This is a genomic window from Corynebacterium sp. HMSC064E08 (genome assembly GCF_001811805.1).
Classification (GTDB): Bacteria; Actinomycetota; Actinomycetes; order Mycobacteriales; family Mycobacteriaceae; genus Corynebacterium; species Corynebacterium jeikeium_D.
Genome location: NZ_KV806703.1, coordinates 1 through 57671, shown reverse-complemented (window position 1 = coordinate 57671; position 57671 = coordinate 1). Strand labels below are relative to the sequence as shown.

General features: G+C 59.8%; 51 protein-coding genes and 1 pseudogene. 25 read left to right on the top strand and 27 right to left on the bottom strand.

The features are described from left to right. Window positions 1–235: 235 nt before the first annotated feature. Window positions 236–1861 (bottom strand): chaperonin GroEL, encoded by a 1626-nt coding sequence (gene groL / locus HMPREF2820_RS09900; protein WP_070603908.1) that lies wholly within the window; start codon window positions 1859–1861, stop codon window positions 236–238. A gap of 333 nt (window positions 1862–2194) precedes the next feature. Between groL and HMPREF2820_RS09895 the strand changes: the two genes are divergently transcribed. Further along, complete coding sequence (locus tag HMPREF2820_RS09895) at window positions 2195–3580, top strand: dipeptidase (RefSeq protein WP_070603906.1); 1386 nt, start codon at window positions 2195–2197, stop codon at window positions 3578–3580. Window positions 3581–3819: 239 nt separating this feature from the next. Continuing rightward, the gene (locus tag HMPREF2820_RS09890; RefSeq protein WP_048731724.1) at window positions 3820–4374 is read left to right on the top strand and encodes a 2-isopropylmalate synthase; all 555 of its coding nucleotides are present in this window, start codon (window positions 3820–3822) and stop codon (window positions 4372–4374) included. A 151-nt stretch (window positions 4375–4525) separates the two neighbouring features. Here the strand turns inward: HMPREF2820_RS09890 and HMPREF2820_RS09885 are convergent, their stop codons facing one another. The 3 genes from HMPREF2820_RS09885 to HMPREF2820_RS09875 all read right to left on the bottom strand — a co-directional run bounded on the left by HMPREF2820_RS09885 (window position 4526) and on the right by HMPREF2820_RS09875 (window position 8603). After that, window positions 4526–5737 carry an IS110 family RNA-guided transposase gene (locus HMPREF2820_RS09885; RefSeq protein WP_011273191.1) on the bottom strand — a complete coding sequence of 404 codons (1212 nt, stop codon included), beginning with the start codon at window positions 5735–5737 and terminating at the stop codon, window positions 4526–4528. Between the two features lie 293 nt (window positions 5738–6030). Further along, a complete protein-coding gene (locus HMPREF2820_RS09880; protein WP_222865187.1) occupies window positions 6031–7797 on the bottom strand; it encodes a metal ABC transporter solute-binding protein, Zn/Mn family in 1767 nt (588 codons plus the stop codon). After that, window positions 7794–8603, bottom strand: coding sequence for a metal ABC transporter ATP-binding protein (locus tag HMPREF2820_RS09875; protein WP_035006260.1), 810 nt, complete (start codon window positions 8601–8603; stop codon window positions 7794–7796). The genes HMPREF2820_RS09880 and HMPREF2820_RS09875 overlap by 4 nt, the downstream gene beginning before the upstream one ends. Window positions 8604–8874: 271 nt before the next feature. Between HMPREF2820_RS09875 and HMPREF2820_RS09870 the strand changes: the two genes are divergently transcribed. From HMPREF2820_RS09870 to HMPREF2820_RS09845, 6 genes are read left to right on the top strand one after another with little or no spacing between them, the layout of a single operon-like run. Further along, window positions 8875–11997: a Na+/H+ antiporter subunit A gene (locus tag HMPREF2820_RS09870; RefSeq protein WP_070603904.1), complete on the top strand. Its 3123-nt coding sequence runs from the start codon at window positions 8875–8877 to the stop codon at window positions 11995–11997. Continuing rightward, window positions 11994–12509 (top strand): Na(+)/H(+) antiporter subunit C, encoded by a 516-nt coding sequence (locus tag HMPREF2820_RS09865; RefSeq protein WP_016421505.1) that lies wholly within the window; start codon window positions 11994–11996, stop codon window positions 12507–12509. The genes HMPREF2820_RS09870 and HMPREF2820_RS09865 overlap by 4 nt, the downstream gene beginning before the upstream one ends. Next, entirely contained in the window at window positions 12499–14205 is a 1707-nt protein-coding gene (locus HMPREF2820_RS09860; RefSeq protein WP_070603902.1) for a Na+/H+ antiporter subunit D, read from the top strand. The genes HMPREF2820_RS09865 and HMPREF2820_RS09860 overlap by 11 nt, the downstream gene beginning before the upstream one ends. Further along, window positions 14202–14819 carry a Na+/H+ antiporter subunit E gene (locus HMPREF2820_RS09855; protein ID WP_070603901.1) on the top strand — a complete coding sequence of 206 codons (618 nt, stop codon included), beginning with the start codon at window positions 14202–14204 and terminating at the stop codon, window positions 14817–14819. Before HMPREF2820_RS09860 ends, HMPREF2820_RS09855 begins: the two co-directional genes overlap by 4 nt. Then, window positions 14816–15226, top strand: coding sequence for a monovalent cation/H+ antiporter complex subunit F (locus tag HMPREF2820_RS09850; RefSeq protein ID WP_049189490.1), 411 nt, complete (start codon window positions 14816–14818; stop codon window positions 15224–15226). Before HMPREF2820_RS09855 ends, HMPREF2820_RS09850 begins: the two co-directional genes overlap by 4 nt. Beyond that, window positions 15223–15573, top strand: a complete 351-nt coding sequence (locus HMPREF2820_RS09845; RefSeq protein ID WP_016421509.1) for a monovalent cation/H(+) antiporter subunit G — start codon at window positions 15223–15225, stop codon at window positions 15571–15573. Before HMPREF2820_RS09850 ends, HMPREF2820_RS09845 begins: the two co-directional genes overlap by 4 nt. Window positions 15574–15695: 122 nt before the next feature. Here the strand turns inward: HMPREF2820_RS09845 and HMPREF2820_RS09840 are convergent, their stop codons facing one another. The 4 genes from HMPREF2820_RS09840 to HMPREF2820_RS09825 form a co-directional block, all read right to left on the bottom strand. Beyond that, window positions 15696–16919 carry a glutamate--cysteine ligase gene (locus HMPREF2820_RS09840; RefSeq protein ID WP_049189489.1) on the bottom strand — a complete coding sequence of 408 codons (1224 nt, stop codon included), beginning with the start codon at window positions 16917–16919 and terminating at the stop codon, window positions 15696–15698. A gap of 17 nt (window positions 16920–16936) precedes the next feature. Continuing rightward, window positions 16937–17494 (bottom strand): hypothetical protein, encoded by a 558-nt coding sequence (locus HMPREF2820_RS09835; protein ID WP_070603899.1) that lies wholly within the window; start codon window positions 17492–17494, stop codon window positions 16937–16939. Between the two features lie 221 nt (window positions 17495–17715). Beyond that, window positions 17716–18642, bottom strand: a complete 927-nt coding sequence (locus tag HMPREF2820_RS09830) for a LytR C-terminal domain-containing protein (protein WP_246822266.1) — start codon at window positions 18640–18642, stop codon at window positions 17716–17718. A gap of 42 nt (window positions 18643–18684) precedes the next feature. Next, window positions 18685–19032: a DUF3263 domain-containing protein gene (locus HMPREF2820_RS09825; protein ID WP_224783754.1), complete on the bottom strand. Its 348-nt coding sequence runs from the start codon at window positions 19030–19032 to the stop codon at window positions 18685–18687. A 195-nt stretch (window positions 19033–19227) separates the two neighbouring features. Between HMPREF2820_RS09825 and HMPREF2820_RS09820 the strand changes: the two genes are divergently transcribed. Then, entirely contained in the window at window positions 19228–19809 is a 582-nt protein-coding gene (locus HMPREF2820_RS09820) for a peptide deformylase (RefSeq protein WP_070429378.1), read from the top strand. Window positions 19810–19812: 3 nt separating this feature from the next. Beyond that, window positions 19813–20931: an N-acetylglutamate synthase, CG3035 family gene (locus HMPREF2820_RS09815; RefSeq protein ID WP_016421515.1), complete on the top strand. Its 1119-nt coding sequence runs from the start codon at window positions 19813–19815 to the stop codon at window positions 20929–20931. Between the two features lie 47 nt (window positions 20932–20978). On the opposite strand, the gene HMPREF2820_RS09810 is transcribed toward HMPREF2820_RS09815, so the two are convergent. After that, window positions 20979–21806 (bottom strand): RDD family protein, encoded by an 828-nt coding sequence (locus HMPREF2820_RS09810; RefSeq protein ID WP_246822265.1) that lies wholly within the window; start codon window positions 21804–21806, stop codon window positions 20979–20981. A 134-nt stretch (window positions 21807–21940) separates the two neighbouring features. On the opposite strand from HMPREF2820_RS09810, the gene HMPREF2820_RS09805 reads away from it, so the two are divergent. From HMPREF2820_RS09805 to HMPREF2820_RS09795, 3 genes are all read left to right on the top strand, one after another. Then, complete coding sequence (locus HMPREF2820_RS09805) at window positions 21941–22738, top strand: exodeoxyribonuclease III (protein WP_070603895.1); 798 nt, start codon at window positions 21941–21943, stop codon at window positions 22736–22738. Window positions 22739–22981: 243 nt separating this feature from the next. After that, on the top strand, window positions 22982–23545 hold the full coding sequence (locus HMPREF2820_RS09800; protein ID WP_016421518.1) for a MarR family winged helix-turn-helix transcriptional regulator: 564 nt from the start codon (window positions 22982–22984) through the stop codon (window positions 23543–23545). A 42-nt stretch (window positions 23546–23587) separates the two neighbouring features. Next, window positions 23588–23905, top strand: coding sequence for a hypothetical protein (locus HMPREF2820_RS09795; RefSeq protein WP_180950649.1), 318 nt, complete (start codon window positions 23588–23590; stop codon window positions 23903–23905). A gap of 115 nt (window positions 23906–24020) precedes the next feature. Here the strand turns inward: HMPREF2820_RS09795 and HMPREF2820_RS09790 are convergent, their stop codons facing one another. Next, a complete protein-coding gene (locus tag HMPREF2820_RS09790) occupies window positions 24021–24524 on the bottom strand; it encodes an NUDIX domain-containing protein (protein ID WP_070595447.1) in 504 nt (167 codons plus the stop codon). 135 nt (window positions 24525–24659) lie between these two features. On the opposite strand from HMPREF2820_RS09790, the gene HMPREF2820_RS09785 reads away from it, so the two are divergent. The 4 genes from HMPREF2820_RS09785 to HMPREF2820_RS09770 all read left to right on the top strand — a co-directional run bounded on the left by HMPREF2820_RS09785 (window position 24660) and on the right by HMPREF2820_RS09770 (window position 30788). Beyond that, complete coding sequence (locus tag HMPREF2820_RS09785; RefSeq protein ID WP_070603892.1) at window positions 24660–26276, top strand: hypothetical protein; 1617 nt, start codon at window positions 24660–24662, stop codon at window positions 26274–26276. Beyond that, entirely contained in the window at window positions 26273–27352 is a 1080-nt protein-coding gene (locus HMPREF2820_RS09780; RefSeq protein WP_070603890.1) for a glutamate ABC transporter substrate-binding protein, read from the top strand. Before HMPREF2820_RS09785 ends, HMPREF2820_RS09780 begins: the two co-directional genes overlap by 4 nt. Next, window positions 27349–29823 carry a serine/threonine protein kinase gene (locus tag HMPREF2820_RS09775; RefSeq protein ID WP_070603888.1) on the top strand — a complete coding sequence of 825 codons (2475 nt, stop codon included), beginning with the start codon at window positions 27349–27351 and terminating at the stop codon, window positions 29821–29823. Before HMPREF2820_RS09780 ends, HMPREF2820_RS09775 begins: the two co-directional genes overlap by 4 nt. 113 nt (window positions 29824–29936) lie before the next feature. Next, window positions 29937–30788, top strand: coding sequence for a L,D-transpeptidase (locus HMPREF2820_RS09770; RefSeq protein WP_070603886.1), 852 nt, complete (start codon window positions 29937–29939; stop codon window positions 30786–30788). Window positions 30789–31031: 243 nt separating this feature from the next. On the opposite strand, the gene HMPREF2820_RS09765 is transcribed toward HMPREF2820_RS09770, so the two are convergent. Further along, window positions 31032–32228: an acetate kinase gene (locus HMPREF2820_RS09765; RefSeq protein ID WP_070603884.1), complete on the bottom strand. Its 1197-nt coding sequence runs from the start codon at window positions 32226–32228 to the stop codon at window positions 31032–31034. 5 nt (window positions 32229–32233) lie between these two features. After that, window positions 32234–33559: a phosphate acetyltransferase gene (gene pta / locus HMPREF2820_RS09760; RefSeq protein WP_246822271.1), complete on the bottom strand. Its 1326-nt coding sequence runs from the start codon at window positions 33557–33559 to the stop codon at window positions 32234–32236. Window positions 33560–34301: 742 nt separating this feature from the next. On the opposite strand from pta, the gene HMPREF2820_RS09755 reads away from it, so the two are divergent. After that, window positions 34302–35690 carry an FAD-dependent oxidoreductase gene (locus HMPREF2820_RS09755; RefSeq protein ID WP_070603880.1) on the top strand — a complete coding sequence of 463 codons (1389 nt, stop codon included), beginning with the start codon at window positions 34302–34304 and terminating at the stop codon, window positions 35688–35690. Window positions 35691–35723: 33 nt separating this feature from the next. Here the strand turns inward: HMPREF2820_RS09755 and HMPREF2820_RS09750 are convergent, their stop codons facing one another. From HMPREF2820_RS09750 to HMPREF2820_RS09725, 6 genes are all read right to left on the bottom strand, one after another. Continuing rightward, window positions 35724–36494, bottom strand: coding sequence for a sirohydrochlorin chelatase (locus HMPREF2820_RS09750; RefSeq protein ID WP_070603878.1), 771 nt, complete (start codon window positions 36492–36494; stop codon window positions 35724–35726). Between the two features lie 55 nt (window positions 36495–36549). Beyond that, window positions 36550–37851, bottom strand: a complete 1302-nt coding sequence (locus tag HMPREF2820_RS09745; protein ID WP_070603876.1) for a sulfate adenylyltransferase subunit 1 — start codon at window positions 37849–37851, stop codon at window positions 36550–36552. Then, the gene (gene cysD / locus HMPREF2820_RS09740) at window positions 37851–38777 is read right to left on the bottom strand and encodes a sulfate adenylyltransferase subunit CysD (protein ID WP_070429385.1); all 927 of its coding nucleotides are present in this window, start codon (window positions 38775–38777) and stop codon (window positions 37851–37853) included. The genes HMPREF2820_RS09745 and cysD overlap by 1 nt, the downstream gene beginning before the upstream one ends. Before the next feature lie 117 nt (window positions 38778–38894). Next, the gene (locus tag HMPREF2820_RS09735) at window positions 38895–39659 is read right to left on the bottom strand and encodes a phosphoadenylyl-sulfate reductase (RefSeq protein WP_070603874.1); all 765 of its coding nucleotides are present in this window, start codon (window positions 39657–39659) and stop codon (window positions 38895–38897) included. 250 nt (window positions 39660–39909) lie between these two features. Continuing rightward, a complete protein-coding gene (locus HMPREF2820_RS09730; protein WP_070603872.1) occupies window positions 39910–41616 on the bottom strand; it encodes a nitrite/sulfite reductase in 1707 nt (568 codons plus the stop codon). A gap of 143 nt (window positions 41617–41759) precedes the next feature. Continuing rightward, entirely contained in the window at window positions 41760–42785 is a 1026-nt protein-coding gene (locus HMPREF2820_RS09725) for a sulfite exporter TauE/SafE family protein (protein ID WP_070566333.1), read from the bottom strand. Between the two features lie 253 nt (window positions 42786–43038). Between HMPREF2820_RS09725 and HMPREF2820_RS09720 the strand changes: the two genes are divergently transcribed. Both HMPREF2820_RS09720 and HMPREF2820_RS09715 read left to right on the top strand, forming a co-directional pair. Continuing rightward, a complete protein-coding gene (locus tag HMPREF2820_RS09720) occupies window positions 43039–44544 on the top strand; it encodes an FAD-dependent oxidoreductase (RefSeq protein ID WP_070603870.1) in 1506 nt (501 codons plus the stop codon). 64 nt (window positions 44545–44608) lie between these two features. Further along, a complete protein-coding gene (locus tag HMPREF2820_RS09715) occupies window positions 44609–45112 on the top strand; it encodes a phosphoribosyltransferase (protein WP_048734520.1) in 504 nt (167 codons plus the stop codon). Window positions 45113–45205: 93 nt separating this feature from the next. On the opposite strand, the gene purT is transcribed toward HMPREF2820_RS09715, so the two are convergent. From purT to HMPREF2820_RS09685, 6 genes are all read right to left on the bottom strand, one after another. Continuing rightward, window positions 45206–46426: a formate-dependent phosphoribosylglycinamide formyltransferase gene (gene purT, locus HMPREF2820_RS09710; protein ID WP_048734516.1), complete on the bottom strand. Its 1221-nt coding sequence runs from the start codon at window positions 46424–46426 to the stop codon at window positions 45206–45208. A 117-nt stretch (window positions 46427–46543) separates the two neighbouring features. Continuing rightward, complete coding sequence (locus tag HMPREF2820_RS09705; RefSeq protein ID WP_070603867.1) at window positions 46544–47575, bottom strand: nucleoside hydrolase; 1032 nt, start codon at window positions 47573–47575, stop codon at window positions 46544–46546. Window positions 47576–47671: 96 nt separating this feature from the next. Next, window positions 47672–48928 (bottom strand): glycerophosphodiester phosphodiesterase, encoded by a 1257-nt coding sequence (locus HMPREF2820_RS09700; RefSeq protein ID WP_048734510.1) that lies wholly within the window; start codon window positions 48926–48928, stop codon window positions 47672–47674. Window positions 48929–49120: 192 nt separating this feature from the next. Continuing rightward, window positions 49121–49759: an LppP/LprE family lipoprotein gene (locus tag HMPREF2820_RS09695; protein WP_048734507.1), complete on the bottom strand. Its 639-nt coding sequence runs from the start codon at window positions 49757–49759 to the stop codon at window positions 49121–49123. 162 nt (window positions 49760–49921) lie between these two features. Next, entirely contained in the window at window positions 49922–50512 is a 591-nt protein-coding gene (locus HMPREF2820_RS09690; RefSeq protein ID WP_048734599.1) for an LppP/LprE family lipoprotein, read from the bottom strand. Window positions 50513–50768: 256 nt separating this feature from the next. Then, window positions 50769–52058: an adenylosuccinate synthase gene (locus HMPREF2820_RS09685; protein WP_016421542.1), complete on the bottom strand. Its 1290-nt coding sequence runs from the start codon at window positions 52056–52058 to the stop codon at window positions 50769–50771. A 51-nt stretch (window positions 52059–52109) separates the two neighbouring features. On the opposite strand from HMPREF2820_RS09685, the gene HMPREF2820_RS09680 reads away from it, so the two are divergent. The 5 genes and pseudogenes from HMPREF2820_RS09680 to HMPREF2820_RS10760 all read left to right on the top strand — a co-directional run. Further along, the gene (locus HMPREF2820_RS09680) at window positions 52110–53054 is read left to right on the top strand and encodes a hypothetical protein (RefSeq protein WP_246822264.1); all 945 of its coding nucleotides are present in this window, start codon (window positions 52110–52112) and stop codon (window positions 53052–53054) included. A 133-nt stretch (window positions 53055–53187) separates the two neighbouring features. Further along, a complete protein-coding gene (locus tag HMPREF2820_RS09675; protein WP_070601033.1) occupies window positions 53188–53880 on the top strand; it encodes a DUF1707 SHOCT-like domain-containing protein in 693 nt (230 codons plus the stop codon). A gap of 276 nt (window positions 53881–54156) precedes the next feature. Next, on the top strand, window positions 54157–54210 hold the full coding sequence (locus tag HMPREF2820_RS11145) for a chloramphenicol resistance leader peptide (protein ID WP_011113070.1): 54 nt from the start codon (window positions 54157–54159) through the stop codon (window positions 54208–54210). 21 nt (window positions 54211–54231) lie between these two features. Next, a complete protein-coding gene (gene cmx / locus HMPREF2820_RS09670) occupies window positions 54232–55407 on the top strand; it encodes a chloramphenicol efflux MFS transporter Cmx (protein WP_005297378.1) in 1176 nt (391 codons plus the stop codon). After that, window positions 55407–55505, top strand: a pseudogene (locus HMPREF2820_RS10760) (IS481 family transposase); the annotation flags it as partial. The gene cmx and the pseudogene HMPREF2820_RS10760, both read left to right, overlap by 1 nt. Before the next feature lie 105 nt (window positions 55506–55610). Here the strand turns inward: HMPREF2820_RS10760 and HMPREF2820_RS09665 are convergent. The 3 genes from HMPREF2820_RS09665 to HMPREF2820_RS09655 form a co-directional block, all read right to left on the bottom strand. After that, window positions 55611–56447, bottom strand: a complete 837-nt coding sequence (locus tag HMPREF2820_RS09665; protein WP_070603865.1) for an APH(6)-I family aminoglycoside O-phosphotransferase — start codon at window positions 56445–56447, stop codon at window positions 55611–55613. Then, entirely contained in the window at window positions 56447–57250 is an 804-nt protein-coding gene (gene aph(3'')-Ib / locus HMPREF2820_RS09660) for an aminoglycoside O-phosphotransferase APH(3'')-Ib (protein ID WP_001082319.1), read from the bottom strand. Before aph(3'')-Ib ends, HMPREF2820_RS09665 begins: the two co-directional genes overlap by 1 nt. A 65-nt stretch (window positions 57251–57315) precedes the next feature. After that, a partial coding sequence (locus HMPREF2820_RS09655) for a recombinase family protein (RefSeq protein ID WP_141752001.1) occupies window positions 57316–57671 on the bottom strand: 356 nt, incomplete at its 5' end.

Here is a 57671-nt window from a genome sequence, read left to right as displayed (position 1 = left end):
GACACCTAAAGATCTCACCTGTACTGAGGCAGCAGGATTAATAACAGACAGTCCTCGGCATTGCGTACATGGGTACAGATCATCGGTTATTTTTCACTACCAAGCGCTGAGGCATCTGATGCGACGAGGGTGGGTTCGGGGACTTAAACTTTCTCAAGTTACAGAGCAAAAGCGCCGCTGAGGGACAACCCTCAGCGGCGCTTTTTAAGGCTAACTCAAGCAGTTGGAACCTCTTTTAGAAGCCCATGCCGCCCATCTCGTCGCCACCCGGCATTGCCGACATAGCCGGTTCCGGCTTGTCAGCGACAACAGCCTCGGTGGTCAGGAACAGAGCCGCAATGGAAGCAGCGTTCTGCAGTGCGGAGCGGGTAACCTTCACCGGGTCGTTGATTCCGGCTTCCATCAGGTCGATGTACTCACCGGTAGCAGCGTTCAGGCCCTCGCCCTGCGGCAGGGAAGCAACCTTCTCGGTGACGACGCCAGCCTCGAGACCAGCGTTCAGAGCAATCTGGCGCAGCGGAGCTGCGAGAGCCGCACGCACGATGCGGACACCAGTTGCCTCGTCGCCGGTCAGACCCAGCTCGTCGTCAAGCACGTGCGAGACCTGCAGCAGTGCGGAACCGCCACCAGCGACGATGCCCTCTTCCACAGCAGCCTTTGCGTTGCGGACGGCATCCTCGATGCGGTGCTTGCGCTCCTTGAGCTCGACCTCGGTTGCGGCGCCAGCCTTGATGACTGCGACACCGCCGGCGAGCTTAGCCAGGCGCTCCTGCAGCTTCTCCTTGTCGTAATCGGAGTCGGAGTTCTCGATCTCAGCGCGAATCTGGTTGACACGGCCCTCGATAGCGGACTGTTCGCCAGCGCCCTCGACGATGGTGGTCTCGTCCTTGGTGACGACGACCTTGCGAGCGCGACCCAGCAGCGGCAGGTCAGCGGTCTCGAGCGACAGGCCGACCTCCTCAGAGATGACCTGGCCATCGGTCAGGATAGCCATGTCCTGCAGCATTGCCTTACGGCGGTCGCCGAAGCCCGGAGCCTTCACAGCGACAGACTTGAAGGTGCCGCGGATCTTGTTGACGACCAGGGTGGACAGAGCCTCACCCTCGACGTCCTCAGCAATAATCAGCAGCGGCTTGCCGGACTGCATGACCTTCTCCAGCAACGGCAGCAGGTCCTTGATGTTGGAGATCTTGCCGGAAACCAGGAGGATGTACGGATCCTCCAGAACGGCCTCCTGGCGCTCCATGTCCGTGGCGAAGTAACCGGAGATGTAGCCCTTGTCGAAGCGCATACCCTCGGTCAGCTCCAGGTCGAGACCAAAGGTGTTGGCCTCTTCCACGGTAATGACGCCTTCCTTGCCGACCTTGTCCATAGCGGTGGCAATCAGCTCACCGATAGCCGGGTCAGCGGCGGAGATACCAGCGGTAGCAGCAATCTGCTCCTTGGTCTCGATGTCCTTAGCGGACTCCAGCAGCTTCTCGGTAACAGCCGCGACAGCCTTCTCGATGCCTCGCTTGATTCCCATCGGGTTGGAGCCAGCAGCAACGTTGCGCAGACCCTCGGAAACCAGAGCCTGAGCCAGAACGGTAGCGGTAGTAGTACCGTCACCAGCGACGTCGTCGGTCTTCTTGGCAACTTCCTTGACCAGCTCAGCGCCGATCTTCTCGTAAGGATCCTCAAGTTCGATTTCACGTGCAATGGAGACACCGTCATTGGTGATCAGCGGTGCGCCCCACTTGCGCTCGAGGACTACGTTGCGACCCTTCGGGCCCAGCGTGACCTTGACAGCGTCTGCCAGGGTATTCAAACCCGTTTCGAGACCGCGGCGGGCCTCCTCGTCAAATGCAATCATCTTAGCCATGAGGTTTGAAGAATCCTCCGTCTATTTATGTGGCACTTACATTGGAAGTTGACCCAGGCGCCCGCGACGGCATGTGATTCGAGGGAAGCGCCGCCCTCTCCATCACCGGAGTCAACACTGTACTTTTTAACGACTTTTCAACACTTGTTTCAGCACACGCATACACAAGGTGTGAAGTTGTTTTTATTAGCACTCAATTAGAGCAAGTGCTAATTCACTTTTTTAGCACTCAACCCCATCGAGTGCAAGGTTAAGCGCCGCAACTCCCAACGCCAATACCACTCCCGACGCCACTCCCAACGTCATCATGGTTGTGCGCCTACACTGTCGCACATGAGCATTATTAATAAGGAACTCACGGACGCCCTGCGAGACCACATCTCCAGCCAACGCGAGACCATCCGCACCCAGCTGACCGAGCTGGTGGCTTTCCCCTCCGTACACGGCACCGAAGAAACCAAGCAGGCCTGCATTGACGCAGCTCAGGCGGTTACTGAGATGTACGCAGAGCTGGGCATCGAACTGGAGGCGCACCACACCGTCGACGGCTCGATTGCACTGTCGGGTTTCGTCCCCGGGTCGTCGGAAAGCGCGAAGACCGTACTGCTCTACTCCCATTACGACGTTCAGCCGGCGGGCGACGAATCCGCCTGGACCGCAGATCCGTGGACGCTCGACGAGCGCGACGGTCGCTGGTACGGCCGTGGCACCGCCGACTGCAAGGGCAACGTGGTCATGCACCTAGCTGCGCTGCGCGCGCTGCGTGACGACGCGCTTGCGGGCCGCGTCGACCTGCCAAACATCAAGCTCATCGTGGAAGGTTCCGAGGAGCGCGGATCGGCGGGCCTGAACAACCTCATCGCCACACAGCCAGAGCTTTTCGACGCCGACGTCATCCTCATTGCGGATGTCGGCAATGCCGAGGTTGGCCAGCCGACGCTCGTGACCACTCTGCGCGGCACCGCCGATGTGGAAGTACGCGTCGATGCGCTGGAGCAGCCGGTTCACTCGGGCATGTTCGGCGGCGCAGCCCCGGATGCGCTGGCGGCACTGATTCGCATGCTCGACAGCCTGCGCGATGAAAATGGCTTTACTTCTATTGATGGACTGGACTGCTCGCAGCGGTGGGAGGGCCTGGACTACTCGCCAGAGACTTTCCGCGCTGACGCCGGCGTGCTCAATGGAGTGGGCCTGATTAGCAACGAGGACACTTCCGTCTCCGATCTGACCTGGGCGCGCCCGTCGGTGATTGTGACCGGCATCGACTGCCCACCGGCAACCAATGCTGTCAACGCGATTTCGTCGACCGCCATGGCGCACATTAACTTCCGCATCCCAGGCGGCGTTGATCCGGCTGAGGCGCAGGACGCGCTGGAAAATCACCTGCGCGCACATGCTCCGTGGGGCGTGAAGGTGACGGTCGAACGCGACGAGCTGGCTAACCCGTTCCGGGCCAACGTTGAGGGCAAGGTTGTGCAACTGGTCGCTGACAGCCTGTCGGCCGCCTATGGCAAGGAGACCGCAAGCATGGGCGAGGGCGCCTCAATTCCGCTGTGCGCCACCCTGCTGGACGCCGTACCAGGTGCTGACATCGCGCTTTACGGCGTGGAGGAGCCACAGGCTCGCATCCACTCGGCTGATGAATCGGTCGACCCGAACGAGATTCGCGACATCGCTATTGGCGAGGCGGTTTTCCTGGCCTCTGTCAACGGAATTTAACGGGGACAGCAAAGAATCCACCAAAGATATTGATTGAATGACTTGTGTCACATCTTTTACCTGTAGTAAGGTTCCACCCATGCAGCAGAACATTCTTATTCGAGTAGCGAAGGCTACGAACCCCGGTGGAGGCCGACAGGACTGACCCCTCCACACGGGGTCTCTGGCCGCAACTTCTCAAAGCACTTGGTTGGTCCGCCACTCACAGCAAAAGCAACTAAGCAAAGGACCAGAAAAGAATGTTTCCCACTCGCACCCAGAAGAACATGTCCACTTCGACGACGTTCACGGGCAAGCGCCCTTCGTTGGAGCACCAGGACGACGGCAATGTGCGAACTTATTCCGACGATCCATTTAGGGCTCGATTCGGACATCGCCTGCCTCGAGGCTTAAGGCAAGAAGCTCGTGGCATGAACTGGCAGAAGTTCAAGGACACCTACTCCCCCACGAGCGGCCCGGTTCAGATCAAGAATTTCGAGGCAACCCGCGGCACCCTGGGGCGCTGGAATTTCAACGCTGACTTAACACTGACCGACAAGGACGACCACACCCACACCTTCACCCAGGAGATTACCGCTATGGGGCCGGTGTCGGCTTGCACTAATCTGCTGGCTGATGCAGGTTACCGCGTGGAAATCGTGGAATTCCACCAGTTCGAAATCTTCGAAGCTACCGCTACCTTTGTCTATGCAGGTCACAACAATGACCATGTGTGGACCATGGGCTTCGGCCAGACTCCGGAGGCTTCCGTGCTCTCCGCTTTGGTCTGCGCTGCTAACCGCCTGCATGGGTAGGACGCGGATGCTGCTCGTTTAGTAAACGGGGGGTGTCCCTATGTTTTTGTCAAGTGCCAGACCGATGTTGACGAGCACAGTCTTGGGAGTAGTTTCTTAGGCGTGCCTAGGAGCCGGCCAGCGTGTGCTGGTCGGCTTCGTCTTTGGGGCTTTATGCGGCGACGGGGCGTGGCGGGATTTCGCGGAAGAACTCCTTGTTTTTCAGCATCGCGTAGATGACATTGCATCGGCGTCGTGCCAGGCAGATGACTGCTGCGTTGTGGCGTTTTCCTTCAGCGCGTTTGCGTTCGTAATACCGCCGTGACGGTTCGTGGCTGCGGATAACTGCGAATGCGGAGTAGAACAAGGCGTTTTTCAGTCGTTTATTGCCTGACCGTGCCGGGAATTCACCTCTGATCGACGAACCGGATCGTCTAGTCACGGGTGCTATTCCAGCATAAGCAGCTAAGTGGCCAGCACTAGCGAAGTCGGAGCCATCACCGATCGCAAGAAGGATCTGCGCTGCGGTCTTGATGCCGACTCCGGGCATACTCATCAAGACCTCACAAAGAGGGAAATCAGCGAGCATCTCTTCAACCTGCTCAGCAATGGTGTTTCGTTGCTCTTTGAGGGCCTGGATGTTTGCAGCCAGTTGAGGAATTACTAACTCGGCGGCATCGCTTCCAGGCACGGTGACTGTTTGAGCTTTCAGCGCTGTAAAAATGTCGTCTACCAGCGGGGTGGGGTCTTTACGTGTGCGCTTGATCATCCAGTTCAACACTCGTTGGTATCCGGCTCTTTTTAGCCCCTGCGGTCCCTTGTAATGGATCAATAATTCCAGGATCGGCGTGCGAGTCAGGGTGCTACCAGCAAAAACTCGTTCCAGGCTGGGGTAGATCTGGGTGAGGACACTGCGAAGCCGATTGACAGTGCGAGTGCAATCGCGGGCGATGTCATCATCGAAGCCGGACAGCATCTTTAGGGCGGAGAGTACCTCATCATTGCGGTCGACGGCACGTAGCGTGTGGGGCATTGTGCGGGCGGTGTCGGCGATGATGAATGCGTCGCGTTTGTCTGTTTTTGCACGTCCCGGATAGAGATCTGCAGCTTTGCGCATCGCAAGACCTGGCAGGTATCCGACTTCGCAACCGCAGTCCCGGGCTACAGCAATCGGTAGTGCGCCGATGGTGTTGGGTTGGTCGACGATCACGAGCACGGTGCCAAGCTTCTGAAGCTGGTGAAAAACGCCTGCTAGTTCGGATTCGAGTTGAGGCAACGGTTTGTCGAAGACCTTGTTGCCATCACGGTCTAAGGCGCAGGCGTGGTGTTCAGATTTGCCGACGTCTAACCCAAGGAATATGTCGATGGAATGCTCCGGAGACATGATGAGCTCCTAGAAAACGAGATGGGTATGGCGTTGTTCCAGTCGCTGGTGTCATGACCTTCGTTGCAAGCACCCACGTTACAAAGAGACCTAGTTTAAAACTGGCCGTGTCCCTATCAGCTGTCATCGAAAGTCCTGGCACCCGGCGGCAACACCCCCCCCGGATTATGGAAACTACAGGGCAGGTAAGCCATACCGGGACCAGCGACTATCCCCATTATCGGGGACACTCACAAGGTAACGGGAATGCGACCGGGGAAGCCCAACGCATGTGGGCCTCGAGCATTCGCGTTTTAGCGCTTCAGCCCCGCGATCATGGTCTTCAAGTTGCTGCGCAGGAAATCCTCGTAGGTTCCCGCGACCGTGCCCGGCTTGCCGAGCTCATCGGAGTGCAGTGGCTCGTCGAAGATCGGAATCCCGGCCTCCTTCGAGACGGTCTTCATGGGGCGCGTATCCACGTTCGACTCCACGAACAGGTGCTTCGGGCGCTTGTCCTTCAGCTGGCGCACGAGGTGTCCGATCTGCGCGGGGGAGCCGTTTTCATCCGTGTCGATCTGCCAGATATACAGCTGCTCCATGCCGTAGGTGTCGACCATGTATTGGAAGGCATGTTCACTGGCCACGAGCACACGATCCTCCTTCGGCAGCGCACCGATCTGCTCGCGGTAGTCGGCGTCGATGCTCTCCAGCATGGCCTTGTACTCCGCCCCCTTCTCCTCGATGTGCTCGGCACGCTCGGGCAGGGCCTCGGCCAGCGCCGCGGTCACGTTCTCGGCCATCGCGATGCCGACGGTCGGGTCCAGGAAGGCGTGCGGGTTGATCTCCTGATTGCCCTTTTCGTCCTTGAGGTACTTCGGTTCCACGCCCTTGGTGGCCTCGACCATCTGGGAATCGTCCAGGCCCGCGGTGTTTTTCAGTTTCGCGAGCCAGCCGTGCTCACCGCCCTCGAGGTTCAGCCCGTTGTAGAACAGCAGGTCGGCGTCGCTCGTCGCATCCAGGTCCGCGGGCAGGGGGTCGTAGTCGTGCGGGTCCGTGCCGGTCGGCACGAGGTTATGGACGTCCACCGCCTCGCCGCCGATCTCCTCCACCAGGTCCGCCAGCAGCGTGAAGGTGGTGACGACGTTCAGCTGCTCACCGTCTGCCTTCTCCTCCGTCGAGAAGGTCACGGCCCCGAACACGAGGGCACCGCCCACCAGGAGGGCCAACAGCGCGGCCAGTGGCTTATTGCCCAGCGAGCGAGCAATCAGTCCCTTGCCTGGCGCGAAGAGGAAAGCCAGCAGGAACAGCGCGCTGGCGGTCAGCACGATCGTCACGCCGGAGGACACGTTGTAGCTATAGCTCAGGAACAGCCCCACTACGGAGCTGAGCGCCGAGATCGCCACTGAAAGCCCGATCATCACTCCCAGCCGGTTCGTCAGCAGGTACGCCGCCGACGCCGGAGTGATCAGCAGGGAGACCACCAGGATCACGCCCACCGTCTGCAGGGAAATGACCGTCACCAGCGTGAGCACCACCATCAGCCCGTAGTGGATTGCCCGCACGGGCACGCCAGCCGACTGCGCCATGACGGGGTCGAAGGTGCTGAGCTTGAGCTCCTTGTAAAAGACCAGCGTGAGAATCAGCACGGCAGCGGCAATACCGATCGAGAGGTTGCGGTCGGCGTCCTGAACGGTCAGGACGTTGCCGAAGAGGATCTCCGTCAGATCCGTCGCCGTCTGCGCTTTCGCCATGAGCAGCACGCCGATCGCGAAGAAGGTGGAAAAGACGATGCCGATCGCCGAATCGTTCTTCACAGTGGAGCGTTCGCTGATCAGCCCGATCGCCAGTGTGGCGAGTAGACCCGCGACCACCGCCCCGAGGAAGAGGTTCGTGCCGAGCAGGTAGGAGGCCGCGACCCCCGGTAGTACGGCGTGCGAGATGGCGTCGCCGATCAGGGCCATGCCGCGCAGCACGATGAAGCTGCCGACGATGCCGCAGGCCACGCCCACGATCACCGAGGTGATCAGCGCTTTTTGCAGGTAGCCGTGGCTGAGTAGTGAGTCGAGGAACTCCGCGATCATGCTGTCTCCTCCTGGAGGGCTGCCTGCCGTGGCGTGGGGTGGGCTGGTGCTGACGGCTCGCGGATGACGAGCGCGCCGAAGGCCTTCTGCAGCACGTCGGGGACGAAGACCTCCTCGGTGGGACCCGCCGCGACGAGCTCGCCGTTGAGGACGATGAGGTCGTTGTAGTAGCCGCGCACCGTGTTCATGTCGTGGTGCACGACGACGACGTGCTTGCCCGCGTCCGCCATCTGCCGCAGCAGGGTCACGATCGTCTTCTCGCTGGGGACGTCGATGCCGACGAAGGGCTCGTCCAGGAAGATGTACTCCGCGTCCTGGACGATGGCGCGGGCAAAGAGGACGCGCTGGAACTGTCCGCCCGAGAGTTCGCTGATGTGGCGGTGGCGAAAGTCCCACATGTCGACGTCCTTGAGAGCCTGGGTGGCTGCTTCGCGTTCGGCCTTGCCGGGGCGGTGGAAAAGACCCAGGCGCGGGTAAGTGCCCATCAGGACGGTGTCGAAGACGCTGGTGGGGAAGTTGCGGTCGAGGTCAGAGCGCTGCTCGATATAAGCGATTGCGCGGCGCTGCTCGGCGGGGGCCTTGCCGTCGAGGGTGACGGGGTAGCCGGCAGGGGCGCCGGTGGGGCCTGTGCCGTGGACGTTGTGTTTGTCCAGGATCTGGAGCATCGCCTTCATGAGGGTGGATTTGCCTGAGCCGTTGGGGCCGATGATGCCGTGCATGCCGGGGGAGTCGAGGGTGAAGCTGATGTTCCGAATCGCGGTGTTCGCGCCGTAGCTCACGCTCAAGTTCTGGACGCTAATACTCATGGCAGCCAAGAATAGTGGTCAGTTCAATGAACCACCAAGTTCAATGTATTGACCTTTGGGGTGGGGTGGTGTTGGGGGGGGCAGTAATGGCACTGATTTGGGGCTTGAGCAGTCAGCCGCTCAAGCCCCAAAAAATGTCCACATCCTCACCCCCGAATTTTCACCACACCGGAAAAAATTTCCCATTTTCCCACACTTGGTTAACCCCGTTTTGAATACTTAAGTCCCTAAAACGGGGTTGCATGAACCGGTGTGTTCCATTCATTATGGAATGGTGACTTCTCTCCTGTGCATCCTGTTCCTTACGGCAGCGATTGCACCATGGACGATTAAGTGGCTCGGAACCCGCGGGTTCCTCGTTCTCAGCCTCCCTCTGGCAGGCGGCGCTATCTACACCGGCGCCCATCTGGTTCGCTTAGCTCTAGCGAATGGAAACGGGGAAACCTCCGCAACCACGCAACCCGCCGTCACGCATTTTTCGTGGATGCCCATTATCCACTTGGATGTAAACCTGCGATTAGGTCCTATTGAATCGCTCTTCGGCACACTGGTTTTGACCATCGGCTTTCTCGTACTGGTGTATTGCTCCGGATACTTCGTCAATCCGCCGCCCGGAAAACGTCGCCGAATAGGCTCCTTCGCAGCCCAAATGGTTGCCTTCGCCGCAGCTATGTACGGCCTGGTCATCAGCGACAACATCATGCTGATGTTTGTCTTCTGGGAAATTACCTCGGTTCTTTCCTTCCTCCTGGTGGGCTACTATGCCGAGCGAGCTTCTTCCCGTCGTGCAGCAGGCCAGGCGCTCCTGGTCACGACACTGGGCGGGCTGATCATGCTGGTCGGTATCGTCCTGATGGGAGTGACCACCGGGTTCTGGAACTTCTCCGACCTCACAGCACCTGGCGCGCTGACCACGTCGCAGCTGAACTCCACAGCAATCTCCACCGCCGCAATCCTGCTGGTCATCGGCGCACTTTCTAAATCCGCTATCGCGCCCTTCCACTTCTGGCTGCCCGGCGCAATGGCTGCCCCTACCCCGGTTTCTTCCTTCCTGCATTCGGCAGCGATGGTCAAAGCCGGTGTGTTCCTGGTCGCCCGACTTGCGCCAACTTTCAATGCCACCAACGCGTGGCAACCAATCATCATCCCGCTCGGCCTTTTGACCATGATTATGGGCGGCTGGATGGCTCTGCGCCAGAAGGATCTCAAGCTGATCATGGCGTATGGCACTGTCAGCCAGTTGGGATTCATCATCACGGTAGCGTCGATAGGCACGCGTGCGACGATGCTGGCGGCCCTGGCGCTGACTCTCGGACACGCCATGTTCAAGGCCACTCTGTTTATGACGGCGGGAACGATTGACAGGCTGACTGGTACGCGCGATATCCGTAAGCTCTCTGGCCTGGGCAAGAAGTCGCCACAGTTGCTGGTGATTTCGATTCTCGCTGCCGCCTCGATGATGGGTGCGCCTCCGTTCTTCGGCTTTGTCGCGAAGGAAGCGGCGCTCGAGGCCACGCTCAATGCTGAACCGCTACACGGTATGCCGTCGGTGTTCACCACCATTGGCCTGGTCGTAGGCTCGATTCTCACCGTGGCGTACTCGCTCTACCTGCTACGTGCCGCGTTTGGGACCAAGCCCAGCACGCACGCCAGCGGCGGTGGCACTTCCCCCGCCGTCGCCGAGATGGATTCCCCGACCTGGGATCAGATTGGCCCGGCATGGCTGCTGGCGCTGGCAGGTCTGGTTTTCGGTCTGATTCCGCGGGTCCTCGACTCGACTATCTCGCCCTACCTCACCAATGCTTACCCGAATGCGGAAGCAGAATCGCACCTGGCTCTCTGGCACGGTTTCACCCTTCCTCTGGCGCTGACAGCCACAATTCTGGTCACAGGTGGCATCATGCACTGGCAGCGCAAACTGGTACGTCAGCTGCAGTTTGAACAGCCGGCTCTCGGTAGTGCTGATGCGCTTTACGACGGCATCCTGGACTTGGCCCGCCGTCTTTCTCTCCGTGCCACTGCTGCGACCCAGCGTGGTTCCCTTCCGTTGAATGAAGCGGTCATTTTGCTGACCCTCATCGTGCTGTCCATCGGCGCCTTGCTGCTCGGTGAGCGTGATGAGCTCCGGATGGAACTGTGGGACTCCGCACCGCAGGGCGCGGTCGCGCTGATTATGATCATCGCGGCTTTGGCCGCCACCCAACAGAAAAACAGGCTCTCCGGTGTCATCCTGGTAGGTGTGACCGGCTACGGCTTGGCCATTATCTTCGCCATGTACGGTGCACCTGATTTGGCTCTGACGCAGCTGCTGGTTGAGACGGTCTCAATGATTGTTTTCGTGTTGGTGCTGCGCACGCTCTCGCCGCGGGCACCGGCATCAAATCCGAGGTGGATACGACACCGTGCATGGCTGGCCATCGCAGTCGGTGTCACTGTCCCAGTGTTGGCCGCCTACGCTATGGGCTCCCGTCGTACTGAGCCAATCTCCGGCGACATTCCGCCGCTAGCTCACGATATTGGGCACGGCCAGAATGCGGTCAACGTACTTCTTGTCGATATCCGCGCCTGGGATACCTTCGGTGAAATCACCGTGCTGGTGATGGTGGCGCTGGGGATTACCTCGCTGGTATTCCGCACGCACACGATGCACATGCGCTCAAAGATTAAGCCACAGCGGAATCGTGCTCGCCGCAACACCCGCTGGTTGAACACCATCGATGAGTCCGGTGAAGCCGAGCGGTTGCGCTACCCAATCATGGTTCTGGTGGCATCGCGCGCGCTCTTCCCCGCCATGATGGTGGTTTCCATCTACCTCTTCTTCGCCGGCCACAACGATGTCGGTGGTGGCTTCGCAGGTGGCCTCGTGGCTGCGCTGGCACTGACCATGCGTTATCTCATCGGTGGGCATCGTGAACTGGCAGCAACTCTGCCAATTCCTACCGAGGTACTTCTCGGCGGCGGTCTGCTGGTGTCGGCTCTTAGCGCCGTATGGCCACTGTTCGTGGGTTGGGCTCCGCTGACTTCCTGGTACGGCTCGCGGGAAATTCCGCTGCTCGGCGACGTCACCGTTGTCTCCCCTATGCTCTTTGACCTGGGTGTGTACATGATTGTCGTTGGCACGATTGTCTACATCCTGCGCAGTTTGGGCGGCGGCATCGATGCTCAGATAAACCTTCGCGCTGAGCGTGATCGTTCACGTCGTGTGAATCGAGCCGCACTCGGCCAGTCCCGCCAGCTGCGTAGCAAGTTGGCGGCGGCTAAGCCCGCAGGTGTTAAGTCCGCAGGCGTTAAACCTGCCGGCACTAAACCCGCAGGCACTGCCAACACAGCCACCTCGGAGGCCTCAGAACCGACAGCCCCAGCTAGGACCGAAGGAAAGGACACTCACCAGTGATTCTCAATTTTGTTCTGCTAGCTACTGTCGGCACGCTGATCGCCACAGGGGTGTACCTGTTCCTCGATCGTTCGTTGACCAGGATGCTCATGGGGCTGTTGCTGATGGGCAACGGTATCAACCTGCTCATCCTGCTTGGCTCTGGTGCACCGGGGCAACCACCGATCTGGGATAGAGAATCGCTAGTCAGCGATGCCCAGGCCGACTCGCTGCCTCAGGCCTTCATCCTCACCGCGATTGTTATCTCTATGGGCATGACCGCCTTCCTGCTGGCCCTGCTCTATCGCCAGCACCGCTACCACATCGGCGATCACGTGCAGGATGACCACGAAGACCGCAGTCTGGCACTGCGTCGCGCCAGCGACCCGTCGGCTGCTCCGGATCACGACAAGTCCGACGACCCCACCACCGGTCGTCCCACGGAGGCCGGAGATAACTTCGGTCCGGTCTGTTTCGAAAAGCCTGTTACCCCACCATCCAACACCCCAGGAGGTGACGACGATGACGACTGAGCAATTAATCCTGGCGCTAATCCCGCTTCCTATCATCGTCCCCGCCGCCACCGCCGCAATTGCTCTGCTGCTGGCACGTTTTCCCAAAGCACAGCAGGCGATCGCGCTGTTTTCACTCGGCAGCCTGCTGGGAGTCGCCAGCGCACTGGTGTATCTCATCTACGCGCACGGCATCCACACGGTCCAGGTGGGCGGCTGGGACGCACCAATCGGCATCACGCTCGTGGCCGACAACCTCGCCGTGCTGATGATTACCGTCTCTCAGCTGGTCCTCTTTGCCGTGATGTGGTTCGGCATCGGCCAGGGTATTAGCGATGGTGACGAAGATGAGCCGATCTCCGTCTTCGTTCCGACGTACATGTTGCTCAACATGGGTGTCTCGATGGCCTTCCTGGCTGGCGACCTGTTCAACATGTATGTCGGTTTCGAGGTTCTGCTCGTAGCCTCCTACGTGCTGCTCACGCTGGGGGCCTCGTCGTCACGCACTCGCGCAGGCGTGTCGTATGTGATGGTCAACATGCTGTCCTCGATGGTGTTCCTGCTGGCGATTGGCCTGGTTTATCAAGCGGTCGGCACGGTGAACTTCGCGCATATTTCTCTGCGTATGGAGGACATCCCCGATGGCACCCGCACCGCAATCTTCGCAGTGTTGCTCGTTGCCTTCGCGGTGAAGGCGGCGGTGTTCCCGCTGTCGGCATGGTTGCCAGACTCCTACCCCACCGCACCGTCCATGGTCACCGCAGTCTTCGCGGGTCTGCTGACGAAGGTGGGTGTCTACGCGATCATCCGCACGCGCAGTGTCGTCTTCCCCGACGGCAGGCTTGACGACGTCCTGATGTGGGCCGGCCTAGCGACAATGCTCATGGGCATTCTCGGCGCCATGGCCCAAAATGACATCAAACGTCTCTTGTCATTTACGCTGGTGTCCCACATCGGATACATGATCTTCGGTATTGCCGTCGGCAATACGCTGGGGCTCGGCGGCGCAATCTTCTACATTGTCCACCACATTCTGGTGCAGACGGCGTTGTTCCTGGTGGTCGGGCTTATCGAACGCCAGGCGGGCTCGTCCTCCCTGCGCAGCCTGGGTGGCCTGGCCAAATCCTCGCCGCTGCTGGCGCTGCTATACCTTGTGCCCGCGCTCAACCTCGGTGGTATCCCACCGTTCTCGGGCTTCCTGGGCAAGGTCATGCTGATTGAGGCGGGTGCCCAAGACGGCTCCGCCACCGCGTGGATTCTGGTTGCGGGTTCGATTATCACCAGCCTGCTGACCCTCTACACCATGATTCTCGTCTGGTCGAAGGCCTTCTGGCGTGACCGTTCCGATGCCCCCGAGGGTGACACCGTGCTGGCGCAACCAGCTGCACTCCGGGAAAGGACGCAGATGGTCGCTATCGCAGATCGTGATGACGTCGGCCGGATGCCACTCGGCATGGTGATGCCGACGGCCCTACTGGTGATTGCCTCTGTGGGCGTGACTCTTCTGGCCGGACCGCTGTCTAATGTGGCTACCGAAGCGGCAAGCAACGTCGCAAACGTTGATGACTACCGCGCGGCAGTTCTCGGTATCGAATCGGCCGATGACAAGGGACTGGAGCAGCTGAAGAACCCAGGCCGCACCAAGAGTCCGTGGGAGTCGGACCCGGTGACCGAACATGCCACCAGCACGTTGGAAGGAGCAGGTGAAAGCTCATGAGTAAAGCTCGCGCCAGGGTGGCCGCAAAACGACCACCGCGTATTTCAATCCTGTTGTTCCTGTTCACGCTGATTATTTGGGTCATGCTGTGGGGCGAAGTGACATTTGCCAATGTGCTTTCGGGAATCCTGGTAGCCACGTTGCTCAACCTCGCCATGCCTATCCCGCCAAACAGCGCGCTGGACATCAACTTCGGTGGCATGGTGCGACTGTTCGGTTCCTGGACAATCGACTTTGTGAAGGCCTCAATCAGTGTCTCCTGGCTGGCCATCCGACGAGCTGATCCACCACCGACGGCCATCATCAAGGTCCCTATGCGCACCAATGACGATATTTCGCTCACGACTGCAATGGCACTGATTAACTTGCAGCCGGGCGGAATCATCGTGGACATCGACAAGCGGGAAAAGACGCTGACCATGCACATTCTCGACGCGTCGTCGACGAGCAAGGTAGCCGAGCAAATCAACCAGCTGACTCGAATCGAGCGTCGGGTTATTCGGGCGTTTGAAAACCGCGATGTCAACGAGCAACCGACCAAGTCGGTGCCAAGTGACAACCAGGTGAGCAGCGACAAGAGCAGCGAGAAGAGCAGCGAAAGGAGTAGCCGATGAACCCGGAAGTTTTTAACACTCTGCTCGGAGTGGCTGCCGCAGGCTATTTCATTGCGGTGATGATTACCCTCGGACACATGATCGCAGGCCCAAACTCGCTGGACCGCCTGGTGGCGCTGGAGTCGACGACTGCAATGCTGCAGGGCATGCTCGCTGCGTTCATGGCCTGGAGCTTGGACACCTCGGTGGTCTACCCAATGCTCATCATTGCGCTGCTCGGTTTCCTGTCTTCGCTGGCGGTCGCCAAGTTCCGTGTTCCGGATGACGGAAAGCAGCCCGCAAAGAGCTCCCGGAAGGGTGCGACGAAAGCGGCCGGAAAGGTCGCCACAAAGAAAACCGCACAGAAAGCGGCGCCTAAGGCAACACCGACAACGGCTCCGAAAACAGCGAAGGGAGAGTCCAAATGATTCTCGTGGCAGACATTATCGCCATCACACTCATTCTCACCGGAATGCTACTGTGCGTTGCAGCGTCCGTGGGATTGATACGCTTCCGCGACACCATCAGTCGGATGCACGCATCCTCCAAGCCACAAACACTGGGGCTAATTTTGACGCTGTCGGGCTCGCTTGTGCACGTCGCCACGCACGCGTCAGCTCACACAACTACTAGCAGTGACTTGGCTCTATTGACCCTGATTATCCTGTTTGCTCTGGGAACATCGCCGATTGTTAGTAACCGCGTTGGCCACGAGGCGTTCAAGGAGCGGCTCGTCGACGAGGACAGCCTGGCCCGCGATGACAGCCGGGAATAACGAGAGGACAATGGCCTTAAGTTACTGACTGGGTTTATGACAAAGTGACTAGGTTTATGCACCTCAAAAGTGCTATAAGCCTAGTCACTATTTTTGTCTAGGCACACACCGCTTAACGACGGCTAGTCGCTCACCTGCTCGTGGAAATCTGCAGGCGCTATCGGATGCCCGGCGCGCAGTTCCTGCACTGCAAGATCCACAGCGGCCCGCCACGGGGTGTGGCCAATGCGCTCTTCGTTCGCCCGTACGTCGTCCTCGGTAGCCATCGAAGGCAGCGCCCCGGCCGCATCCGCCACAGTGCGCTGACGCTCGTATGCCGCGCCCATTTCCACGATGTTGTTGATGAATTCCAGTTCGGCTCGGCAGCCCAGTTCGTCGGCAAGCGGGGCGAGCTGAACCACAAGCTCACGGAGTTCATCGCGAACCCACCGCTCGTCGGTATCGCGATTGACGATGACCAACGCGTCCATCCCGTAGCGAGCGGCGCGCCACTTGTTTTCGGCGATGTGCCAGGACTGCAGTGACGGTAGTTCCTCGCCAGCCTCCCACATGCGGTCGTAGTAAACCGTCAGGCAGTGCGTCAATGCCACGATAGCGGCGAGTTCCTGCAGGTTAGAGGTAGCGTCAGCGACACGAATCTCAATGGTGCCGTACTTTGATGCCGGGCGGATGTCCAAGTGCATCGAGCCGGTGTGGTTGATGACGCCGGAGCGGGACTGGTCGTGCATGTAGGACTCCCACTCGGGCCACGTGTAAATCGCCGGCGGCTGACCAGCGGTGGGAAGCTGCTGGTAGAGCAGGCTTCGGTTGGAAGCGTAACCCATGTCCTCACCGTTCCAGGCCGGTGAGGAGGCAGACAGCGCCAACATGTGCGGCAGCTTCGTTGCCAGAGCCTGAATGATCGGCCAAACGCGTTCGGAGTCTTTAATGCCTACGTGGACGTGGACTCCCCAGATAATCATCTGGTTCCCCCACCACTGAGTGCGGTTGATAATTTCGGAGTAGTGCCCCTTGGCACTGACCTGCTGAGCAGTACCGCGGGCGAACGGATGCGAGCCCGATGACCACACATCCACCCCAACGCGGTCAGCGGCGTCGAGAACCATATCCAGCTGGCTTTGGAGCTCCGCTACGGCATCGGGCACGTTCATGTGCACACCGGTGACGAGCTCCACGGTGTTGGCGAGGAACTCGCGCTGGAGCCCATGTCCGGGATGCTCCGCATCGATGATGTCGAGCACCTCGGCGGCAGCGGGGGCGGTGTCGCGCGTTCGTCGGTCAACGAACGCCACTTCCCATTCCACTCCCAGAGATGGCTGCGCCGATCCGGAAAATTGCTCAGTCATACCGCTATTTTTTCACACTAGGAGTCGTTTTCCTCAGTTGGCTCCGTCCAGGTGACGGTTTTTGCGCAGGAGGCAAGGTCACCGTTGGAATCGACAAGCGCAACTGTGGTGAAACTGTCTTCATCCACCTTGGACGGAACGTTCCAGACATCTGCATTCCGTTTGTCATCGACGTGCACTTCGCCGATGACACCCAACCCTTCGGTTGCGGGGCTGCCGATGCCACTGCAGCCAGATGCACCGCGCGCCTGCACTGTGTACTTGCCCTTATCCAAGGTAGTGAACTGACCTTTTTCGTCGGAAAGGCCCATCCATCCCTTGGCGCTCATGACCTGTACAGTTGCCAGCATTTTCATTGATCCGTCGTCGTTTGTGCGGATGAAGTTATAGGCGCTGACTCGCTCGGTCAGCTTCGGTGCAGCCGGATCTACGCTCACTGGCGCAGTGCTTGACGACGCGTCCGCGTTCCCGTCTTTGTCACTGCTGGATTCAACCCCTGAGCAGGAAACCAACAGTGTTGCAGCACAACCCAACGCGGTGGCGACAGCAACGCGACGACGCATTACGGCGAACATAAAAACCTCACAGACCTCACTGGCTACTAGCAGAATACTAGTACCCTTTTTTCAGCCGTGATCTGTTTGAGACTGCAAAATATGCAAAAGCCCCGCGTAGGCCATCAAATGTGTGGCTTACGCGGGACTTGGAAAGCTATGGGGCTTCGCACCACGGCGGCAGGTTTTGACGCTTAGGCCGCAGACCTTAGTGAGAGACCGAAGTCCGGTGGGCCGGGAGTCTAGTGAGCCGGGTCAGTGGCGACCACGACGATTCCCGCCGGAGCGTCCCGGAGGCGGTCATCGCGAGGTGCGGCTTCCCAACCGTTGTCGTGCGCGATCTGCTCAGCGGCGGCCTTTTCCTCTTCGTTCCTCGGGTCGAAGTAGACGGTGGTCTTCTCCCACACACCCATCTTCTCTTCAGGAGCGTTGCCGGTCTCGCCGGCACCCCAGCCCTGCTCGCCCATCTGCTTGGACAGGTCATCGGCAAGGCCCACGACCTCAGAGTTGTTCAGGACACTGACCTTGACAGTCTTGCGGTCAATCTGTGGCGCTTCGTTGGCCTCATCCTGTGCCGGCGGATTCTCCGCGGGAGGAACCGGTTTGCCTGGCTCGTTTGCCGGCGGTGGCAGGACCTCGCCGTCACCATCTCCAGCAGCACCATCCTTTGCCGGATCACTGCCGTTGGCCGATTCAGCAGGCGCACCAGAGTCAGCCGGAGCGGATGCCGAGGTGTCATTCTGGCCGGTGTTCTCAGCATCGTCGCCACGCGTGCTGAGTGCGTAGGCACCGTAGGCGACCAGGCACACGCCGATAGCGAGCAGCACGATAGCGAGAACGCGCATGTAGCGGCCATCACCGGCACCGTCGCCGATGTCGCCGTCATCAGCACCATCAGCAGCTGCGGAATTGCTAGCAGCAGCCCGAGAGCCAGCACCGGTAGTGGCGGCAGCGGTAGCACCAGCAGCGGCTGCGCCAGCGGCCGGGGCCGCAGATCTGGGAGCTGCGTGTTGAGCATCCGACGGCTCGGAGTACGCGTGAGCGCCGCCAGCGGCGGGAGCCTCCGCGTAATCGCTGTACTCATCGAAGTCGTCGTAGTCGTCATCGAGTCGATGACGGCCCGGACGCGGCGAATTCTGAGGGTTTAGTTGGTCAGACACATCCCACATCCTATATGTTCTGCCGCCGAACCGTGAAGTGAAACTTGAACCTTATGCGTCGTGGTTGTCCCGCACGGCGCGCAGCCGATGAACCAACACGGGTTCGGCTGCTTCGGCTGCTGGAGAGTCGAGAAGTCGCGAAAGTACCTGGTGGTAGCGGATTGTGTTGTTTCCAAAGTCCTCGGCAAAGCGACGCCGAATTGCCTCCTGCCGCGCACCGGCCATACGCGGTCCACGGCGGGCAACTTTCAGCCATTCTTTCTCAAAATCCAGCATTTTCTGAGCCAAAACGGGTTCAATGCCGCTGGTATCACCCACGAGTCCGAGATGCTCGGATGAGTCAAGCCGCCGCTCGGCCTCAGGTTCGTGGCTGCCACCTATGGGCTTCTTGTTCACCACTTTCCGCACCCCGCTTTCCTTCTCGCTCGCCCTGATCCTCTATTCTGCACGACACTGTCTATGCAGATACTTAGTGAAGATACATCGTCAGATCTAGCCACCCAGCCTCACCTACGCCCCACCTACAACTCCCTGACACAACTCAGGCATCACCAGGCGATTTAGAAAACATGGACGCCGAGTAGAATCAGCGGCATGACTATCCGTCCCATTGTGATTGCCGGAGACCCCGTTCTCCACACTCCTACCCAGCCGGTGACCGAGGATGCCTCCGAGCTGCGTGAGCTCATCGAGGACATGTACGAAACCATGGACCGCGCCCACGGTGTGGGGCTGGCTGCCAACCAGGTGGGTGTCGGCAAGCGTCTGTTCGTCTACAACTGCCCCGATGACGACGATGTCTGGCACCGCGGCTGCGTCATCAATCCGGTGCTGACCACCAGTGAAATCCCGAAGACTATGCCTAACGACGACGGCTCCGATGACGAAGGTTGCCTCTCTGTGCCCGGCCTGTCCTTCCCCACCAACCGTGCGGAGAAGGCTGTTGTCACCGGCCTGGATGAAAACGGCGAAGAGGTCCGCATCGAGGCCACCGGTTTCTTCGCCCGCTGCATGCAGCACGAAGTCGGCCACCTGGATGGGTTCCTCTACACCGACTGCCTCACGGGCCGTTGGAAGCGCATGGCCAAGAAGGAAATCAAGCGCGCCGGTTGGACCGAGGGCGGCCTGACCTGGATGCCGGGCGTGGATCCGGATCCGTTCGGCCACGAGGATTAAATCGTGACGGATAGGCAATTGGAGTCGTCGGCAAGCGAAAATGCAGCCCAGAAGCTACCGATTTCCCGTTGGGGTGTCGGTGAGGTAGCGGTGGGACGTCGTGTCATTGTGCGGCGCGCGCTAACCGATGAAGAGGCGCTGGCCAGCGGCAAGAAGACTACGGACGTCATTGGGCATGTGCTCAGCATGGATCCGTTCGTCGTGCGTCCACAGGTTCGTGCTGGCGTGCGTGCCGACGAGTCCGTGGCAGCGGTGGACTTTAGCGATAAGCACATTTTGATTGTGAAGGCCCTGCCGGATCATCCGGTGCGCAATTCGGACATTCGCGCCGTGGAAACTGCGACAGCGAAGGCCTTCCCGGGTATCGCGCACGTGGTGGAGTCGGGCTGGCTGCTGCGTGCGGGCGATGGTATTACAGAGCGTTCCAACTCCGCGCTGCCGCTCGAGCCCGGAGCCAGCACTCAGCCGGTGCCGCTGGAGAAGATTAAGTCGTTTTACGATTCCCACGATTTGCCGGTGCGGATTGCGGTTCCGGATCGGATCGCCAAGCCTGCACAGGCACTGGTCGCTGGGTCAGAGTGGACGGTCGGGCCGGACATTGTGGTTATGACGCGCTCCCTCGATGGGGACTTGCCGCCCGTTGAATTGGCAACTGAAACGAACAGCGCCGAGCTGGCAGACGTGCAGGTGGACATCGCTGATCAGCCTGACGACGATTGGCTGGAGCTCTACCACTTCCGCGGCACTACGCTGCCCGAGCATGCGCTGCAGTTCCTGCGCAATGAAATTGATGGCCGCATGTGTTTCGGCCGGCTCCAAGTCCCTGATGACAGTGCGTCTGAGGGTATGCGCACAGTAGCTATTACACGCGGCACGCTGACCGAATCGGAGGACGGCCGCGTGTGGCTCGGATTCTCTGCCGTGGAAGTCGCAGCCGATATGCGCCGCCGAGGGCTAGGCACCCTACTGGGAATTCAGATGATGCACTGGGGTGCGCAGCACGGGGCAGATTCTGCATATCTGCAGGTATTGGGCTCGAATGAGGCTGGCATTGCGCTGTACCGGACGCTCGGTTTTACCGAGCACCACCGGCACCGATATGCGGAGTTGACAGGGGCTTAGGGGCCGGGGGCTTACGTTTCGGCCCTGCCCTGCTCGCCCTAATCGCCCTACTTCCCGCGCTTAACCCGTTTAGTCCGCTTCAGCTGGTTGCCCTGCTGCTCTTTGCTGCCCATGCGATTGTCCATGCGGCGCTGTCCGCGCTGCCGCTCGCGCGTCTCCGGCTTTTCCACCACTCGAGTGCGAACCGAGAGTTCATGACGACCTCTCCCCAGCGGATCGCGTGAGGCAGCCATCGCAATCCAGCCAGCCAGGCCCGCAGAGACAAACCAACCGGCGACCGGAATCATCGACGGCAGAATCCAGGCATTGCGCACAAAACCATCGCGGGCTGAAACTGGCATCCCGTGTGCACCTTCAATTTTCATGCCCATGGCGTGCTTACCCGGAGAACCGTCGAAGATGGAGTCTCCCACCACGCGGTAGAGGTAAAAACCACCGGGACCGAGGAAGAGGCTGATCAGCATCACCATTACGCCGCTGTCGGATGTCCCCGCGATGCTAGCGAGAACTGCAATAGAGGCAATCAACGCAGTGTAGATGACAGAATCCACCAGCAGCGCACCACCACGACGCACCACAGGGGCATTGGCCAGATTGGGGTCGAAGCCCAGGTGTACTGCCATTTGAGCGGTCAGCGGTGCAACTTTGGGGTTAGTGCTGAGCTCACCGAAGGAAGACACCCCGTAGCTAGCGGGGTACCCGCTCTCGTAGCCGACCGGAATGTTTGCTACCGGATATGGCACTTCCTGATACGGCATTGCCGCACCGTACGCCGCATATGCGTCGTGCTCCCGATAAGCATTCCTGCCACTACTACTCAGGTAATCCGCCGGACTGTACTCGCCGCCGTAACGGCGATCGTCCCAGTTAGCCAACCTCGAAACTCCCTTTCCTACCGGGCTTCCGCCCACCTAGTCCGCTTTTGTCCGCCTATTTCGTCACTGCTTTATTCAACGCATGAGGCCGCCGTTTCGTTCCCCTTTTACAATCCCCTTTTACAATCGTTGATATGCGAATCTGTGTCTGGAACGTCAATTCGGCTCGAACCCGCCTCGACCGAATGGTGGAAATGCTGCGCCGGAATGACATTGATGTCCTGGCCGTCCAGGAAACCAAGTGCAAGGACGACCAGTTCCCCACCGCTGCTTTTGAAGAGCTGGGATACCAAGTCGCCCACCACGGCCTGAATCAGTGGAATGGCGTTGCCATCATCTCCCGCGTCGGCCTCGACGATATCCAGGCAGGGTTCCCCGGTCAGCCCGGTTTCAACAAGGACCCCGACGCAACTCCCGCATTGGAGGCCCGCCATATCGCCGCTACCTGCGGTGGCGTGCGCGTCCACAGCCTCTACATCCCAAATGGCCGCGACATCACCGACCCGCACTTCGAGTACAAGCTCGAATTTCTGGAGCAGCTCCGTCAGCACATCATCGCCACGCTTGACGACGACCCGGAGGCCACCTTCATGATGGGCGGCGACTTCAACATCGCCCCGACCGACGGCGATGTCTGGTCAATGGCAGCCTTCGCGGGGAAAACACATGTCACACCACCTGAACGCGCAGCTTTCTATGCGCTGGAGCAGGCGGGTATGAAGGAAGTAACTCGCCAATTCACCCCAAACCAGTGGACCTACTGGGATTACAAGGCCGGCCGCTTTTTCAAGGATGAGGGCATGCGCATCGACTTCCAGCTCGCCTCCCCCACCCTCGCGGCAAAGGCGTCCGCCGGATTCATCGACATCGAAGAGCGTCAGGGCAAAGGCGCATCCGACCATGCTCCGGTGATTGTGGATTACGAAGTGTAGATAAACGCGGCGGAAAAGCGCGTAGGCCTAGTTCCTTCTAGGGGGCGTCGCTGGGGCCGTCGTAAAGCGGAGTCCTTGCTGCCAGCCCCTAAAATCAGGGGCAGAAATGGGCGATAAAGCACCCGCACAACACTTATGAGCCTAACTTTTTGTTCAATCTACAAATTTTCACCACAGAAAGTTATTTCGACGATATAAGGTGTTTATTCAGAACATCAATTCATTACGTCGGGAAGGAAGATCATGACTTCTGCACGCTCCCCTCAGCGCACCACCACCCCGGAGCCAGCGAGCGGCTTCCCCACCGCGGATGACTCAACTGAGTCCGATGAATCCCTGCGCGAAAGCGTGCAGAAGATCTCCATCGGCCTGTATGACTTCCTTGCGTCGACTCGCCGCCTCGGTGAGCGCCCGAATGCCAGGATGGACATTTCCCAGTCGGAAATGGAAGTACTGCACTTTATTTCGACCCACCCGGGCTGCGGCGTATCCGACATTGCACGCCTGCGTTTCCTGCGCCCGTCCAACGTTTCGGCAACAGTCCGCCGTCTACTCGACAACGGGCTGATTGAACGCGAGAACAATGCAAAGGATCGCCGTGCGCAGAACCTCTATGTCTCCAGCGATGGCGAGACCCTGCTGGAGCAGCTTATCGACCACTGGGGTGCGCTGGTGTACGAAATTGTGCGGACGATGTCGCAAAAGGACGTGCGTGCGCTAATTAAGGCACTGCCTTCGCTGCTGAAGCTGGCGGAGCACTCGGAAAGCTATGTTGAGGAGCACCAGCGCCGCCAGGAGCCGTTCTAAAAGCGCGCCGCTAAACCCTTCTTACTAGGTACGATGATGCTCATGGCTATTACTTTGAAGAAGGCAAAAAACGTAAAGACCGCTCCATTGGTGGCCACCGGCCTCATCGGCGGCTGGCTCACCGCTCGCGAAACAGGCATTCGCCCGCTCGGTGGCGTCATCTTGGGCGCCGCCGGCGCATATGCAGCACGCACCTGGAACGCAAAGACCGGCGCCCTGGGAGCCACTGGTCTGGTGGCCGCCTACCTCGGCGCTTTCGGCCTCTCACACCCGCTGGCCAAGAAGATTGGCGCATGGCCGTCCGTCCTGACCGTCACCGCGCTGGCTGCTGGCGCAGCAGCAGTTGCCGACTCCAAGTAAGCAACAAGTAGACAAGCCGCTCTCCCGACTTAAAAGTCACACCGGGGAGCGGCTTTGGTGTGCCAATCTCAGCGTGCAGCCTCAATGGGCGGTGTAAACCTCAGGCCTTAGCCACCTAGTCAAGGGCCTCCAGCAATTTCTCGAGGTGCGCGCGCACCCGGGGCCACGATTCCACGAAAGGCGGCAGCAGATCGAGGCTGTCGACGTCGTCAAGCGGAATCCAGCGCAGCTCTAGAGACTCTTCGTTCGGATGCGTCTCCAGCTCTTCGGCAGCTAGTGCGTAAACCGTGTGGTACTTCCAGCCGCCGGCGAGCTCGGGGCGGTCCGGATCGGCCGGGAAGGGGCCGGTGGTGACCTGCGTGTCGAGGATGCGAAGCTGATGCTCCAGCAGCCCAGTTTCCTCAGCCGTTTCACGCAGCGCGGTCGCCTCAGGAGTTTCATGAGAATCACAAGCCCCACCAGGAACACCCCACGTTAGGGGGAACGATGTCCAGTCAGCTCGATACTGCATAAGCACAGTGCGCTGAGGGCTCACAATCAGCAGCCCTGCAGCTCCGAAGCGTCCCCAGCAGCGCGTACCGTTGGGGCCGGCCGCCCAACCATTTCCATCCTGAAGCATGTCTCCACCCTACGCCAGATACCCTTGTGTTTTCCGTCACAAGCTCGAGCGACTAAGATTTGCAGGGAACTAACGTTGCTCTGAGCGGAGAGATTGTCGCAGGCGACTTCGGTCACGTCGGAAGGACACGTGCACATGGGTGAAACCACTTCAAGTGCGCCTCATTCCCGCGCCCACGACAAAAGCCGAAACCCATTCCACCGCAAGAATCGCGCTCCACGCCGAACTCGTTTCAGCGGTCGCACCACTCCCGGTGGCGAAAGCTTAGACACACACACTGCGGCTCAGGCGGCAAAGGAATCGAAAGATACTCCCGTCTCCACCCCGACTCCCGAAAGCGCGGCACCATCAACTGCCGCAACCCCAACAGCCCTGGCAGACTCTCCGCGCGATACAGACCTGCGCGTGGATGCCCTGGAGATTGGCCCGCGCAACCGGAGATTGACACGTTTTCTCGGTGAGCGCCTCTATGACAAGCTCGGCCCGTCGGCCACGTATGTGCGCCGGTCAGCGTCATTTTTGATAACGTCACCGGGCCGATTGACCATAGTCGCCCTCATCCTCATCGTCGCTATCCTGGCAGCCGGCCTATCCATGTGGCAAACAACCTCGCAACGCCAGCAGCAGCTCACCCGAATTTCGCAACTGAGCGAGCCGATGGCCAATGCCTCGCAGAATCTCTATGCCTCGCTGACGATTGCCGATGCGTCCGCCAACACCGCTTTTTCCCGCGGCACACTCAACAGCAGCCAGGACTTGGTCAGCAACTTCGACGATGTCATCGCACAAGCATCCATGTCCGCTACCCGCGCAGCTACGGGCATTGAAAACGTCGATGATCCAGAGATGAAGGATGTCGCGACTGTACAGCGACTGTTGCCGGTCTACACCGGCATGGTCGAGACAGCTCGCGCGAATGCGCGCCAGGGCAACCCCGTCAGTGTCGCGTACCTCGCCTCTGCCTCAAACTTGATGCAGGTCCAGATTCTGCCAGCTGCAAAGTCGCTCTACGAACGCACCAGTACCACGACTAATGAGGAGCAGCGCGAACTATCGAAGCCACCTCTTTTCCCGATGTCAGGCCTGGCAGCGGCAATTTTGATGCTGCTAATCACACAGTGGTGGCTGACTCGCCGCACCGGTCGACTATTCAACGTCGGCCTGTTTGGTGCAACCATGCTGATGGCCATCGCACTTGTCGGTGTGGGAATCGCCACCACTCAGCCGTGGCAGTCTAACTCCCTCTTCGGAGAGCAGCGCCCGGACGTTCATGCCCTAACCCAAGTACGCATTGATGCCCAGCAGCTACGCGCCAGCGAAACCCTCGGCTTAGTGCGCCGTCAGCCCGCGGATGCGGAGTCCTTCTCGCAGTCGGTGCGCACCCTGGTCGGCGAGCTGGAAAGAGTGGACGCCAACGCGCCGGACGACGATGTCAGAGCCGCTATCCACGGTATCTACAGCTGGGAGTCCGGCCACAACCTGATGATGGAGCACTTGAGTTCAGGCGACTACGCCGGTGCGGTTCGCATCGCGACCGATGTGGATAATGCCAGCTCGTCGGCGACTGCGTTCAACCAGGTCGATGAGTCGCTACAGAATTCCATCGCCGAGTCCCGCCTGACCGCCCGTGAGAACCTCGACCAATCCCGTCGCGCTATCGCGGCACTATCCCTCGCCACGGTTACGCTGACCGTCATCGCGGCAGTTCTGGTTGTTTTCGGCTTCCGACACCGGCTTCTGGAGTACCTATGATTGTTTCGTTCTCCCCGTCGCTCCACAGTCTCGCCGGTTGGCGGCGCAGGGCCGTCCTTGGTGCACTCGCCATCGCCGGGCTCACCGTCAGTGCCTGCGCGACCGATTCGCTTGCCGACGATCCCTACTCGCGCACAATCCTGGAGGCCACCGGTGACTTCCCCCTGCCACCGGGCGCGTTCTACGACAAAGCCTCCTCGAGGAAGCCTGCGGCAGAAGCCAACACCCCAGATCTGTCCACACTCGCCCCCGATGACCAAACACCGGAAGAGCGAATCCCGGAGATTTACCAGCGCGGCCGCATCATCGTTGGTGTTGACCAATCATTGAACCTGCTCAGCTTCCGCGACTTCAGCACCGGAGAGCTCTCGGGGTTTGAAGTATCCCTGGCACAAGAGATTGCCCGGGACATCTTTGACAATCCCGATGCTGTCGAGTTTCGGTTCGTCGACAGCAACGAACGCACTGCCGCACTCGAAGACGGCACTGTCGATGTCGTTTTGCGCACTATGACGGTCACCGATGCCCGGCGCGAAAGGGTGCTGTTCTCCACACCGTATCTGACAGCACGAGCTGGAGTTCTAGTCTCTTCGCCGGGTGGCGATGCTTCCCCCGAGGACGTCGAGGACGGTCGCATCTGTGTCTCCCGGGGATCCACTACCGAGGATTTGATTCGACGGCTCTCGCCGAACAATACGCTGCTGTTGGTCGGTAACTGGTCGGATTGCCTCATTTCACTTCAAAACAGCCAGGCAGAGATCGTCGTTGCCGATGACACCATCCTCGCTGGTATCAACGACCAAGATCCGGCTACCGCCATTGTCCAGCGGGGCTTGAACGAGGAAAGCTACGCGGCCGGTGTATCCAAGGGGAACCCAGGCCTAGTTCGCCAAATCAACGCGACCCTGGAGCGTATGGCCAGCGATGGCACCTGGCAGTCCCTCTACGACACTTGGTTCGGCCCCTTCCTGCCAAGCGGTACACAGCCATCGCCACAGTACAGCGACGACGAAGACATACTTGGAATCTCCCCCACACCGGAAGCTGCTCCAGAAGGCGAGGTGGATAACCGATGAGCGACGAAAACCAGTTCTCCGAACAAGCCCAGCAATCCGAGCAAGCCCAGCATCCCCAGTACACGCCGGAGCCCCAGGAGGATGCTCACGCAGAGGCAGAGGCAGCTGCCACTCAGGCCGTCGCCTTCGACCCATTCGCCGATGAAGACGACGAACAAGAGCCCGGCACTGCCGCTGTCGCCTTCGACCCTTTTGCGGACGATGATGACGATGACGAAGAGTTCGATATCGCCGAATTGTTGGGGCGCGGGAGCTCGTCGTCAAGCGCGACGAGCCAACCCGGCGCCCAGACACCAGATCCGTCGATGGCCTCGCACCGGAAAGCGTTGGAGGACTTCCGCCGGAGGCGATCGAATGCACACCGCGGACGCACTGTCGCCGACGGCATGGTACACCTGCCGTACATCACAACGCAGGATCCGCGCGATGCAGTAATGAGTGATGAGAAGATTCGAGCGACGAATAAGCCGGCGCCGAGCCTGAAAGCCGGCGATATCGTGGCGGATCAGTACGAGATTCTAGGCCCAATTGCCCACGGCGGGCTCGGCTGGATTTATCTGGCGATTGACCACAATGTCTCGGATCGCTGGGTCGTACTCAAGGGCATGATGGCAGCGAAAAACGAGAAGGATTTCGCCGTAGTCCAGGCGGAACGCGAGTTCCTCGCGGAAATCTCGCATCCGGGAATTGTGAAGATTATCAACTTCATCGATGAGACGGACGCCAACAGCGCCACTGGCTTCATTGTGATGGAGTACGTCGGCGGCCCGTCGTTACGCAAGCAGCGACGGAGCTACCCAGACGGCGTCATGCCCTGTGACCTAGCGATTGGCTACATCCTGGAGCTGCTCCCCGCGCTGGATTACCTGCACTCCCGCGGCGTTGTCTACAACGATTTGAAGCCGGACAACGTGCTGCTCAGCGAAGACCACGTCACGCTTATCGACGTTGGCGCGGTCACCGGCATCGGCGCCTACGGCCATATCTACGGCACGCCCGGTTTCCAGGCGCCGGAGATTGCCACGACGGGACCGACAATTGCCAGTGATATCTACACAGTCGGCCGCACGCTAGCCTCCCTGATTCTGAAGTTGCCGGCGACCAACGGCGTCTACGACCCGGGGCTACCCTCACCTGTCGAAGAGCCTCTATTCCGCCGTTTTTACTCGCTCTACCGCTTCCTACTACGCGCTTGCCACGAGAACCCGGAGGCTCGCTTCGGTTCTGCCGAAGAGATGAGTGTGCAGCTCATCGGCGTATTGCGCGAGATTCTGGCGGTGCGCGACGGCGTGCAATTCCCGCAGGCGGTGTCGAATTTCTCGCCGCAGCGTTCCACGTACGGCACCAAGCACCTGGTGTTCCGCACCGATCAGCTTGTCGACGGCATCACCCGCGGCGTGGAAATCACTCCGCAAGAAGTGACCTTCGCGCTGCCTGTACCACTGATTAACCCGACAGATCCGGGTGCGCGCATCTTGAGTGCCTCGTCATTTACGGAGCCCAACGAACTTATCGAGGCACTGACCAATGCTCTGTCCGAACCCGAGTATGGTTCTTCGGTGGAAATTCCACTGGGCATCGTGCGTGCAAAACTGGACCTCGGATTAATTGATGAGGCCCGCGACAGCCTCCGCGATGTCTCTGAACGCTTGCAGCGCGATTGGCGTTATCACTGGTACGAGGGCGTGACTTATTTACTTCTCGACCAATTCAACGATGCCCTCGCCTCGTTCCACCACGTGCTGACGATGCTGCCCGGCGAGCCCGCCCCGAAGTTGGCGCTGGCAGCGACTCTCGAGTTGATTCAACAGCGCTTGGGCATCGCCAACGCATCTCTCCTCGAGCCCGCTGTCGCCCGCGCCGCCGCGAACTTGAGCAGCGCGCTGGATAATGTCGCTGCCGATACGCCCGAAATCTTCTCCCCCGCCTGGGCCAGCGAGTCCCTGTCACCTCAGACGATTCGCTTCAACACCCTGCGTCTCTACGCCGTCGTGTGGGCGGCCAACCCGACGACGGTATCCTCCGCCTTCGGGCTAGCTCGTCAGCTGGCCTCTGAGCGCCAACACGAAATGGCTATCTCCCAGCTTGACCGCGTACCCGGTAACTCCCGTCACCATCGCATGGCACGTTTGACGACGATTCTGATGCTCACCTCCGGGATGCCCTCCGAGTTAACTGAATCGAGAATTCGCCGTGCTGCGCGTCGTCTGGTGGAGCTGCCGACGAATGAACCGCGCATGCCACAGCTGCGCATCGCCGTGATGGCGTCCGCGCTGAACTGGTTGCGCAGCTCGAACCTCGACCATGCAGCTAGCTCCAATGGTCTTTTCGATGCGCCCTTTACCGTGGCCGGCCTGCGTGAAGGATTGGAAAAAGACTTACGGATGCTGGCACGCTCTTCGCAGTTTCCGCGACACCGCTACAACTTGGTGGATATCGCAAATCTCATCCGGCCACGGACTTGGCGTTAGCTCTCTAACAGCTCCTTACCGAACCTGGTCAAACATGCTGTTGTGGGCGTGAGCGCCACCCCAGAATTGGTGAATAAAGAGAGAATTGCCTTTCGTGGTTTAAGATATCCTCTATGTTTGCCTCTTCGAAATCCTCTCTCCGCAGCGCTAAGCGCGTCATTATCAGCGCTGCAGCCCTCACCACCGCCTTTGGTATTGGGGCCGGCACTGCCGTTGCCCTGCCGGTTTCTCCAGACCTGCAGTCGCTTAGCCAAAGTGTTCGGGACCTCAAGCTGCCGGAGATCTCGACTCTGAATTCGGGCGACCTTGCCCCTGAGCTCTCTGAGGTACTGGATTCCTCTTCGGTGAAGCTGCCGGATTCGGTCGTCGCTCTGATTAATGAAAACTTCAAGTTCGCTGAAAACAACAAGCAGGTGGCGGACAAGGTCAAAACTCAGCTGCTGAACGCCATCGACAGCCTGCCATTGTCAGCCGCACAGAAGGCCGAAGCCACCCGCGTCGTCAACGAGATTTTCGGTTTGCTGGGGGGCCAGGACGAGCCGTCGCAGCCTGAGCCGGCGCCTGCCCCTGCTCCACAGCCAGAGCAGAAGCCACGCCCTGAACCACGCCCAGAGCCAAACAACCCGTGCCCGCCGAGCGCCCGCGCATGCGTTGACCTGGCTAACCAGAAAACCTGGCTGCAGGAAAATGGCAACATCACCTACGGTCCGGTGCCAATGTCCTCCGGTATGCCGGGTTACGAAACCACCCGTGGCCACCTGAGCGTTACCCGCAAGGTCCGCGACGAGTGGTCCCGTCCTTACAACGGTCCGATGCCGTTCTCGGTGTACTTCACCAACGACGGCGAAGCTTTCCACGAGGGCTCTGTTAATCAGATGTCCCACGGCTGCATCCACCTGAACCACGATGATGCTGTGAAGTACTTCGATACCCTGCAGGTCGGCGACGGCGTCTACATCTGGTAGTTAGCTGCGCTGATGCGTTGAAACGATGACCGGGTGACTGAGCCTGTTGAGGCATAGGCGCAGTTTCCCCGGCGGTGAAAATGAGCTCGCCCCACTAGGTTCTTCCAGTTTGGAAGGCAGTGGGAGCGAGCTCATTTTTGTTGGGTCACAGCTGCGGATTCAACAGATGGGGCATCTAGAAGCCGTCGATTACGGAGGGTTACAGGAGCCCCTGCCTACTCGTCAGGGCTCCTGTCCAAAAACCTACTCCACGAAGCTCATTGCGTAGCGGGCAATGGCCAGTTCCTCGTTAGTCGGCACCACGAAGACCTTGACCTTCGAGTCCTCCGCCGAAATCAGACGCGGGCCGTCATTCGGCTGGGAGTTGAGCTCGTCATCAATCTTGATACCAAAGTTCTCAAGCTCAGCCATAGAATCACGGCGAATACCGACGTGGTTCTCACCGACACCTGCGGTGAAGGTGATGGCATCGAGGCGGCCGAGAATCAGCATGTAAGAGCCAATGTAGCGGCGCAGCTGGTGGACATACATCTGGTATGCAGCCCAAGCATCCGGGTCGTGGTCATCCATGCGCTCCTGCAGGACTCGGAAGTCATTGACACCAGAGACACCCTTCAGACCGGACTGGCGGTTGCACAGATTGTCGATCTCGTCGATGCTCATGCCGTTGCGGTAGAGGTGGAAGATGACGCCCGGGTCAATGTCACCGGTACGAGTGCCCATCATCAGACCAGCCAGCGGGGTCAGCCCCATCGAGGTATCCACCGCCTGGCCACCTCGGATAGCCGCACACGACGCACCATTACCCAGGTGCAGCGTAATCTGGTTGATTTCTTCTGCCGGCTTATTCAGAAGGTCCGGCACCTGCTTGGAAACAAACTCATGCGAGGTGCCGTGGAAGCCGTAACGACGGATATCAAACTTCGATGCGACCTCTGCGTTGAGCGGGTACAGAGCAGCAGCTGGCGGCATGGTGTGGAAGAAACCAGTGTCGAAGACGGCGACGTGAGGCACGCCCGAAAGCAGCTTGCGAGACTCCTCGATGCCTACGATATTGGCCGGGTTGTGCAGCGGCGCCAGCGGAATAAGGTCGCGGATCATGCCGACGATTTCGTCGGTAATCAGCTCCGGTCCAGAGAACAGGCGACCACCGTGAACGACGCGGTGACCGACGGCTGCAATATCCACCGACTCCGGACCAACACCGTGCTCATCCATCAGCTCGAACGCGCGGTCAAGACCACTGGCGTGGTCAGCGATAGGCTCGGTGATTTCAATCTTCTGTCCGGAGAACTTCAGATTAATAATGCCGTCTTCTTCACCAATGCGCTCCACCAGACCGGAGACATACGGCGGCTGCGTGGAGTCCTTCTCCGGGTCTACCAGCTGAAACTTGATAGAGGAGGAACCGGAGTTCAAAACAAGTACGTGACGGGACATAATAATTAGTTTCCTCCAGCCTGAATAGCGGTAATTGCAACCGTGTTGATGATGTCCGGCACCGTGGCGCCACGGGAAAGGTCGTTGACCGGCTTGTTCAAGCCCTGCAGAATCGGGCCGATTGCCAATGCACCACCACAGCGCTGGGCAATCTTGTAACCGATGTTACCGGCGTCCAGATCCGGGAACACGAAAACAGTTGCCTTACCCGCAACGGAGGAATCCGGCATCTTCTTCGCAGCCACAGACGGGTCAATAGCAGCATCGAACTGCAGCGGACCATCGACAGCGAGCTCCGGAGCCAGCTCCTTGGCCTTGGCCAGGCCCGCCTTCACACGGTCCACATCCTCACCTGTGCCGGATACTCCAGTGGAGTAGCTCAGCATGGCGACGCGGGCATCGATGCCGAAGGAAGCTGCAGTCTCGGCGGATACCACCGCGATTTCACCCAGCTGTTCCGGAGCCGGCTTCGGCAGCACCGCACAGTCCGCAAAACCCCACAGCGAGTTGTCCATAACCATGAGGAACAGTGATGACACCGTGGAAGCCGACGGCTTGGTCTTAATGATTTGCAAGGACGGACGAATGGTGTGCGCAGTTGTGTGGGCTGCACCGGACACCATGCCGTCGACAAGCCCGTTGTGAATCATCATCGTCGCGAAGTAGGAGATGTCCTGCATCGTCTCACGGGCCTGCTCCAGCGTGACCCCCTTGGCCTTGCGCATCTCTGCGAACTGTTCCGCGAACTGCTCAACATATTCGGAGGTCTGCGGGTTCCAGAGATGGGCGGCGTCGATGTCAAAACCCAGTTCGGCGGCGCGCGCCTTCATCGCATCCGGGTCGCCGAGGATAGTGAGCTCACAGATGTCCTCGCGCAGGAGGTAATCAGCGGCTTCAAGAATGCGGTCATCGTCCCCCTCTGGCAGCACAATGTGGCGTTTATCAGCCTTGGCGCGCTGCAACAGCCACCACTGGAAACGCTGTGGAGTCATCACTGCGGTGACCTCGCGGCTTACGACCTTGCGCAGCCCCTCAGCATCGTCAACGGCAACAACGGGAACGTCGAGCTCGAGAGTCTTAGCAGCCTCAGCTGCCTCCTCCCCTGTAAGGACAACTGCGAGTACCTCGCTGTGACGCTGAGCTGCACTGCTGAGAGCCAAACGAACGCGAGCCTTTGCGGCCTCTGTGTGGCAGCCCTCGCCGCCAGCGACAACGATGACACCGGCGCCGGCGACGGTGGCAATGCGGAAGTCAAAATCGAGGTTGCCGGAGCCGGTCAGAACAGCCGCCCCCTCGTTAGCAGCGCGGTCAGCCTCAACAGCACTGACGATGGTGTCAAGCGCGGATTCCGGATCCACAACAACCTGATCCACGGTGGCGCCGTGCGCCCCACCGACAGTGTGGAGGCAACGTGCCCCACCCAGTGCCTCAGACAATGCCGTAATGACATCTTGCAGATTGTCTGCGCGGTCCACTGAAGTAATCAGGACTGCGGAGTTGTTGGTGGACGCTTGGGCGTTCTTATCGCTCACCGACGTTCCTTTCTCGCACTGCGCTTAATCGTTGACTTATTTAAACGTTGACTTGGCTCGAGCCGTTGGACTGCCGGAGGCTCAAGATCATGCTGAGCTTCTAATCCTGCTGAATCTAATCCCGCTGAGTCCCAAATCATTATTTTCATCTTATTGTGAGTCACCTTACATCTCACGGCGGACTCAAACCTCTTTGGTTACCCCTGGTAGCCACACTTTTCCCCGCAGATTCCAACAATTTTCCCGCATAATCGCGGGTTTTATGCGGTTTTTCTAGTGAACTAGCCCAAATTCCCACATTAGACGTGACTAAGGTCACATTTAGTTTTGTATGCCTTCAAAAGCATCTCACCGATGATGTGATGCTCGCCTCTCGATTTTTCGTAAGTTATCGCTACGATTGGGGGCGCTACCATTGGGAATGTCGAATAAACCGATAGCTCACCAATAACTCCTTTCCCCCACGAGGTCACCGCTGGCAGCTACTTACGCCGCGGCCTCGTGGCCGTCGTAAAGCATTAGAGAAAGAAGGACACACTTCATGAATCGCCCGCTCCGCGTTGCCGTAATTGGCTCTGGCCCGGCCGGTGTTTATGCTTCCGATGCACTGATGAAATCCAGTACTGACGTGGAAGTCGATCTGTTTGAAAAGATGCCGGCTCCATTCGGTCTAATCCGCTACGGCGTCGCCCCCGACCACCCACGCATCAAGGGCATCATCATGGCCTTGCACCGCGTGATGGAAAAGCCGGAGCTGCGCCTATTTTCCAACGTTGAGTTCGGCAAGGACATCACACTCGACGAATTAAAGGAGCATTACGACGCCGTCATCTTCGCCACCGGTGCCGTCGGCGACCGCGCACTGCCAACGCCGGGAGCGGACCTGCCGGAGCACTTCGGCGCAGGCGAATTCGTGGGCTTCTACGACGGCAATCCACTCTTTGAGCGCACCTGGGACCTTTCGGCGGAGTCCGTGGCCGTCGTCGGTGTCGGCAACGTCGCGCTGGATGTCTCTCGAATCCTGGCGAAGACCGGTGAGGAACTGCACGTCACAGAGATTCCGGACAATGTCTACGAGGTTCTGAAGACAAATAAGGCCAAGGAAGTCCACGTCTTCGGCCGCCGCGGCCCGGCACAGGCAAAGTTCACTCCGCTGGAGCTCAAGGAACTCGACTACTCACCGAACGTCGAGGTCGTTGTCGATCCGCGCGATATTGATTACGACTCCGCATCCGAGATTATGCGTCGCAACTCCAAGATTACTGACCAGGTCTGCACCATCCTGGAGAACTACGCCATCCGTGAGCCGAAGAACGCACCGCACAAGCTCTACATTCACTTCTTCGAGTCGCCAGTGGAAATCCTCAGCGAGGAGGGTACCGACGGCCAGCAGCATGTGACAGGCTTGCGCACTCAGCGCATGGAATACGACGGTGCTGGCGGGCTGCGGCCGACCGGCGAGACCACCGACTGGAAGGTCGGCGCTGTCTACTCCGCCGTGGGCTACCGCTCTGATGCGCTGCCGGGTATCCCGTTCGACAACGTGAAGAATGTCATTTCCAACGTCGGTGGTCGAGTCATCGAATCCAACAACACCGAGGATGAAGCAGCTGAGGCCATCACTGGCCTCTACACCACCGGTTGGGTTCGCCGCGGACCGGTCGGCCTGATTGGTAATACCAAGGGCGATGCCAACGAGGCCGTGGCCAATCTCCTGGCCGATGCCGCTGAGGGCAAGATATTCAACCCGTCGAAGCCGGAGTTGTCCGCTGTCAACGAGCTGCTTGAGTCCAAGGGTATCGACTACCTGGACTGGGAAGGTTGGCACAAGCTCGATGCTGCCGAACGCGCCGCTGGCGAGGCCGAGGGCCGCGAACGCAAGAAGTACGTCGAGTGGGATGAGATGGTCACCCACTCCAAGGGCGAGTAACGGCGAGTAACTAGGGCGGATAAAAAGCGCCGGCTACGCCACTACCTTCACGTCCGTGTACGCGGCGCGCGAGTCCCAGCGGCAGCACACAATCGGCGCCAACAGCTCGGCCAATGGCTCACCAAAAGCCACCTGGCCGGCACCGGCGGCAGCGCCCGCATCGATGACTCGATCCCACAGTAGGCCCGGCGCGGTAAACAGCGGCACCACTACGAGTCCGCGTCCGCGCTTGGCCGCGCGCTCCTGCGCCGCGGCCACAGCATCGGCTCCCTTGATTTTCTCAGGCCCGACCACGAATGCCGCACTCACATGTCCCGGCAGCATCCCGCCAAGATTTTCCGCAAACTGGTGCACCGCCGCATTGGCATCCTCATCAGAGGAGCCGACCCCCATCACCAGCGCATCGACCGGCCAGGAAAAAGATGCATTCTCCGCCGCTTCGATGATTCGCTTTATGACGGCGCGCTTCGTGCCGTCGCCAAGCCCGAGACCTTCAGCCACTGTGATGTCAACACCATGCCGATCGCAGAGTCGAACCTGCTCGGGAACGTCGACTCGCGAGTGGAACGCATCGGTGAACAGCAGCGGTACAGCCAGTGCCTGAGTCTCGCCGGCAGCGGCGAGCTCGGCACATACGGTATCCAGTGAGGGCTCGTCGAGGTCCAGCCAGGCGAGGCGAATCTGAGAGGGCGCATCCAGGCGGGTGAGCGGCATCTTCTCGCGCACGAGCGCGACCACGTCTTCGAGCACCGGTTTGGTCTCTGAGTGCCGAGAACCGTGCGCAAGCAGAATCAGTGCGGTCATCGATGGTCTCCTCAGGCTCGCTAGCTGTGCTTTCTGGTTTCTCTACCTGGCAGCTCTACTGGGCAGCGCCACGCACGAGGCCTGCGGTGAGGGTGTCACCGGTGCCCGGCTCGATGAGCAGGAACGCACCGACACGACCACCGACGCGGTAGGCATCGACCGGCAGCGGCTGTGCGACCTCGACGGTGATCTCAGCGACGTCGTTGGCTGCAAGCTGATCAGCCACACCGGTGGGCTCACCGGTTTCGATATCGATGAGCGCATCGACGGAAGCGATACGACCACGCACCAGCGCGGCACCATAGCGCACCTCTACGACGCGACCGACTGCCAACGGCTTGTCTGCAAGGTGGACGGCCACGGCGGAGAAACGGCGCACGTCTTCCGGGCGCGTGCCACTGATGAGGTCGCCACGGGCTAGGTCGAACTCGGCATCCAGGCTGATGGCCACCGACTGGCCGGCCACGGCCTCAGTGACATCCTCAGCTGCCACGGTGATCTTCGTGACCGTAGCCTGACGGTTGGCGTCTACGGAGACAACATCGCCCACACGCACGCTACCTGCGGCGATACGGCCGGCGTAACCACGGTATTCAGTGGCGTGATCGCGAATGACATAGTCGATGGGCAGGCGCAGGTCAGCCTCGGCATCGGTTTCCAGGTCGGCACCGATGTTGAGGTTTTCCAGCAGCTCCAGCACGGTCGGACCCTCGTACCACGGAGTGTGCTCAGAAGAATCGACAATGTTGTCGCCGACCAGAGCCGACACTGGAACAACGAAGGTGTTCTGCAGACCCAGGCGCTCTGCTAGTGCTGCCACATCCGACTCAATCTTGCGGAAGGCCTCTTCACTGTAGTCCAGCAAGTCAATCTTGTTGACTGCGAAAATCACGTGGCGAACGCCCAGCAGACCGGCCACCGTTGCGTGACGCTTGGTCTGCGTCACGACGCCGTTGCGCGCGTCGATAAGCAAAACGACGGCCTCGGCGGTGGACATACCGGTGACGGTGTTTCGGGTGTACTGCTCGTGACCTGGGCAGTCGGCGAGGATGAAGGAGCGGACGTCGGTGGCGAAGTAGCGGTAGGCGACATCGATGGTGATGCCCTGCTCACGCTCGGCCCGCAGACCGTCGACCAGCAGCGACAGGTCCGGGTTTTCCTGACCGCGCGCCTGTGAGGAGGCGACGACGGCCTCGTACTGGTCAGCGAGGATATTCTTCGTGTCGTGCAGCAGGCGACCGACGAAGGTGGACTTACCGTCGTCGACGGAGCCAGCGGTGCACAGGCGAAGAGTGCGACGAGCGCGAGTGGCGCGGTCAGCGGTAATCAGGGTAGCTGGGGAATTTGGCTGGCTCATCAGAAGTAACCTTCCTTCTTGCGGTCTTCCATGGAGGATTCGGACAACTTGTCATCTGCGCGGGTAGCGCCGCGCTCGGTGAGCTTGGATGTGCGAAGTTCCTCCATGACCTCCGCAATAGTGGTGGCAGTCGATTCGACAGCGCCGGTGCAGCTCATGTCACCGACAGTGCGGTAGCGGACAGTGCGAACCTCGAGGGTCTCGCCGTCGCGGGGGCCACCCCACTCGCCCGGCGCCAACCACATACCGCCGCGGTTGAACACCTCACGCTCATGGGAGAAGTAGATGGGCGGCAGTTCGATGTCACGGGCTTCGATGTAGGCCCAGACGTCGGCCTCGGTCCAGTTCGAGATCGGGAAAACGCGGACATTCTCTCCGGCGGCGTGGCGACCGTTGTAGAGACCCCACAGCTCAGGGCGCTGACGGCGTGGATCCCATCCACCGAAGGAATCTCGGACGGAGAACACGCGCTCCTTTGCGCGGGCCTTCTCCTCATCGCGGCGGGCGCCACCGAGAACGGCATCGTAACCACGGTTGGCAATGGTCTCCACCAGCGGCACTGTCTGCAAGGGGTTGCGGGTGCCGTCGGCACGCTCGGTGAGCACGCCGCTGTCGATCCAGTCTTGGACCTTGGCTACGTGCAGCTTGATGCCCGGCTGAGCGGCAATCTTGTCGCGGAATTCAATAACTTCGGGGAAGTTGTGGCCGGTGTCGACGTGGAGCAGCTCCAGCGGGATACCCGCCGGTGCGAAGGCGCGCTTGGCCAGCTCGAGCACGACGACGGAATCCTTTCCGCCGGAGAAAAGTAGTGCCGGACGGTCGAACTGACCGGCGGTCTGGCGAATAATGTCGATGGCCTCGGCTTCCAGCTCGGCAAGCCGCGGGTCGAGGCGGTTTTGTACGGAAACGGTGGTTGAGCTAGTCATGGGGGTTCTTTCTGTTGGGGCTGTGTTGGCTGTTGTAACTGCGCTGTTTTAGCTGATATCGGTTATCGGCGGGCGACTAGTGGCTGGCGGCAAGTAGCTGTCTGCTAGCCGCTCGAACTAGAGGTGCAATCCGCACTCAGTCTTCTCGGAGCCCTCCCAGCGACCCGAGCGCGGATCCGCGCCCTCTGCCACTCGCGCGGTGCATGTCGCGCAGCCAATCGACGGGAACCCCTGTTGCGTCAGCGGATGCACAATGAGGTCGTTGTCCTCGATGTACTGGGCAACATCCTCATCTGTCCAGGTGGCCAACGGGTTGAGCTTGATGCGACCAGTCTTGTCGATCTCCAGTACCGGCGTGTGTGCGCGGGTCGGCGCGTCGACGCGCTTCAGACCTGTGCCCCAGCCCTCGTAGGGGCGCTTCACGGCAGACAGCGGCTCGACCTTCCGCAATGCGCAGCAACGCGTCGGGTCGGTCTTGTACAGATCAACGCCCTCTTCGGCGTCCTGCTCGGCGGGGGTGCGCTTCGGCTCAATCGACAGCAGTCGGTTGTCGTAACGCTGTGCGACCTGCTCTGCCACGTCGAGGGTCTCCGGGAAGTGGTAACCGGTATCCAGGAAAATCAGATCTGCCTCCGGCGCGTGCCGAGCAGCCAGTTCCGCCAACACTGTGTCCTGCATCGACAGGGTCACAGCCAGTGGCGTGTGCAGGTGCTCCGCACCCCATTCCAATACTTCCCCAGCAGTGGCGGTCTCCAGCTTGGAGCCCCACTCCAGTGCGAGCTCAATCAGACGGCGAGCAGTTTCCGGGTTGTCCAGCGCGTCTTCACGCGCGAGCGCCTCCTGAGTCTTAATGACCTCAGCGGTTTTCAGTCCCGTGCTCATGACGCCACCTTTCTATCGATATGTCCGTGCAGTTTCACTGTGAATACCCGGCAGCATTCGCGGCATTGCCAGGCGTAATCGGTTTCCAGGTCGGGCCACAGATCATCACCGCCGCAGTAAGGGCAATGCATCACCGCACCCCGGTTCGGATTGGGGTGTGCGCTTCGGCCACCGATTCCCAGTCGCGCTGGCGTCTCGTCTTTTTCGCTTGACGACGGCCCCTGCGACCGAACCCCATTGGGAGATTCACTCACTTCAGGTCCTCCTCATCAGCGCGGACAATCCACTCGCGGAACTGTTCACCCTCGTGGCGCTGCTCCTTGAAGTGATTGACGACGCGCTCGATGTAGTCACCCAGTTCTGCCGAGGTGACCTTGTGTCCGCGAACCTTGCGGCCGAAGTTGGCATCGAGCCCCAGCGAACCACCGAGGTGAACCTGGAAACCCTCGACACGGTTGCCCTCGTCGTCGGTGACAATCTGCCCCTTGAGTCCGATGTCGGCAATCTGCGTGCGGGCGCAGGCATTCGGGCAGCCATTGAGCGCAATGGTGATTGGGACGTCGAGGTCACCGAGGCGTTCCTCCAAGTCGCCCACCAAATCAATTGCGCGCTGGCGCGTGGTAACAAGTGCGAGCTTGCAGAACTCTAGGCCGGTGCAGGCCAGGATGCCCCGTCGGAAAGCTGAGGGCTTGGCAGACAGGCCAATTTCGTCGAGTTCTGCGAGCAGGGAGTCGACCTGGTCGTCGGCGACGTCGAGGAGAATGAGCTCCTTCATCACGGTGGTGCGGACGCGGGAAACACCGTGGCGCTCGGCGATGTCGGCGAGCTTGACCAGGTCAGAGCCCGGAACACGGCCAACAGCGGGCTTAACACCGACGTAGTTGAGACCGTCGGCCTGCTTGTGCACGCCGATGTGGTCACGGTCGCCCTCGAAAGGTTCGGGTGCGGGGCCGTCGATAAGCTTGCGGTTGAGGTAGTCGTCTTCGAGTACCTGGCGGAACTTCTCCGCGCCCCATTCAGCAACGAGGAACTTCAGACGCGCACGATTGCGCAGGCGACGGTAGCCGTAGTCCCGGAAGATGCGGCACACGCCCGCCCATACCTCGGGAACCTCGTCCTCTGGGATCCAGGCGCCGAGACGCTGGGCGAGCATCGGGTTGGTGGAGAGACCACCACCGACCCAAACGTCGAAACCGGGGCCGTGCTCTGGATGATTGACACCGACGAAGGCAACGTCCTGGACCTCGTGGGTGACATCGAGACGCGGGGAACCGGAAACTGCCGACTTAAACTTACGCGGTAGGTTGGAGAACTCGTCGCCGGAGAGGTACTCCGCCTTGATGCGGCGGATGGCGTTGGTGCCGTCGACAATTTCATCGGCCGCAACACCGGCAACCGGGCTGCCTAGAATAACGCGGGGAACGTCGCCGCAGCCAAAGTTGGTGTCGAGACCAACTCGCTCAAGGCGCTCCCAGATCTCCGGCATATCTTCGACGCGAATCCAGTGCAGCTGGACGTTCTGGCGGTCGGAGAAGTCCGCAGTGTCGCGGGCGAAGTCGCGGGAAATCTCGCCGATGGTGCGAATACCCTCGGTGGTGGTCTGGCCACCGTCGAGGCGGACGCGGAGCATAAAGTACTTGTCCTGCAGTTCGGCGTTGGTCTTCACGCCGGTGTGCTCACCGCTAAGCCCCTGCTTGCGCTGGGTGTAGAGGCCAATCCACTTAAAGCGAGGCGCTAGGTCCTCCGCGGGGATGGAGTCAAACCCCTGCTTGGAGTAGATGTCGATAACACGCTGCTTAACGGCGATGCCAGCATCTTCTTTCTTAATGCGCTCGTCGTCGTTAAGTGGCTCGCGGCCGTCGATAAGCCACTGCCCCTGTGGCTTCGGTGCGCGCTTCTTACGTCGGGTAGCCGCTGCGGAAGCTGGACGCTCGGCGGTTTTCGTAGGAGAGCTCATGGGGAATCTACCGAATCACTTTCGTTTTGTTCTCGTTGACCGAATTAGTTTCTAATCTTTATAGACCGTTTGGTCTACGTTGCATTGCAGGCAACATTAGACCGACCAGTCTGGCTAGTGCAAGCCGGGACACGCTCGGACACCTAGCGGACCCCCGCTTCGCCCACGCGGACACCGTTTTTCGCACCCACTTTGACACCTTCAGAAGCATCCTCGGCCCCGACATCAACCGAAGCGGGTGATGGAGATCCAGAACTAGACACATCAGCCGAGGGAGACTGAGAAGTCGGCTCAAGTTGGATCCGCTGACGCAGCCCCGGAAGAGTGTCGTGCGAACGCGCCCACAGCACCAGCGCGACGACAACAAAAGCCCACACGAGCAGAACCGTTGCCAGCACGCCACCAGAAACCAGCGACGAAAACAGAGTGCGAATATTCAGCCCCACCAACACGCCGCCGATCGCAATCCCAAGCAGCCGCGGATTAATGCGCCCCACCAGGTACGCAGCCAAGGGTGCCGCAATCACACCACCGCACAACAAACCAATTACCGGTGCGGCATGCTGGGTGAATTCCTCCCGCAGCTTGGGTAAAAAGCCCAGTACAGCCGCCGAGGCAACGAGAAATTCCGCCGCAGAGACAGTACCGATAATCTTGCGCGGTTGGTCAGCCTCAGCGCCGAGCAAAGTTGAGGTGGTAACAGGCCCCCAACCACCGCCTCCAGTGGAATCAAGCAGGCCACCAAAGAGCCCCAGCGGAGCGAGCTTCTTCGCCCCCCAGGCCTTCTTCTTGCGCTTAACATTGGCCAAAAAGGCGAAGCGGATAATCACCCACAGACCGAGGAAAAGCAAGATTGTCGAGGTCACAGGCGTCGCGGCATCACCGTCGAGATTCGCCAAAAAGGTCGCACCAATAAAGGCACCGATAGCACCCGGCACGCCAAGACTCAGCGCGCGTCGCCAGTCGACATTGCCGAATCGCCAGTGTGAAATACCGGAGGCCAGTGTCGTACCCACCTCTGCTACGTGAACCACCGCCGACGCAGTGGCAGCACTACTACCAGCGACAATAAACAGCGAAGTAGCGGTGACACCGAAAGCCATCCCCAGAGTGCCGTCGACTAATTGCGCGCCAAGGCCGATTAGCACGAAGACTATGAGTTTTTCCATGACAAGCCCTTCCCCGCTTACCCAACCAGAGCCTGCCGTTGCCACGATGCCCGCACGCCGAGCCCCTTTCAGAGCTCATTCAGCAGAAGCGATGCGCAGCAAAACCCTCTCAAGCCAAAGCAGTGATTCTTGCGGTGTTTTGTGTTTGCTTTTTGTAGACCAGTTTGTCTATATTCTGTTTCAGCAAGCATAGACCGATTGGTCTACGATAAGCAATCGCGACAAAGAAAACGTAGAAAAAGGATTCCACCCAATGACCAACGACCAGACTGCAGCCCAGAACACGGCCGCTTCCTCACTGCCCGATCTCGCCAACTCCACCACGCCACTGCGTGTAGCCGTGGTTGGCTCGGGCCCGGCCGGTATCTACGCCTCCGACGCGCTGATGAAGTCCGGCCGCGATGTCGCCATCGACCTCTACGAGCGCCTTCCAGTGCCGTTCGGCCTCATCCGCTACGGTGTTGCGCCAGACCACCCGCGAATCAAGGGCATCATTAAGTCCCTACATCGAGTGCTGGACAAGCCGCAGGTTCGACTGCTGGGCAACGTGGACGTCGGCAAGCAGGTCAGCGTTGATGAACTGCGCCAGTTCTACGACGCCATCATCTTCGCCACTGGCGCGACCGGCGACCGCGATCTGAACATCCCGGGCTCGGACCTGCCGGAGCACTACGGCGCCGGTGAGTTCGTAGGTTTCTACGACTCCCACCCGGAGTTTGCTCGCGAATGGGAGCTCTCCGCTGAGTCGGTCGCTGTGATCGGCGTCGGTAACGTGGGCCTCGACGTCGCCCGTATTCTCGCCAAGACTGCCGATGAGCTGCACGTCACCGAAATCGCCGACAACGTCTACGACGGCCTGGCAAAGAATGCCGCCCGCGAAGTCCATGTCTTTGGCCGTCGCGGTCCGGCTCAGGCAAAGTTCACTCCACTGGAGCTGAAGGAACTGGACCACTCTGACACCATTGAGGTTGTCGTGAATCCGGAGGACATCCAGTACGATGCCGCCTCCGAAACGTCCCGTCGCGAGTCCAAGATCACCGATCAGATCTGTACGATTCTGGAGAACTACGCCATCCGCGAGCCCAAGGGCGCCCCGCACAAGCTCTTCATCCACTTCTTCGAGTCCCCGGTCGAAATCATCGGCGAGACCGGTGAAGATGGAGTACAGCACGTCAGCGCTATCCGCACCGAACGCACCGAACTCGACGGCGAGGGTGGCGTCCGCGGCACCGGCAAGTTCACTGAATGGCCGGTCGGTGCGGTCTACCGCGCAGTCGGCTACCGCTCCGACGCAGTCACCGGCGTACCGTTCGACACCGGCACGCACACCATCCCAGATGCCGGCGGCCGCGTGCTTGACGACATCGACGGCAACCACATCCAGGGCCTGTACACCACCGGCTGGATTCGCCGTGGCCCGGTCGGCCTAATCGGTAACACCAAGGGCGATGCCAACGAAACTGTCGGCAACCTCATCGCCGACTGGGAGGCAGGTCGCCTGGCCGCACCTGCAAAGCCCACGCATAACGACGTCGACGAGTTCCTGGCCGACAAGGGCCTCCAGGTCACCACCTGGGAGGGCTGGCACGCACTCGACGCCGCCGAGCGTGCCGCGGGCGAAGCCGAAGGCCGCGAGCGCAAGAAGCTGGTCGAGTGGGCTGACATGGTTGCGGCCTCCACGGTCGTCGCAAAGCAGCCAGATGCCGATGACCTGGCCGAAGCTGTGCACGAAGCCATTGTGGAGACCGTCGCGAGCTAGCGCATCGGGTCTAACCGGACAGTTGATTGTGCACGTCAGTCGATTTTCGGATTAGAGTTAATACATGGCTTATCATGCAGACTCATCCAACCTGGACGTCAAGGAAGTTCTGACCTGGGAAGGCTTCGGCGTCGCCTCCCGTGAACTGGCACAGCAGATTGTCGACTCGGACTTCGACCCGGAGATTATTATCGCCGTGGCCCGCGGTGGCCTGCTGCCAGCAGGCGCACTCAGCTACACCATGGGCGTCAAACTCTCTGACGCCATCAACGTCGAGTTCTACACCGACGTGGCGGAGACCCTGCCGGATCCGGTTCTGCTGGAGCCGCTGCTGGACATCGAATCGATTTCCAACCGCCGCCTGCTGGTCGTCGACGATGTGGCTGACTCCGGTCGCACGCTGCATCTGGTGCTCGACCTACTCAAGAAGCACGGCGCTGAAGTCCGTTCCGCTGTGCTCTACGGCAAGTCCCGCTCGGAGATTGCACCGGACTACGTCTGGAAACACACCGATGACTGGATCGTCTTCCCCTGGTCGGCCGAGCCACCGGTACAGAAGTCCAAGTAGATCGAGTAGCTTACGCACCACAGCGGGCACAAAAAAGTGCGCTGCAGCGTTCCTTTCCCAAGCAACACCAGCAGCGCACACTAGGTCGTCGAACTAGCCCAGTTCGACGACCTTAATCTTTGATGCCGCCTCCGATGCGCGCTCACGAGCAGCATCGACAGAATCTGCGGTCGAAACAGCAACACCCATGCGGCGACGCGGGCCAGCAACCGGCTTACCAAAGATACGAATGTCTGTCTCCGGAATAGCCATGGCCTCCGTCAGCCCGGTGTAACCCGGCTGCTCGATGTCAGCACCGCCGTAGACGACAGCGGAGGCTCCCGGGGACACCAGCGTGACGTCGATAGGCAGACCCAACACTGCGCGCGCGTGCAGCTCGAACTCGGAGAAACGCTGCGTACCCATGGTGACCATGCCGGTGTCGTGCGGACGCGGGCTGACCTCGGAGAACCACACCTCATCGCCGCGGACAAACAGCTCGACGCCGAAGATACCGCGGCCGCCCAGCGCGTTGGTGATGCGTGCGGCGACAGAGCGAGCATTGTCCAGGGCGTTTTCGCTCATGGCAGCCGGTTGCCAGGACTCCACATAGTCGCCATCCTGCTGACGGTGGCCGATGGGCTCACAGAACCACGTTGCCCCCTCGCCGGTCTCCGGATCAACGGAGCGCACGGTCAGCAGCGTAATCTCATAGTCGAAATCGACGAAGCCCTCCACGATGACGCGGCCGGACTCAACGCGACCGCCACTCATGGCGTAATCCCACGCGGCCTGGACATCCTCCGGCGAACGCAGCGTGGACTGTCCCTTGCCCGAGGAACTCATGACCGGCTTGACCACACATGGGAAGCCAATCTCATCAACAGCTGCGGTGAACTCATCAAAGCTGGAGGCGAAGTGATAGCGGGAAGTCGGCAGCCCGACCTCTTCCGCAGCCAGGCGGCGAATACCCTCTCGGTTCATGGTCAGCTGAGTCGCCCGTGCGGTCGGAATAACGGTGACATCCAGCGTCTCATCTTCCTCAACCTCTGCCAGCACCTCGGTTGCCAGAGCCTCAATCTCAGGGACGATGAAGTGGGGCTTGACCTGGAGAATCAGGTCCCGCAGTGCGCTGGGGTCCGACATATTCAACACGTAGGCGTGGTGAGCTACCTGGTGTGCCGGTGCATGCTCGTAGCGATCGGCAGCGTGCACCTCAACGCCAAGACGCTGGAAAGCAATGGTCACCTCCTTGCCGAGCTCGCCAGAGCCGAGCAGCAGCACTCGCGTTGCTCCCGGCTGGTACGGGGTTCCGGTGACTTCAGGGGTGAACATCGAGATAAACTCGCTTTCGTCTACGGCACATACGCTGCGCAACCAGCAGCTGTTAAATTGATTGCCTCCAGCATACGACAGCGAGCTGATTCACCGCGGCGGGCACGGGCGGGGAACCTAGCGCGGGAACACCCGCTGGAACTCAGCCAGCGCCACCTCACGGTCAGCGGCCAGGACAACATTCGCCACCGAACCGGCAGGATCTTCCACCACCTGTCCGCGCCGCGCAGGCTCATCTGCAAAAGTTCGCTTATCGACGCCCACGAGACGCATCTTCTCCACTTCCCCTGTCACCGCACCGACGGCCACCATCGCAGCGAAGAGGTCATGAACCTGCGCCTTGTAACCGACTCCAACTCCCTGGTGGAACTCAAAGTAAAACTTCAGCGAGCGGCGCAGAACACGCAGCAGCTCCGAGTTCATACCGGCATCTCGCCAGGATTCAATCTCAGTATCACTAATGGTGATGGTCTCGGTGACATTGAGCGGAACCAGCGTCGGCACCGGCGCGCCTGCGGCGGTGGCGATGCTGCGCACGGCATCCTCCGGGCGCTCGACGGCCACAGCGCCCGCGGTGCCGAAGACCTCGGTGACCGCGGTGGGGTCAACCCAGAAGTTCCATTCCGCAAACTCGGTAACGTTACCGTGGTACTCCACAGCACCGCCCATAATGGTCACGCCGTCGAGCTCCCGCATGAGTTCTGGGTACTTCTTCAAAGCGGCCACGTAGGTGGTCATAGGGCCAGTGACCAGCAGGTGCACCTTCTCCCCCGTCGACCGTGCCTGCTCGATGACCTGGCGCCACAGCGCCAGCGGATCCGCCGCTCCTGCGCGCCCCGGTTCGTAGATGACGGCCGGTGGCGCCAGGTTGTAGCCCAGCCCGTACGGGCCATGCGTCTCAGGCGTGGTGGTCAGTTCACGGTCAGCGGGCCCCTCGAAACCGCTGACAACCGGAACCTCCGGACAACCGCAGAGATTCAACATGTACTTGGTGTTGCGAGCAGACCATGCCGCAGTGGTGTTACCACCTGCGCAGGTCACACCCACCAGCTCGATCTCACCTGCGGTATGCAACCCCGCGAGGTAGACGAGAGCAAGACTGTCATCGATACCCGTGTCAACGTCGGCAAGCACTTTCAAACGCGTCATAAGGTCAAGTGTGACACGAAACACGCTCGGCCTGCAGAGCTAAACACGGGCAAAACAGGGATACAGACGAGTTTTCGCTGGTGCTGGCCGGGTTTACTAGTTCGTCGACATCGCTGCATCACCCACCGGAGCGGGCTCTGGCAGCGGCATATTCAGCTCGGCCAAGACCTCGCGCAGTCGCGTCGGGTAGTCGGTGATGATGCCATCGACACCAGCGGCAATCTGCTCGCGCATGGTCTCCTTTTCATTCACCGTCCACGGCACCACCTTCATACCGGCCTCGTGTGCGCGGGAAATCAGCTCCGGCGTGGCGACCGGGTGGTAGTCAGAATCCGACGGTGTCTTGCCGTAAGGAATGCTGTGCGTCGGTGAGAGCACCTGCACTCCAAGCTGCTTGGCGGCCTCGATGATGTCGCCATCAACCTCGTCGTAATTGACATCGCCGATCCAAGGAGAATCCTTCTTCCAGGTGGTTTCGTCCCACAGCATGACCAGCGGAATCTCCGGGTTTCGTTCCGCGACCAGCGGCAACGAGCGCCAATCGAAGGATTGAATCATCACACGATCAGCCACACCCGCGCGGTCAATCTCGTCGAGAATCACATCGACGAACTCCTGCGGTTCTGCCGAGTCAGCGCGCTTTTCGCCCTCGATCTTGGTCTCAATGTTGAAGTGGATGTTCTGGTTATCCTTAGTCAGCTCGAACAGCTCCGGCAGGGTCATCATCCTATTGCCCTTGATTGGCTCCGCATCCGGGAAGTCCTTGAGCTTCTTGTCGCAGACCAGGGTTTGTACCTGCTCATAGGTGAGATCATGTACGAGCTTGCCGACGTACGGGTACTGCGGGTCCCCCTCCGTCACTGGATCAGTGTCCGAGCACTTGTCGTCTTGGATCTCCGGATCGTGCCAGACCATAGGCACGCCATCCTTCGTCAGGACGATGTCCAGCTCCAACGTCGTAACGCCCAGCTCCAACGAGTTGATCATCGCCTGCTTGGACTCCTCCGTCCACTCACCGCGACCACCACGGTGCGACTGCAGATCAAAACCCTCCGGCAGCTTAGCCATCGCAGCCGGCCGCACATTCGCGGCCGCATTCAGCTCAGCGACCTGCTGCTTCTCAAAGGTCTTCTCTTCGCTCGACGTAGTGCTGACCGCGCTTGCACTGCTTGACGACGATGCCGCGTCGTTGTCTGCATCATTGCTGCAGGCTGCAATAGGAGAAATAGCAAACGCGCCCATAGCGATGGCCGCGATTGCGCGGCGTGTGCCGTGGACGCGTGAATTCTGAGGCTGCTCGCTCTGCTTGGTCCGTTCGTCAAACATGGAGTCAGATGAGTTGCGAGAAGACATGGCCGGTGATTTTCCTCTTTGGGCGTAGTATTAGCGACTTCATAGCGACGGCGCAGTACCGACAACACAGTGTCGACAAACTACCGTCGGAGGTTTACGGAACACAGAAATCTAGGTGAAAACTGTGTGGCGCGCCACTACTTTAAAACGGCCTGACAGCACTCGCATCTGGAGAGAGTGCGGGGTGAGCGTTTAATTTCCCTCTGCCTTTGGAATCTCGCCTTCTTGAGCGACCTCTGACCCATCCCAGGAGTACGTAACGGGAGCGTTGTACTGGTCTTTAAAGGCGAAGGCACCGCCGTCTTCGATCATTTTATTGACATCGAAGAAATTGACGGTCACAGTTTTGCCATCACCCTCGACCGAGTTGATTGTCTGCGGACCACCGGCGGTCCCCACGTACTCGCCCTTATGAAACAGCAGCACTGCACCAGCGGTAGTTGAATGCGTAATTTCATTCTGTACTGCTGAGGCAAAGGTCAACTCGCTGGTGGTATCCCAGTTCGTATCGTCCGTGACTGTCCAACCGCTGCCATTGCCACCTTCCATTGAGTTCAGGTCGGCAACCGCTTCTTCGAAAGCCTCTTCCTGGGTTGGCGCAGAAGAACCCCCATCGGAGTCGTTGTCATCGACATCCGGATTGGGGGTATCTGCACTTTCACTGTCATCCTCGACAGTGGTGGTCGTAGTGATGGTCGTCGTTTCTTGATCTACCTGAGAAGCAGAGGTCGGTGCTGCGGTCTCATCAGTGGAGCAACCGGACAAAGCCACTACACCTGCGACCGCCGCGCTAACCAGCATCGACCCGCGACGAACTGAATGACCACTCATGGCTGGAACCTCTTCTGTTCTCTCAAGTTTTCTCAAGCACTGAGCTACGACGGAGCATTACTTTCTCATGTCCGACTCTGAATTGAGTTTACTTGGGAAAACCCAAGAGACCCCGAGAGTGTCCAAGAATTCTCGAAAGCTCTCGAAAATTCTCGGGAGTCCTTAGGAAGCGGGCTTCGCGCCGCCGGGAATCTTGCCCTCGTGGACGACGTGGTCGCCGTTCCAGAAGAAGTGAACATTAGAGGTGAACTTGGCCGCATCAGCGTTCGGCGCACCTGCGGCCTCCTGGGCCTCCCAGTCGTGGTAGATGACCGAGATGTTCTTACCATCAGGGGTCGGCGTCACCTTGTTGATGTGCTGAGGCCGGTCAGAGTCCGTACCAATGAACTCACCCTTGTGGAACATCAACAGCACAGTGGAGGACTGAGCGTTGCCCTGCTTGGCCTGATCTGCGAGAGCAAAGCTCAAATCGCTACACGGGCTGAAGTTGGAGGTGCCAGTGTACTTCCACCCATCATGGTTGTTCGGGCGCTCCCTGTTGACCTTATCCAGGGCCTCCTGGATTTCAGGTGCTGCCGGGTTCGGGGTACAGCTATCCGCCTGCGCGGGAGCTGGAGCCGGTGCCGGCGCTGGGGCCGGTTCCGCCTGAGCCGCAGGAGCTGCAACGGCTCCACCTATTGCGGAGAAAACCATCGCGCCGGAAAGTACGGCGGAACTTGCCAGTCGTTGTACTCGGTGTCCTGTGTTTTGCATGAAAACCACACGCCTTCTGTCGTTTGGACTTCTGTCGTTGGACTACGCGGTGAGGCCTACGATACAAAAATGACTCTGGGATGCCAGTGCCAACTGACAATTCCCAGAGCCTTCTCGTGGTTAGCAAATGTTCTTTTTTACAGCAGCCAGCAGTTTCGACACCGAAGATATTTTATTTAACAGTTCGATAAAGCCGGGTCGAAAGCCGGACTATTTTCCGGCTAGTTCGCCACTGCCCCAGGCTAAGGAGCCAGCGCTAGTTGTCCAGCACGTCGTGGACAACGATGGTCTGGTCACGACCCGGGCCAACACCGATGTAGGAAATGCGAGCGCCAGAGAGCTCCTCCAGGCGGTTCAGGTAATCCTTGGCCTTGTCCGGCAGCTCATCGAAGGTGCGGCAGCCAGTGATGTCTTCGTCCCACGCAGGCATGGTCTCGTAAATCGGGACAGCGTGGTGGAACTCCGACTGGGTGAGTGGCATTTCGTCGTGACGCACGCCATCAACGTCGTAAGCGACACAAATCGGAATCTCGCCGATACCGGTCAGGACGTCCAGCTTGGTGATGAACAGATCCGTGAAACCGTTGACGCGCGCGGCGTAGCGAGCCAGCACCGAGTCGTACCAACCACAGCGGCGCTTACGGCCGGTGTTGACTCCGACCTCACCGCCGGTGGTCTGCAGGTACTCGCCCCACTTGTCGAACAGCTCCGTCGGGAACGGGCCAGCACCGACGCGGGTGGTGTAGGCCTTCATGATGCCCAGCACCGAAGTGATCTTCGTCGGGCCGATGCCGGTGCCCACGCAGGCACCACCAGCGGTTGGGTTCGAGGAGGTCACGAACGGGTAGGTGCCGTGGTCGACATCGAGCATGGTGGCCTGGCCGCCCTCCATGAGGACGTGCTTGCCGGCGTCCAAAGCCTGATTGAGCTCAAACTCCGAGTCGATAATCATCGGGCGCAGACGATCGGCGAAGCCCATGAAGTAATCAAAGACCTCATCCGGATCGATGGCGCGGCGGTTGTACAGCTTGACCAGAATCTGGTTCTTCTGAGCCAGCGAAGACTCAATCTTCTGGCGCAGAATCGACTCGTCCAGAATGTCCTGGACACGCAAGCCCGTACGGCCGACCTTGTCGGCGTACGTCGGGCCGATACCGCGGCCAGTAGTGCCGATAGCGCGCTTACCCAGGAAGCGCTCGGTCACGCGGTCCAGCGTCTGGTGGTACGGAGCAACCATGTGGGCATTGCCGGAAACGCGCAGGCGGGAGGCCTTTGCACCGCGAGCTTCGAGGCCATCAATCTCGTCGAAAAGCGCCTCGAGGTTGACCACACAGCCGTTACCGATAATCGGCACAGCGTTTTCCGACAGCACACCCGCCGGAAGCAGCTTCAGCTCGTACTTCTCACCGCCGACGACAACGGTGTGGCCGGCGTTATTGCCACCGTTGGGCTTGACGACGTAGTCGACGCGGCCACCGAGAATATCGGTTGCTTTGCCCTTGCCCTCGTCGCCCCACTGGGCACCGACGATAATGATTGCGGCCATAGTCCTACTTCAACTCCTGGGATTGCAGACGACGCATTAGAGTGTAGTCCTATGCGTATTGTTGTGCTGCAGTGTGGCCCCGATGTACCCGCGTTTTCCCAATTGCTCCGCCAATCATGGTCTACATCAGCACCGTCCACACCATCAGCACCAGCTACTCCGGCACCACCCGCCTATGAGCTTCACGACGTCGCGATGATCCCCACCCGCAAGGAGCTGGCTTTCATCGACGACCTGGCCAAGGACGTACTGCCTGTCGATACAGCTCCGACGCCGGAGGAAATCTCCAAGCAGAAAAAAGTCGACCACTTAGGCGCTCCGCAACCCGCTCCGCAAAAGCCGAGCGAGCCGTTACGAATTGTGGTCGTTGGCACCGACGCGGCACTGGCTACCGTGGCAACCTACCTGATGCGCAAGAACCTCCTGTGGATTGAAGTGGCACATGTCCCCACCGCGCCCTCGACCGCGGCCAAAAACTGGGGCATCGATGGAGGGGAAGGGCTCGATGCGGCGGCCGCGCTCACGCGCCCGACGACGCCAGTGCCGCTGATTCGCGATGACACCGGGCACGCAATTGTTGGTTACGCCCTACTGACAGAGCCGGGAATTACCGGAGTGTCCTCGGCAAACGGGTTTACTGGCGAGGTCTATGTCGACGAGCATCAGATGTTCTCCGGCACATCCACCGGCCTGCAGATTCGCCCTACCCCCGACGCCCCGGGCATCGTTGCGGCCGAAGTTCCGGCTCCGGAAGCGGAAATCGGTAACGAGGGTGAGGGCGACAAAGGCCTGCTGAGCCGACTCGGATTGGGGCGCGGTGGCCGTCGTAAAGCGAAAGAAGCCCCGGCCCGCGAGCTACACCGTCCGATGACGGGTCGGGCAGTTCAAGTTGGTGGCCTGGGCTTCCGATATGTGCGCGATGGAGTCGAGTCTCGAAAGCCGCGAGAGAAGACAACTCTGTACCGACACCTTCGCGACTTGCAGATTGTGCACTAACTGCGGCGGGCAATAGCCACGGTCTGCCCATGAGAAAGTGGCTTGCGCGAAAGCGGCCTGCGCGAAAGTTCGAGTACAGATAACATTTGGGTGTTAAAGCCACTGCCCGCCACTGCCTCGATAGGACAGCATCATGACCGACAACACCCCACGGCTACGCGCTGGCGACCAAGCCCGCCACACTGCGCTGGAACGCTTGGAATGGGCATTCCGCGATGGCCAGATTGACTTTGCGGAATTGCAGGAGCGCACCGAGAAAGCCCAAAAGGCGACGTACATCGATGAGTTGCCCGCATTGACACAGGACTTGTCGCTGCCCGCGAACCTGGCCGAGCCGACTCCACATGCACACCCAAACCCTAACCTGCGCCCGAACCTACACAGCGTCCCGGACGAGCACCATTCGGTGGCACCGAATGCAGCCAACAATCATCAACCAGCTCGGATTGATAGCTCCGCCGCGGCAACTGGTTCGAAGCTCTCCATCGGCATCTTCGGCGGCACCGACAAGAGAGGCCCTTGGACGTGCGCTCCCACGCACACCACGGTGGCGGCCTTCGGCGGGACCGGCTTGGATTTCCGCGAGGCCATCCTGACCGCGGAAACCACTGTCGTCAACATTGGCTGCGCCTTCGGTGGAGTCGACGTCATTGTCCCCGACCACTACCAAGTTGATGTCGACGTGCTGCCCATCTTCGGCGGCACGGATGTTACTGGAAAGCCGGGACGTCACCTTCCAGCTCCTGGCGCAGGCCAGGCTCCGAAGATTATTGTGCGCGGCTTCGTCGCTTTCGGTGGCGTCGAGGTCAAGCGCGTACCGCACTAGAGCATGCTGCAGTAGCACGTGGGCAGTAGCATGTGCGCCGGAGCACGTGGGCAGTAACCGACTGGCGCCTAGCTGTGATGTCCAGGGACGTTGTTCTGGCCCCCGCCCGTAATGACACCGTGCCGATTCAAGAAGTATCTGTCCAGACCGCTTGCCATTGAAGGCATGTTAGAGTTTGGGGCATGTCGAGTCCCGAATCAGACAGGTCAGGGGTTGTCGGTCACACCGCCAGCCCCTTGAACCACTAGTTACGACGCCCACGATCTGTGTGGGCGTATGTCTGGCGTACCCGGGGCGCTGGCCGTGGTGACAAGAAGAACCATTTCTTGATCTCACACCTCGGAGTACTCGATGCCTTTTGCCCTCTACATGCTTGCCCTGGCGGTCTTCGTCATGGGCACTTCAGAATTCATGCTCGCGGGATTGCTCCCCGCGATCGCGACCGAACTTGACGTCTCGGTCGGCACTGCGGGCCTGCTGACCTCCGCATTCGCAGTCGGTATGGTCGTCGGCGCGCCAGTGATGGCGGCATTCGCTCGCCGTTGGCCACCGCGGCTCACATTGATCGTTTGCCTTCTCGTGTTCGCGGGAAGCCACGTCATCGGAGCGATGACACCAGTGTTCTCTCTCCTGCTCATCACCCGGGTGCTCAGCGCTCTCGCAAACGCAGGATTCCTCGCCGTAGCACTGAGCACGGCCACTACCCTCGTGCCAGCGAACCAGAAGGGGCGTGCACTGTCGATCCTGCTCTCCGGCACGACGATCGCAACCGTCGTGGGCGTCCCCGCCGGGGCACTGCTCGGCACAGCGCTGGGCTGGCGAACGACGTTCTGGGCGATCGCCATCCTCTGTATTCCCGCGGCCGTTGGAGTCATTCGTGGCGTCACGAACAATGTTGGTCGGAGCGAGACTAGCGCGACCTCACCAAGGCTCCGTGTCGAGCTCAGCCAGTTGGCGACGCCGCGGCTCATCCTGGCCATGGCACTCGGAGCGCTGATCAACGGAGGGACCTTTGCGGCATTCACCTTCCTGGCACCCATCGTGACCGAGACCGCGGGCTTGGCCGAAGCGTGGGTGTCCGTCGCGCTGGTGATGTTCGGCATCGGATCGTTCCTTGGCGTCACGATCGCAGGACGACTATCAGATCAACGACCTGGCCTCGTGCTCGCAGTCGGCGGACCGCTATTGCTGACAGGCTGGATCGTGTTGGCAGTGGTCGCATCTCATCCCGTTGCGCTTATCGTCCTCGTCCTCGTTCAGGGATTCCTGTCGTTCGGCGTCGGCAGTACTCTGATCACGCGTGTGCTGTATGCAGCATCGGGTGCGCCAACGATGGGCGGTTCGTACGCAACCGCAGCATTGAATATCGGAGCTGCAGCGGGGCCCGTGCTTGGTGCGCTCGGGCTCGCGACCGGGCTGGGGCTGCTCGCGCCGGTTTGGGTCGCTTCGGTGCTGACAGCGATCGCTCTCGTCATCATGCTTCTCACCAGACGCGCGCTTACGAAGACCGCGGCGGAGGCCAATTGATGACCCATCCGAACGCTCTTCTCACTCCTCGTGCCCGTCTCCGGTTAGCTCGGCTGATTGTCGAAGACGGCTATCCGGCCACGATCGCCGCAAAGATGGGGTCGTTTGCGGGAGAGGGCGAAATCCTACGCTAAGGCTTTGGCCAACGATATTCTCCGGTAAGATTGATGTGTTCCCAGGGGATAGGAGAAGTCGCTTGATATCTAGTATGACGTCTGTCGCACCTGCTTGATCGCGGCCGCGATAGCTAGATCGCGTTGCTCCTCTTCTCCATCCGCGTTCCAAGCTGCGGAAAGGCACCCATAAGCGTACGCCTGGTCGAGCAGGCGACGCGGATCGACGTCCAGCGCACGAGAGAATGCGTCCGCCATCTGTGCAATGCGTCTAGGATCGAGACAAAGGTCGTCTCTGTCAGCCGGATCGTAGAACATATTGGCGGCGCCAAAGCCCACTTCACCGACCAGACCGACGGGATCTATCACCAGCCAGCCGCGACTGGAGAACATGATGTTTTCATGATGCAGATCGCCATGTAGCCCACGCAGTTCCGAGGCATTGCTCATCATTTGATCGGCTATAATCGCCGCGTGGACGTAGTCAGTTTGACAACCTTCGTTTTGATCATCGCGCGCCCGCTGAAACAAAGCTGCAAAGCGATCCCGGATCGGGAGAAGGGCAGAAGGCAGGGGTTCCTCAGATGCGGCATACAGCTTCGCCATTAGTTCCGCTGCAATTTCGGTCGCCTGGTAGTCGCCGTGCTCGGCAACGATGTGAGAGAGCATTCGCTCCCCGGCATATTCGAGCAACATCAGATTGTTCTCACGACCGAGCAACCGGACTGCTCCCCTCCCATTGCGCCATACCAGATAGTCGGCCCCGCGCAGTTCATCAGCAATGTCTTCTATAGGTTTCAATCCCTTGACGATTGCAGGAGTCCCGTCTGGCAATGAAACTTTCCAAACGAGGCTGGAAAAGGTGTCCGCAATGAGAACAGGTTGCGAAACGTGCCAATGAGCAGGAAAAACAGGCGGCATGAACATCAACCCCAAGTCAGAGGGTCCAATCGCAGATAGAAGGCAAGGCGTTCGCGGTCGGGGGCTTCGATCCCCAATACATTGAATAGGACAGCGAAGGCGCGCTCTGCTTCATCTGGCGCTGCCCAGTTCTCTTCGGCGTTAGCAATCATGAGTGCCAAATCGGCATAGCGATCTGCTGTTCCGAGCCGCCCAAGGTCGATCAGACCCGTGCATTGAAGAGTTTTAGGGTCCACCATGAAGTTCGGCATGCAGGGATCACCATGGCAAACAACCATATCGGTGCGCTCTTGGTCGAGCCGCACCGGTAGCTCTCGTTCGACACGAGCCAAAAGATCGAGCTGCGGCGTACTCTTGTCCTCGTCCGGTAAGAAGTCGGGATTGACGGCATTGCGGGACACCACATCAACGGCGCGTCCGAACATTCGCGACAGCCTGCGCTCAAACGGACATTGATCAACCGATAGGCTGTGAACAGCGCCAAGTTGCTGCCCCATTGACGGCCACGCTTTGAGCAAATCCGCTCCAGACAGATCAGCCGCCGGTACTCCCGGAATTGCCGTTATCACCAAGCATGCACCCTCCTGTTCCTCCTGCCAGTTGATCACCTCGGGGCAAGCCACACCTCGACCTTTGAGCCAAATGAGGCGGTCACGCTCTCCAGCGAGCTCACCGCGGCGGGAAGCAGGTGCGATTTTCGCGAAGGCATGCCCGTCACCACGTCGAAAAACAAAATCACCAGATTCTCCGCCTCTGACAGGCAACCAGTCAGAATGCGATTCACCAAAAAAAATATTAGTTCGATTCAATGGAGGTTCCTTCAGTTTTCTGATGAAGCGCGGAGGTGGCTCAACCTGCGAAAAGAAACGAGTTGCTACGTAAGTCCGAGAACATGCTTTCCATGGTCTCTGAGCTCGCCTTTGGGACCGACATATCGGTAGAGAGTGACGCGCTCGATGCCGAGTTCCTTGCAGAGATCGGAAACTGAAGTATCGCGCTGGGCCATGGCGGCTTGCGCGAGACGCACCTGAGCTTTGGTGAGCGCGAATTTTCGTCCGCCCTTGCGACCGCGCGCTCTCGCGGAGGCGAGACCCGCCATGGTGCGCTCTCGGATCAGATCCCGCTCGAACTCGGCCAAGGTGGCGAAGATTCCGAACACCATGCGACCGGACGCAGTCGTGGTGTCGATCTGAGCGGGCACTGTTGCAAAGTTAGCGATGAGGCAGCCTT

Excerpts from the sequence above, each read along its gene's own strand:
- HMPREF2820_RS09850 (WP_049189490.1), top strand. The coding sequence starts at position 14,816 with ATGAACCCGGAAGTTTTTAACACTCTGCTCGGAGTGGCTGCCGCAGGC.
- HMPREF2820_RS09680 (WP_246822264.1), top strand. The coding sequence starts at position 52,110 with ATGCGTATTGTTGTGCTGCAGTGTGGCCCCGATGTACCCGCGTTTTCC.
- HMPREF2820_RS09775 (WP_070603888.1), top strand. The coding sequence starts at position 27,349 with ATGAGCGACGAAAACCAGTTCTCCGAACAAGCCCAGCAATCCGAGCAA.
- HMPREF2820_RS09780 (WP_070603890.1), top strand. The coding sequence starts at position 26,273 with ATGATTGTTTCGTTCTCCCCGTCGCTCCACAGTCTCGCCGGTTGGCGG.
- HMPREF2820_RS09665 (WP_070603865.1), bottom strand. The coding sequence starts at position 56,447 with ATGTTCATGCCGCCTGTTTTTCCTGCTCATTGGCACGTTTCGCAACCT.
- HMPREF2820_RS09755 (WP_070603880.1), top strand. The coding sequence starts at position 34,302 with ATGAATCGCCCGCTCCGCGTTGCCGTAATTGGCTCTGGCCCGGCCGGT.
- HMPREF2820_RS09845 (WP_016421509.1), top strand. The coding sequence starts at position 15,223 with ATGATTCTCGTGGCAGACATTATCGCCATCACACTCATTCTCACCGGA.
- HMPREF2820_RS09750 (WP_070603878.1), bottom strand. The coding sequence starts at position 36,494 with ATGACCGCACTGATTCTGCTTGCGCACGGTTCTCGGCACTCAGAGACC.
- HMPREF2820_RS09735 (WP_070603874.1), bottom strand. The coding sequence starts at position 39,659 with ATGAGCACGGGACTGAAAACCGCTGAGGTCATTAAGACTCAGGAGGCG.
- HMPREF2820_RS09725 (WP_070566333.1), bottom strand. The coding sequence starts at position 42,785 with ATGGAAAAACTCATAGTCTTCGTGCTAATCGGCCTTGGCGCGCAATTA.
- HMPREF2820_RS09890 (WP_048731724.1), top strand. The coding sequence starts at position 3,820 with ATGTTTCCCACTCGCACCCAGAAGAACATGTCCACTTCGACGACGTTC.
- groL (WP_070603908.1), bottom strand. The coding sequence starts at position 1,861 with ATGGCTAAGATGATTGCATTTGACGAGGAGGCCCGCCGCGGTCTCGAA.
- HMPREF2820_RS09870 (WP_070603904.1), top strand. The coding sequence starts at position 8,875 with ATGGTGACTTCTCTCCTGTGCATCCTGTTCCTTACGGCAGCGATTGCA.
- HMPREF2820_RS09745 (WP_070603876.1), bottom strand. The coding sequence starts at position 37,851 with ATGAGCCAGCCAAATTCCCCAGCTACCCTGATTACCGCTGACCGCGCC.
- HMPREF2820_RS09770 (WP_070603886.1), top strand. The coding sequence starts at position 29,937 with ATGTTTGCCTCTTCGAAATCCTCTCTCCGCAGCGCTAAGCGCGTCATT.
- HMPREF2820_RS09765 (WP_070603884.1), bottom strand. The coding sequence starts at position 32,228 with ATGTCCCGTCACGTACTTGTTTTGAACTCCGGTTCCTCCTCTATCAAG.
- HMPREF2820_RS09860 (WP_070603902.1), top strand. The coding sequence starts at position 12,499 with ATGACGACTGAGCAATTAATCCTGGCGCTAATCCCGCTTCCTATCATC.
- HMPREF2820_RS09785 (WP_070603892.1), top strand. The coding sequence starts at position 24,660 with ATGGGTGAAACCACTTCAAGTGCGCCTCATTCCCGCGCCCACGACAAA.
- cmx (WP_005297378.1), top strand. The coding sequence starts at position 54,232 with ATGCCTTTTGCCCTCTACATGCTTGCCCTGGCGGTCTTCGTCATGGGC.
- HMPREF2820_RS09715 (WP_048734520.1), top strand. The coding sequence starts at position 44,609 with ATGGCTTATCATGCAGACTCATCCAACCTGGACGTCAAGGAAGTTCTG.
- HMPREF2820_RS09820 (WP_070429378.1), top strand. The coding sequence starts at position 19,228 with ATGACTATCCGTCCCATTGTGATTGCCGGAGACCCCGTTCTCCACACT.
- HMPREF2820_RS09895 (WP_070603906.1), top strand. The coding sequence starts at position 2,195 with ATGAGCATTATTAATAAGGAACTCACGGACGCCCTGCGAGACCACATC.
- HMPREF2820_RS09695 (WP_048734507.1), bottom strand. The coding sequence starts at position 49,759 with ATGAGTGGTCATTCAGTTCGTCGCGGGTCGATGCTGGTTAGCGCGGCG.
- HMPREF2820_RS09875 (WP_035006260.1), bottom strand. The coding sequence starts at position 8,603 with ATGAGTATTAGCGTCCAGAACTTGAGCGTGAGCTACGGCGCGAACACC.
- cysD (WP_070429385.1), bottom strand. The coding sequence starts at position 38,777 with ATGACTAGCTCAACCACCGTTTCCGTACAAAACCGCCTCGACCCGCGG.
- HMPREF2820_RS09885 (WP_011273191.1), bottom strand. The coding sequence starts at position 5,737 with ATGTCTCCGGAGCATTCCATCGACATATTCCTTGGGTTAGACGTCGGC.
- HMPREF2820_RS09880 (WP_222865187.1), bottom strand. The coding sequence starts at position 7,797 with ATGATCGCGGAGTTCCTCGACTCACTACTCAGCCACGGCTACCTGCAA.
- HMPREF2820_RS09805 (WP_070603895.1), top strand. The coding sequence starts at position 21,941 with ATGCGAATCTGTGTCTGGAACGTCAATTCGGCTCGAACCCGCCTCGAC.
- HMPREF2820_RS09790 (WP_070595447.1), bottom strand. The coding sequence starts at position 24,524 with ATGCTTCAGGATGGAAATGGTTGGGCGGCCGGCCCCAACGGTACGCGC.
- HMPREF2820_RS09730 (WP_070603872.1), bottom strand. The coding sequence starts at position 41,616 with ATGAGCTCTCCTACGAAAACCGCCGAGCGTCCAGCTTCCGCAGCGGCT.
- purT (WP_048734516.1), bottom strand. The coding sequence starts at position 46,426 with ATGTTCACCCCTGAAGTCACCGGAACCCCGTACCAGCCGGGAGCAACG.
- HMPREF2820_RS09675 (WP_070601033.1), top strand. The coding sequence starts at position 53,188 with ATGACCGACAACACCCCACGGCTACGCGCTGGCGACCAAGCCCGCCAC.
- HMPREF2820_RS09830 (WP_246822266.1), bottom strand. The coding sequence starts at position 18,642 with ATGTGGGATGTGTCTGACCAACTAAACCCTCAGAATTCGCCGCGTCCG.
- HMPREF2820_RS09835 (WP_070603899.1), bottom strand. The coding sequence starts at position 17,494 with ATGTTCGCCGTAATGCGTCGTCGCGTTGCTGTCGCCACCGCGTTGGGT.
- HMPREF2820_RS09720 (WP_070603870.1), top strand. The coding sequence starts at position 43,039 with ATGACCAACGACCAGACTGCAGCCCAGAACACGGCCGCTTCCTCACTG.
- HMPREF2820_RS09700 (WP_048734510.1), bottom strand. The coding sequence starts at position 48,928 with ATGTCTTCTCGCAACTCATCTGACTCCATGTTTGACGAACGGACCAAG.
- HMPREF2820_RS09705 (WP_070603867.1), bottom strand. The coding sequence starts at position 47,575 with ATGACGCGTTTGAAAGTGCTTGCCGACGTTGACACGGGTATCGATGAC.
- HMPREF2820_RS09840 (WP_049189489.1), bottom strand. The coding sequence starts at position 16,919 with ATGACTGAGCAATTTTCCGGATCGGCGCAGCCATCTCTGGGAGTGGAA.
- HMPREF2820_RS09795 (WP_180950649.1), top strand. The coding sequence starts at position 23,588 with ATGGCTATTACTTTGAAGAAGGCAAAAAACGTAAAGACCGCTCCATTG.
- HMPREF2820_RS09800 (WP_016421518.1), top strand. The coding sequence starts at position 22,982 with ATGACTTCTGCACGCTCCCCTCAGCGCACCACCACCCCGGAGCCAGCG.
- HMPREF2820_RS09690 (WP_048734599.1), bottom strand. The coding sequence starts at position 50,512 with ATGCAAAACACAGGACACCGAGTACAACGACTGGCAAGTTCCGCCGTA.
- HMPREF2820_RS09685 (WP_016421542.1), bottom strand. The coding sequence starts at position 52,058 with ATGGCCGCAATCATTATCGTCGGTGCCCAGTGGGGCGACGAGGGCAAG.
- HMPREF2820_RS09855 (WP_070603901.1), top strand. The coding sequence starts at position 14,202 with ATGAGTAAAGCTCGCGCCAGGGTGGCCGCAAAACGACCACCGCGTATT.